Here is a 45,637-nt window from a genome sequence, read left to right on the forward strand (position 1 = left end):
CATCGTCCTTGGGGGCTCCGCCCCCAAACCCCCGCTCCACAAGCGCCGGAGGGGCTGAAACTAGGCCACGAACGTGCGCGGCGCCTCACTTCCCCCGCTCGCTCCCGTTTCCACCAACCGCGCCGCCGCGGCCAACCGCACCGCCGCCTCCTCGGCCACCGCACCGCCCACGGTGAACGGCAGCCGCACATACCCCTCGAAGGCGCCGTCCACCCCGAAACGCGGCCCGGAAGGCACGCGCACGCCCACGCGTTCGCCGACCTCGGCGAGGCGCGAGCCGGAGAGTCCACCGGTGCGTACCCACAGCGTGAGCCCGCCCTTCGGTACGTCGAACTCCCACCCGGGCAGCTCCCGTCGTACGGCGGCGACGAGGGCGTCGCGGTTCTCCCGGGCCTGGCTCCGCCGGATGCGCACAGCCTGCTCCCAGCCCCCGGTGCTGAGCAGCCAGTTCACAGCGAGCTGCTCGACCACCGGTGTGCCCAGGTCGGCATACGCGCGCGCGGCGACCAAGCTGCGGATGACGTCGGGCGCGGCCCGCACCCAGCCGATCCGCATGCCCGCCCAGAAGGCCTTGCTCGCGGACCCGACGGTGATCACGGTCGAGCCGGCGGGATCGAAGCCGCACACGGGGCGCGGCATTTCCAGACCCTCCTCCAGGCTCAGTTCGCTCATGGTCTCGTCGACGACCAGCACGGTGCCCGCGGAACGCGCCGCCTCGACAAGCCCACGCCGCTGGTCCTCGCCGGCGAGGGCGCCGGTGGGGTTGTGGAAGTCGGCGACCACGTAGGCGAGGCGGGGCGCCGCGTCGCGCAGGACCTGGCGCCAGCGGTCCATGTCCCACCCGGCGAGCCCCTCCGCCATGGCGACGGGGACGAGGCGGGCGCCGGCCTCGCGCATCAGCTGGAGGATGTTGGCGTACGAGGGCGACTCGACGGCGATGCGCTCGCCGCGTCCGGCGAACAGGTGACAGATCGCGTCGATCGCGCCCATGGCCCCGGTGGTCACCATGATCTGCTCGGGCATGGTGGGGATACCGCGGGCGGTGTACCGCTCGGCGAGCATCGAGCGCAGCGCGGGCAGTCCGGCGGGATAGTCGCCGTGCGTGTGCGCGTACGGCGACAGCTCCTCCAGGGCGCCCTGCACCCCGCGGGTCAGCCACGGCTCGGGGGCGGGGAGCGCCGCGCAGCCGAGGTCGATCATGGATCCGACGGCCTCGGGCGGCAGCGGCTCCAGGCCGCGCGCGGGCAGCGGGTTCCCCGCCGGTACGGCGGTCCAGCTGCCCGCTCCGCGTCGGGACTCCAGGAAACCCTCGGCCCGCAGTGCCTCGTAGGCGGCGGCGACCGTCGTACGGCTGACGGACAGGGACAGTGCCAGCTCGCGTTCGGCGGGCAGCCGCGCGGCGACCGGCACCCGGCCCTCCAGTACGAGCAGCCGAATGCCGTCGGCGAGCGCGCGATAGGCGGGCGGACGACGGGTGCCCGGGCCGGCGGGGCGCTCCTGCTGGGAGTTGAGCAGCCGGGCGAGCTGTGCGGCACCCATCGCCGAAGTCCACTGCGCCATGATCCCAGTCCACCTTCTCTGAATTGGCCTTGGATGACATCTTCAACCAAGCCACAGAATGTCATGCGCCAGGCCACTACCACCACTACAGGGGGCATCTCTTGTCCACACCCGCCGACGGCGCCGCACGCTCCGAGAACCCGACGCCCTCCGGCCCCCGGCGGCTCCCACGCCGCCTCGTCCAGCTGTACGCAGGCCTGGCACTGTACGGCGCCAGTTCGGCTCTGCTCGTGGAGTCGGGCCTCGGCCTGGAGCCCTGGAACGTGCTGCACCAGGGTCTCGCCGAACTGACCGGCCTGACGATCGGCGTGGTCTCGATCATCGTGGGCGCTGCGGTGCTGCTCCTGTGGATCCCGCTGCGCCAGCGTCCCGGTCTCGGCACGGTCTCCAATGTCTTCGTGGTCGGCATCGCCATGGACGGCACGCTCGCGCTGGTTCCGGACGCGCACAGCCTGGCGATACGGATCCCGCTGCTCGTCACGGGCATCCTGCTCAACGGCGTGGCGACCGGCCTCTACATCTCGGCCGACTTCGGCCCGGGGCCGCGCGACGGCCTGATGACGGGCCTGCACCGGCGTACGGGCCGCTCGATCCGTCTGGTGCGCACGGTCCTGGAGGTGGTGGTCGTCGCCACCGGCTTCGCGCTCGGTGGCACAGTCGGCGTCGGCACGGTGCTGTACGCCGTCGCGATCGGTCCTCTCGCACAGCTGTTCCTGCGCGTGTTCGCCGTCCGCACGGCACCGGTCGGCAGCACCGTCGTTGCCGCCGGTCAACCGGAGCGAGCGATACTGCCCGGGTGAGCCCGCGCATACGCCATCCCTACCTCGACCACCCCGGCCCGATCGCCTTCGCGCACCGCGGCGGGGCGGCGGACGGTCTGGAGAACACCCTGGCCCAGTTCCGGCGCGCGGTGGAGGCGGGCTACCGCTATCTGGAGACGGATGTGCACGCGACGGCGGACGGCAGGCTCGTCGCCTTCCACGACGCGACCCTCGACCGGATGACGGACGGCGCGGGCCGGATCGGGGACCTCCCCTGGGACGACGTGCGCCACGCGCGCGTGGCGGGCAAAGAGCCGGTTCCCCTCTTCGAAGAACTCCTCGAGACCTTCCCCGAGGCGCGCTGGAACATCGACGTCAAGGCCGAACCTGCTCTGCAGCCGCTGCTCGACCTGATCGACCGCACGGGCGCCTGGAGCCGCGTCTGCCTCGGTTCCTTCTCCGAGGCGCGCGTCTCCCGCGCCCAGCGCCTGGCCGGGCCGCGCCTGGCGACGTCGTACGGCACCCGCGGCGTACTCAATCTGCGGCTGCGCTCGTGGGGCATGCCGGCCGCCCTGCGCCGTTCGGCCGTCGCCGCCCAGGTCCCCGAGTCCCAGTCGGGCGTGCTGGTGGTCGACCACCGCTTCATACGGACCGCCCACGCGAGTGGGCTGCAGGTGCACGTGTGGACCGTGAACGCACCGGAACGTATGCACCGGCTCCTGGACCTGGGAGTCGATGGCATCATGACCGATCACATCGACACGCTGCGCAAGGTCCTGGAAGACCGGGGCACCTGGTTCTGAGCCTCCTCGCGCGGTCCGTTCACGGGGAAGCGAGGGGCACGGATGAGCGCGGATACCGTGCGATCAGAGGTGGCGGACGAGGCCGCCGACCGGCGGCGCGAGCAACGCGGCTGGTACTTCTACGACTGGGCGTGCTCCGTCTACTCGACGAGCGTGCTGACCGTCTTCCTCGGCCCCTATCTGACATCGGTCGCCAAACACGCGGCGGACGCGGACGGATTCGTCCACCCTCTGGGCATTCCGGTCCGCGCCGGTTCCTTCTTCGCGTACACGGTCTCCGCCTCGGTCATCCTGTCGATCTTCGTGATGCCGATGGCGGGTGCGGCCGCCGACCGCACCGGCCGCAAGAAGCCGCTGCTCGCGGCCGCCGCCTATCTGGGCGCCGCGGCCACCACGGGCATGTTCTTCCTGGACGGCGACCGCTATCTGCTGGGCGGACTGCTGCTGATCGTCGCGAACGCCTCGGTGGCCGTGTCGATGGTCCTGTACAACTCCTACCTGCCGCAGATCGCCCCGCCCGAGGAACGCGACGCGGTCTCCTCCCGCGGCTGGGCCTTCGGCTACGCGGCGGGCTCCCTGGTGCTGGTCGCGAACCTGATCCTGTTCTCGGGCCATGACACCTTCGGGGTCTCCGAGTCGACGGCCGTCCGCATCTGCCTGGCCTCGGCGGGTGTCTGGTGGGGCGCCTTCACCCTCGTACCGCTCAAGCGGCTGCGCGACCGCCGTACGTCCCCTGCCGGGACGGCGTCCGTGCACGGCTGGCGGCAGCTGGCCGCCACGGTGCGCGACATGCGGGGCAAACCGCTCACGCTCGCCTTCCTGCTCGCGTACCTCGTCTACAACGACGGCATCCAAACGGTCATCTCACAGGCGTCGGTGTACGGCTCCGAGGAGCTGGGCCTGAGCCAGTCGACGCTGATCGTGGCCGTCCTGCTGGTCCAGGTGCTCGCCGTCGGGGGCGCCCTGGGCATGGGGCGGCTGGCCCGCACCTACGGCGCGAAACGTACGATCCTCGGCTCGCTCGTCGCCTGGACGGTGACGCTCGGTGCCGGATACTTCCTGCCTGCAGGCGCGCCCGTGTGGTTCTTCGTCCTCGCCGCCGGCATCGGTCTGGTCCTGGGCGGCAGCCAGGCCCTGTCGCGCTCCCTTTTCTCGCACCTCGTGCCGGGCGGCAAGGAGGCCGAGTACTTCTCGGCGTACGAGATGAGCGACCGCGGTATGAGCTGGCTCGGCCCGCTTCTGTTCGGGCTGACCTACCAGCTGACGGGAAGTTATCGGGACGCGATCATCTCGCTCGTGGCCTTCTTCGTCATCGGATTCGTGCTGCTCGCGAGGGTTCCGGTGCGGCAGGCGGTGCGCGACGCGGGCAACCCCGTACCGGACAGGATTTAGCGCCCAGGGCCAAAGGCCGGTAGTGTACGCGTTTGGCCTGCCAGGCGTACCGTTACTGCGCGTCAAAGATAGTGAAGCGTTGGGTGACATCTGCTGCCAGATGTGACAAACCGGGCGCCGGTGGGTACAACAAGGGGCGGCTACGACGGCGACGCATGACCCGGAACGGGAATCTTTACCGCCGACCGGACGTTGACCGGATGACGACGACAGCGACACCTGTCCTGTGGGCGACAAGCCCGGGAGGCACGATTCATGAGTGAGCGAGCTCTTCGCGGCACGCGCCTCGTGGTGACCAGCTACGAGACGGACCGCGGCATCGACCTGGCCCCGCGCCAGGCCGTGGAGTACGCATGCGAGAAGGGGCACCGGTTTGAGATGCCCTTCTCGGTCGAGGCGGAGATCCCGCCGGAGTGGGAGTGCAAGGTCTGCGGGGCCCAGGCACTCCTGGTGGACGGCGACGGCCCTGAGGAAAAGAAGGCCAAGCCCGCGCGTACGCATTGGGACATGCTGATGGAGCGGCGCACCCGAGAGGAGCTCGAAGAGGTCCTCGAGGAGCGCCTGGCCGTTCTGCGCTCCGGCGCGATGAACATCGCGGTGCATCCGCGGGACAGCCGCAAGTCCGCGTAGCCCCTCCGGGGGCTGGGCGGCATACAACGCACGCCGAGACCGCGGGCGCCGTACGTTCACCGTACGGGGTCCGCGGTCTCGTGCGTTTCGGCTCCGCCGGGTTTGCGGTGGGGGGCGTGGCTCCGCCCGGGTTTGTTTTTGGTGCGGGCCGGTGGGGGATGCCCGGCCCTGGGGGCTGCGCCCCCAGACCGCCATGTCGCTTCGCCCCCCAGACCCCCGTGTCGAGCCTCGCCCCCAGACCCCCGTGTCGCGCTTCCCCCCACACCCCCCGTGTCGCGCTTCGCGCTCGGCCCCCCTGTCGCGCTCCGCGCTCGTCCCCAAACGCCGGACGGGCTGAAAATCTCGAGCCCTCTCAGCGATTCAGCGGAGGGCGCGGACCCGTCTCCGAGCCGCCCCGTCCCTGCCCGTCCTCGTCCCTGATGACCTCGCCCTGGACCACCTTGCCGTCGGGGCGGTGGATGCGGGCCTGGTGGAAGGCGTCGCCGAAGGTGCCGGGGGCGGCCTCGCGCATCTTGCGGTCGAGGGTGCGCTCCGTGTAGCGACTGAGGGCCTTCTGGACGGGCGGGATCAACAAGAGCAGGCCGAGGGCGTCGGAGATCAGGCCCGGGAGCATCAGGAGCAGGCCGCCTAGCATCATCAGCCCGTTGCCCTTGCCGCCCTCGCTCGAGGGGGAGACACCGTTCTGCTGCTGTTGGAGTGTCTCGCTGAGGTTGCGGAAGGCTCGGCGTCCGGCGCGCTTGATGACCGCGGCGCCCAGGATGAGACCGGCGACCAGCAGCAGGAAGACGGTGAAGCCGCTCGCCGCGCCGGCGACCACGGTCAGCAGCCAGATCTCCAGCACCAGCCACGCCGCGATGCCGAGTGGCAGGAAGGTGCGCAGCCGCGAGCGCCGCGGGCGCGCGGGGTGCGTGGGAGTGGGAACGCCAGTCGTCATGGTCCCAGTGTGCCTGGGCGCGGCTCAGTACGGCATAAGGGGATGATCAACACTGGCTGTGCATCGAGGCCGGGCCCGGGTCAGGAGCGCTTGCGGCCCGTGATCTTGCCGATCCGCTCCCCCACACCCCACGTCGTGACGCGCCACAGCGCCTCCACGAGGATGTCGCGGCTCATCTTGGAGTCGCCGAGTTCGCGCTCGACGAAAGTGATGGGTACCTCGACGACGTGATAGCCGGCCTTGACGGCGCGGCGGGCCAGGTCGACCTGGAAGCAGTAGCCCTGGGAGGCGACCTCGCCGAGACCGAGGCCTTCGAGGGTCTCGCGGCGGAAGGCGCGGTACCCGCCGGTGACGTCGCGGATCGGCACGTCGAGCAGGACGCGGGAGTACAGGCTGCCGCCGCGGGAGATGAACTCGCGGGACTTGGGCCAGTTCACGACCCGCCCGCCCGGCACCCAGCGCGAGCCGAGCACGAGGTCGGCGCCCTTCAGGGCGGTCAGCAGGCGGGGCAGCTCCTCCGGCTGGTGGGAGCCGTCGGCGTCCATCTCGACGAGGACGCCGTAGTCGTTCTCCATGCCCCAGCGGAAGCCCGCGAGATACGCGGCACCGAGGCCTTCCTTGCCCTTGCGGTGCAGCACCTGGACGTGGTCGTCCTCGGCGGCCAGCTCGTCGGCGAGCTTGCCCGTGCCGTCGGGGCTGTTGTCGTCGGCCACCAGGACGTGCGCCTCGGGCACGGCGGCTCGCACCCGGCCGACGATCTTCTTGATGTTCTCCGCCTCGTTGTAGGTCGGGATGATCACCAAGGCCGTGCCGAGCGGGCCGAACTGTCTCCCCTGGGCTCCTGCCGCGAGGGTCCCGTCGCCGTCGTTCACTGCTGCCCCTTCGTGTCCGTACGCAGGGCTCCACCATAGTGCGCTCACCCTGCCTTGCCGCGTCGCCGCGTTAGTACGGGGGTGTCGATTCCACAAGAGCGGGGTAAGAGCGAGCGGCCCCGGGTGCGGAACGGGTGTGCTGCGGATCGGGGCCCGGCGCCCTTCGGGCCGACCAGGGACCCGCTGGCTGCGGGCCGACCGAAAGCCGTTGTCTACTGAACGTCCGGGCCCCACCCGGGTCACACCTGCCGACTTGTCGGAACGTTCCCTCGCCTCGTTGCTCGGGCGCTGGGCCTGGCTCCCAGTGGCGGTGCGCCGGTGCGGCACACCACCCCTGACCCAGCGGCGCTTCGAGGCCGCGCGGAAGTTCCCCGGTCGGACGTCCGGTGGTGGACCCGGACGAACCTACCGGCCCCCTGCGGCCAGCTGTCAACAGCCGTGTGACCTGCGGGCTTTCCCTCAATTGCCTGGTCAGTGCGGAGGATACGCAGGTCGCGAGACGACGTGGCGAGCACTGATCGGGGCCGCGCCACCCCGGGACATCACTCGTTAGGCCGTACGAATACCGTCCGCCCGCCGACCACGGTGCGCAGGCAGACCGGCAGGTCGTTGCCCGGGGTCAGATCCGGCAGTCCGGGGGTGCCGGAACGGGGATCGGTGGACCATCGGGCGACCCGGTCGTCGGGGGCCTGCACGACGAGGTCCTCGGTGCGCCACACGGCGTAGTCGGCGGGTGCGCCCGGCACCAGGACCCCCGCGTCGTCGCGTCCGACCGCCCGCCAGCCGCCGCGCGTATGCGCGGTGAACGCGGCGCGTACCGACACCCGGTGCTCGGGCGTGCGGTGGAAGGCGGCGGCGCGGATGGTGCCCCACGGGTCGAGCGGGGTGACGGGGCTGTCGGAGCCGAAGGCGAGCGGCACACCGGCGCGCAGCAGGGCCGCGAAGGGGTTGAGCGCGCGGGCCCGTTCGGTGCCCAGGCGCTGCGCGTACATGCCGTCCTCGCCGCCCCACAGCGCGTCGAACGCGGGCTGCACGGAGGCGGTGAGCCCCAGCTCGGCGAAGGCCGCGATGGTTTCCGGGGTGAGCATCTCGGCGTGCTCTACGCGGTGCCGGGCGGCGCGCACGCGGGCGAGGCCGACCTTCTCGGCGGCGGCGCGCACGCCCTCGACCACGGAGGTCACCGCGGCGTCCCCGATGGCGTGGAAGCCCGCCTGGAGGCCCGTCTCGGTGCAGGCCACCACGTGCGCGGCGACCGCGGCGCTGTCGAGGTAGGCGGTGCCGGTGTGTTCGGCGTCGGCGTACGGCTGGTGCAGGCAGGCGGTGTGCGAGCCGAGGGAGCCGTCGACGAAGAGGTCGCCGGCGGCACCGAGCGCGCCCAGCGCGCGGGCCTTCTCGACATCCTGCTCGGCCCAGTAGCCGACGACCCGCGGCCCCGGCTCCTCGGCGGCGAGCCGGAGCAGCCCGCTGAAGTCGTCCTCGGAGGAGATCTCCGGGCCCGCGCACTCGTGGACGGAGCCGATGCCGAGCGATGCGGCGTGGGCGAGCGCGGCGCGCTGGGCCTCGATGCGCTGCTCCCCCGTGACGGCCCCGAGCGCGGCGCGGCGCACGGCGTGGTGGGCATCGCGGGTCAGGGGACCGTCGGACGAGTACCCGGCGCGCGCGGTGACCGCGGGGACCAGATCCAGGAGCGCGGTGGTGACCACGGCGGAGTGCACGTCGATACGGGAGAGGTAGAGCGGGCGTCCGCCGGTCGCCTCGTCGAGTTCGGCGCGCGTCGGCGGGCGTCCGTCGGGCCAGCGGGCCGCGTCCCAGCCGTGGCCGAGCAGCACTCGGTCGGCGGGGCGGGCGGCGGCGAAGTCGCGGACGAGGGCGAGCGCCGCGTCCAGGGACGGGGCGTGGGACAGGTCGAGGCCGGTGAGCGCGAGCCCGGTGGAGGTGGTGTGCACATGGGCGTCGGTGAACGCCGGGGTGACCAGGGCTCCCTCGAGGTCCACGACCTTGTCGACGCCCCCCGCGAAGGCGTCGGCGGCGCCCTCGGAGCCGACCCAGGCGACTTGCCCGCGCTCCACGACCATCGCGGTCGCGAAGGGATCGGCGGGACTGTGGACTTCTCCACCGCGCAACAGCACGGTGTCCGACGGGGCGGTGCTCTCACTCATGGGGAACAGTCTCGCGCCTCCCGCCGGCCCGCCGATGCCGGGGTCGGTCAGATCCGCGGTGGCCGCGCCTCGTACGGCGTCGACAGCACCACCGTCGTACGCGTCGACACGCCCGCCAGGCTGCGCAGCCGTGCGAGGAGCTCCTCCAGTTCGTGCGGGGTGGAGACCCGCACCTTGAGGATGTAGTTCTCGTCGCCCGCGACGCTGTGGCAGGCCTCGATCTCGGGGACGCCGCCGAGTCGTTCCGCGATGTCGTCCGGGGCGCTGGGGTCGAACGGCTTCACCGAGATGAAGGCGGTCAGGGGCAGCCCGACGGCCTCCGGGTCCACGACCGCGGCATAGCCGCGGATGACGCCGCGCTGCTCGAGTCGGCGCACCCGCTGGTGCACGGCGGACGTGGACAGGCCCGTGGCCTTGCCCAGGTCGGTGTAACTCATCCGCCCGTCTGCGACGAGCAGCTGCACAATCTGTCGGTCCAGCTCCTCCATGACGCAAGAACCTACAGTGCACTTGATCCCCTGGGATACTCAGCGACGCAGGTCATACCCGGTTCGTGATGTGCTGAGAGGGGCCTGCGCGCCGCCCGGGGGACAAATCCACCGGCCGGGCACCTGCGGGCGGCATGTGACGAACGCCACATGGCCGCAACCGGGTGCGTGATGTTCTCGTGATTACCGCAGAGACGGGACGGGAAGTGCTTGCTGTGGTCGAGGCCGCAGTGCCTTGTCGGCCCACCCGAGGGGGAGAATCCCATGCAGAGTCTTAAGCGCCCTGGTCGTTCCGCGTCCAAGCGGCAGCAGCCGGTTGTCGAACCCGAGCCGGAGGGCGTCGAACCGGACGCCCTGGACGGCGAGGAGTTCGACGCGTACGACACCTTCGAGATGTACCGGGTGATCTGCCCGGACTGCGCGCAGCCCATCGCGCTCCTGGCGGACGAGGAGGTCCTGCCGGAGCACGCGTTGTGTGCTTCGCCGTGGAATCCGTTCGGGCTCACGGTCTGCTCGGGCACGGGCCGAGCGGCGGCCGGTGCACGGCCCGCGGACGAGTCCGCGGAGCTCCAGGAGCAGGACACGGCCCTCCTGTTGACGCTTCCTCAGGGCCTCGACTGGCGGACGCAGCCGTTCTCGCACGTGGGCGGCCCGGGCTCGCGCCCGATGCGGGTCCCCGAGATGCGGCGCCAGGCCGCCTGACCGGTACTCGCGCTCAGCGACCGGCTTCCGGTTCATCCCAGTAGCTGCCCTGCACCATGGCTCGCAGGCTGCCGTGGTGCAGGATCAGTGTGTCCGGATCCGGGGGTACGGCGACCTCGCCGAAGTACGCCTGGCGGTAGGCGACGCGCAGCATGACGATCGCGTGCCGCAGTGCGGCGTACAGCGTGTAGAAGTCCATGTCCCGCGGTGTGTGGCCGGTGAGTTCGGCGTAGCGCCGCTCCACGCGGTCGCGGCGCAGGAAGCCAGGCAGTCCGGGCTGGCCGAAGCTCACGGTGAGGTCCTGGAAGAAGCGGTGGAGATAGACGGTCCAGCCGAGGTCGACCTCGCGCGGTGCCTGCGCCGCCATCTCCCAGTCGAGGACGGCGGCGGGTGCGAAGCCGTCGTAGATCACGTTCCCGATGCGCGCGTCACCCCAGTTGAGCACCGCCTCGCCCTCCTCCCGCGGCCAGAGCGCGCCAAGCCGGTCGAAGGCGCTTTCGATGAGGGGCGAGCGTGACAGCCCGTCAACCACCCATGCGTAGTACGCGCGTTGGGCCATGACATGACGGTGCAGCGGGCTGTCGTCACCGGGCAGTGCCAGGAAGTCGGCCTCCTTCACCGGCACTTGCTCGTGCAGTCGTGCGAGGAGTCCGATCGAGGCGGCCTCCAGGTGCTCGCGCTCCGCCTCGCTCGCCGCGTGCAGCCAGTTCCCCTCGTACGTGTAGGGCATGACGTCCGGAGGCACGCGCCCCGCGACACGCTCCATGACGAAGAACGGCGCTCCGAGCGGCTCGGGGTCCTCCTCCAGCCACAGCACGCGTGGCACCGGCAGATCGGTGCGCGCGGCGACCAGACGCATCGTGCGGTACTGCCGGGGCATGTCGTAGACCGGGAAGACGGTGTACGCCGCCGGGTCCGCCGCCAGCCTCAACGCACAGGACCGCAGAGGCGGTTCGGGGTGCTCGATGTCGAACAGCAGGGTCTCGCTGGACATGCCGTTGGACTCGGGGGCTGTCACGTTCACCGCCGCGGCGCCCGGCAGACGTGTGCGAAGCCAGGCGGACAGACGGCGGGTCAGTTCCTCCGGATCGCGGGTGGTGGTACGCGGGCGGGGTGCCGTGGCCATCTCGCCATCCCCCTTCAGGGTGCGACCGAGTCGAAGCCGGTGAAGCCGCTGGGATCGTGCCGGCCGAACGAGCCATGCTCGAAGATCCCGTGGCCTACCTGCCCATTCAGCGTGAAGCGGGCGGCGTGGTCGATCACCCCGTACGCGGCGAGGGGGTGCGCGGTCGGATCGGAGAGGTCGTGGACGCCGTGATCCGTCCAGCCGTGGCCGCGCCAGGTGCCGTGCTGCCAGTCGTCGGCGGGCGGATAGCCGGCGCCGACGGCGAGCGGGGAGGAGGTGAGCACCTCCACGCCCAGTTCCATGGGTTTGCGGTCCAGCGGATGCGTGAGGTGGATGACGGCGGAGGTGGGGTGGCGGGTGCCGGAGCGGTAGGTGATGTCGGTCTGGGGCCAGCCGAGTTGGAGGTCGCGCTCGCCGTCGCGCACGAGCGTCGCGTCATTGAGCGAGCGGTGGCCGTCGGCGTCCTCCTGGGTGATGACCATCAGGAAGCGGTCGTCGAAGCGGACGGGAGACCAGATCCAGTGGAACCCCTCTGTCGGGTTCTCGTCCGCGAGCCGGCCGCCTTCTTCCCCCGGTATCGGACGCACTCCCCAGCTGCGGTCGCGGGTGCCGGTCCACTCGCGCGCCGAGACGGGGATCTCCTCGCCGTCGACACGGATGACGCCCTGGGCGCCGCCCGCCTGCACGAAGCGGCGGCCCTCGAGAGTGAGCCGCCCGCCGCGGCGCTGGATGTGGTGCGGCTCCCAGAGGGCCGGAAAGTCGGCGGTCCAGGTGAGGTCGTACGACAGGGCGTCATCGGCCGACTGGAGGCGCAGGCGGCGCAGCGGCTCCTCGACGGTGATCCGCAGGGGTCCCACGGAGAGGTTCATCCGGTCGTCGCCGAGCGCGTCCGACGCCCGAACCGCGTGCAGACGGTCGCCGAGCCGCAGGGTGGCGTACGCGTCGATCACCCCGACGTTCGGATAGACACCGAGGCCCACGATCAGCAGCGCCCGCCCCTGATGATCGAAGACGTGGAAGATGCAGCGGTCGTACGCGTTCCGGTCACCGGTCGCGACGTGCTTCATGGACAGGGGAACCTGGTGCACGGGGTACTCGTCGAGGGCAACGGGGCGGTCGTCGGGCACGTCAAGCCTCCCTGGGCGCACGGCAGTTGGTGTCATCCGGAGGGGCGCGGCCACCGGCGGCGCAGTTGACGGTACGTCAGAAGTCCGCGAGGGGCCAGATGTGGCGTCGGCCGGTGGTCCCCGTACGGGCTCGCCGCGAACTCACGGTCGATTCCGTGGACGGGTGACCTGCCCGGCCGCCCGCGCGTTGCCCCGGCATGACCCCCACATATTCCGAGACCGGGCGTCGACGCCGGATTCTTGTCCCCGCTCCGGCAGAATCGGTTCCGCCAGGCCCCCAGCCCGTGCAGGATCCCCCCATCTACCGCGCCCTGATCCGCACCTGGGCCGACCGCGGCCGCACCCTGCCGGGGCGCCACGACCCGGAGTGGGTCCGGCTCGCGGCGCCGTCGGCGATGTACGGGTACGGATCGTCGGCGATGTACGGCTACGGGCAGCTCAGTGCGACTCGGGACCCGCGAGGTGACGGGCGATGACCATGCGCTGGATCTGATTGGTGCCCTCGACGATCTGCAGCACCTTGGCCTCGCGCATATAGCGCTCGACCGGGAAATCGGCGGTGTAGCCATAGCCGCCGAGCACCTGGACGGCGTCCGTGGTGACCTTCATGGCGGTGTCCGTGCACAGCAGCTTGGCCATGGCCGCCTGCTTGGAGAACGGCCGTCCGGCGTCGCGCAGCCGCGCGGCCGCCAGATAGAGCGCCCGGCCCGCCTCGATCTGGGTCGCCATGTCCGCGAGCATGAAGCGCAGTCCCTGGAAATCCGAGATCGGCCGCCCGAACTGCTGCCGCCCGGTCGCATACGCCACCGCCTCGTCGAGGGCCGCCTGGGCCACGCCGATGGCGCAGGCCGCGATGCCGAGCCGTCCGGAGTCGAGCGCGGACAGGGCGATCGCGAAGCCCTGGCCCTCGTCACCGAGGCGCCGGTCGTCGGGGATCCGCACGCCGTCGAAGTGGACCTGCGCGGTGGGCGAGCCCTTCATGCCCATCTTCTTCTCGGGCGGCGCGGCGCTGAGCCCCTCGGCGTCGCCGGGCACCAGGAAGGCCGTGATGCCACGGGCGCCCTCGCCGCCGCTGCGCGCGAGCACGGTGTAGAAGTCGGCGACACCGCCGTGAGTGATCCAGGCCTTGGTGCCGGTGATCACCCAGTCCTCGCCGTCCCGCACGGCCTTCGTACGCAAGGACGCGGCATCCGAGCCCGAGGACGGCTCGGAGAGGCAGTACGCGCCGAGGAGACCGCCGCCGAGCATCGCGGGCAGGTGCTCGACCTGCTGCGCCTTGGTGCCGTAGTTCGCGAGGGCGTGGCAGGAGAGGGAGTGCACGCTGACGCCGAGGCCGACGGTGAGGCGGGCCGCGGCGAGCTCTTCGAGGGCCTGGAGGTAGACCTCGTACGGCTGGTCTCCGCCGCCGTACTCGCAGGAGTAGGGCAGCCCGAGCAGTCCCGACGTGGACAGCAGTCCGAAGACCTCGCGCGGGAAGCGCCCGGTGTCCTCTTCCTCGGCCGCCTTCGGGGCGATCTCTCGCTGCGCGATGTCGCGGACGAGTGAGATCAGATCCCGGGCCTCGTCCGTGGGCAGTTGACGGTCCACCGGCTGCGGGGCGCGGTCGGGCATGGTGACGCTCTCCTCCCTGTCGGGCACATCGGCGGACGCACACCTTGGGTGGGTCTGCTCCGCCGGTCTCACCTAGCCCAGCCGATGCTCCCGTCCCGGATTACGGAACCTGCTGATCAGCGGCTGTGGCGCTGTGAGTATGCCCGATCGGAGGCATCGAGTCACCAGTTAACGACCGCTTACTAAAAGAAAGGGAAATTGGTCCGAACCATTGACGCACTGGTCTAGTCCTCCTACTGTTCCCACAACGCTTCACCGCGTTCATGCCAAACGATGAGCGGCAGGCCCCAGCGGCCGGCCTCCGGCAGGTCCCAGCACCATCGCCCCGACACGCTCCCCTCCCCCACGAGGAGACCCGATGCTCAGACCGCACCGCTCCCGCGCCCGTTTTCGGGCGCTTCTGTCCGCCGCATGTTGCGCCGCCCTCGGCGCGGGGCTCCTCGCCGGCGCGGGCACCGCGACCGCGAACGAGACCAAGGAGACCTCCGCCGCCGCGGCCGGTTCCAAGGTCGTCGGCTACTTCACCGAATGGGGCGTCTACGACCGGAACTACCACGTCAAGAACGTCGAGACGTCCGGATCGGCCGCCAAGCTGACCCACATCAACTACGCCTTCGGCAACGTCACCGGCGGAAAGTGCGCCATGGGCGACTCGTACGCGGCGACCGACAAGGCCTACACCGCCGACCAGTCGGTGGACGGCGTCGCCGACACCTGGGACCAGCCCCTGCGCGGCAACTTCAACCAGCTGCGCAAGCTGAAGAAGAAGCACCCGAACCTCAAGGTCCTCTGGTCCTTCGGCGGTTGGACCTGGTCGAGCGGTTTCGGCGAGGCCGCCAAGAACCCGGCCGCGTTCGCCCAGTCCTGCTACGACCTGGTCGAGAACTCCAAGTGGGCGGACGTCTTCGACGGGATCGACATCGACTGGGAGTACCCGAACGCGTGCGGCAACACCTGTGACACCAGCGGCAGGTCGGCGTTCAAGAACGTGATGGCAGCGCTGCGTTCGAAGTTCGGCGGCGGCAACCTCGTCACCGCGGCGATCACGGCCGACGCCACGGCCGGCGGCAAGATCGACGCGGCGGACTATGCGGGAGCGGCGCAATACGTCGACTGGTACAACCCGATGACGTACGACTACTTCGGCGCCTGGGACTCGACCGGCCCGACGGCCCCGCACTCGCCGCTGAACTCGTACTCCGGCATCCCGAAAGCGAACTACTACACCTCGGCGACCATCGCGAAACTCAAGGGCCTCGGCATTCCGGCCTCGAAGCTGCTGCTCGGCATCGGCTTCTACGGGCGCGGCTGGACCGGCGTCACACAGGCGGCACCGGGGGGTACGGCGACCGGCCCCGCGGCAGGCACGTACGAGCAGGGCATCGACGACTACAAGGTGCTCAAGACGAAGTGCCCGGCGACCGGCACGGTCGGCGGCACGGCGTACGCCAAGTGCGGGAACAACTGGTGGAGTTACGACACCCCGTCGACCATCGCGGGCAAGATGAGCTACAAGAACGCGCAGGGCCTGGGTGGCACCTTCTTCTGGGAGCTGAGCGGCGACACCTCGAACGGCGAGCTGATCAAGTCGATCAACTAGCCTTAGATCTATGGCATTTGGGGGCGGGGCCGGTCTCGGTCCCGCCCCTCGCGCTCAGGTGTCCCGGCGTGCGGCCGTCGGGGCCGGGTAGGAGGGATCGATCTCCTCGACGGCGCGCATCGCGCCGCCCAGCATCTTCACCAGCAGCTCGCGCATGGTCTCGCGCGACAGCGCCTGGTGGCCGATCCAGTCGAGGGTGGCGCCCTCGACGCTGCAGAGCCAGCCGAGCAGGGCGATGCGCGGGAGCGGGGCGATCTCGCGCCGCCCTCCCCCACTGCCGGCTTCGCTCGAGCGGGGGGACCCCCACGCTCCTTCGGCGATCGTCTCGACGATCACCTCGCGCACGCCCTCCCGTATGGCCTGCACTTCGGTGTCGAAGCCGACGCCGCCGCTGATGATCGTGCGGTATGCGGCCTGGTTGTACTCGGCGTAGCGCAGATAGCCGTCGATGGTGCGGTGCACCCGCTCCGCGGGGGGCAGTTCGCGTCCGTCGGCCGCCCTGGATATCAGGTCCGCGACGGAGTCCTCGACGATGGCGAGGTAATAGCCGCGCTTGGACTTGAAGTAGTAGTAGATCAGCCCCTTGGCGACGTGCGCCTGCCGTGCGATGTCATCCATCGACAGCGCGTCGTACGACGTGTCGGCGAACAACTTCCGCCCGATGGCGATGAGTTCGGCGCGGCGCGCCAGTGAGCGGTCGGTGCCGCGCGCCCGCGGGCGGTCGACACCGCGCTGTTGACTGTGATTCAATTCCGGTCCTGGTCTCCAACTGCCGGCGGGACGTTCGCAGTATGGCAGACCAGTACCACCTGCCTGTTCGACTCTGATCGACAGGGGGTGGGGTCTCGTAAGGGCCGTCTTCCGCGAGCCCGGCTCACGGCTTCGTCGGCTCACTCACAGCAGGCCGAGCTGGGTGACGAGCATCGCCAGAACCACCACCAAGGTCCAGCCCATGACGTGCTCGAGGATCTTCGGGCCGTCGTCCTGGGGGCCGCCGGTGCGGGCACGGACACGGTCGGCGGTGGCGGAGGTCGCGGTCATGGCATCTCGCTGACGTAGTGGTGCGGTGGAATCCCCCCGCGTCCCGTCGGCTCCCCACCGACCCGACCACCTTGCCACCGATGCGGGTTTCAGCGGTAGAGACCTTGGTCACGCCCGACACTTCGACGTGGTTCGAATGCCTGTGTTTTCCACAACGATGTGAATGGACTGTGCGTCTCATCACAGGACAGCGGTCAGTCAACGGAAAGGTCTTCGATGAGCACGTTCAGGACACCCCGCCGCAGAGCTCGCCTCGCCCTCGCGGCGGCGATCACCGTGGCGGCCGCCCTGACGGGTCCGGTCTCACAAGCCGCCACCTCTCCCTCCGCCGCCCCGTCGCCCGGCGCGGCGGGCCTCGGCGACCCGATCTTCCCGCTCGACGGCAACGGCGGCTACAAGGTGAGCCGCTACACGCTCGACTTCGACTGGCAGGCACCGAAGACACCCTTCGGGGCGTCGACGACCATCAGTGCGACGGCGACCCAGGTACTGTCCCGCTTCGACCTGGACTTCGCGGGCAACACCCTGCACACGGTCACCGTGAACGGGAGGACGGCCACCGCTGAGCGGGAGGGTGACGAGCTGGTGATCACCCCGAAGGCACCCCTCGCCCAGGGCAAGGCCTTCACCGTCAAGGTCACCTACACCGCCGACCCGACGCAGATACGCCATCGCGACGACGCCATCGAGGACTACGGCTGGATCCCGACGCCCGACGGCACGGTGCTCTATCCGCAGCCCAACGGCGCCAAGATGATCTTCCCGTCGAACGACCATCCGAGCCAGCGCGCCCCGATCACCTTCCACATCACCACACCGGCCGGACTCAAGGCCGTCGCCAACGGCAGGCTCACCGACCGCACCGAGCAGGCCGACGGGCGCGTGAAGTGGACGTACGACTCCGAGCAGCCGCTGGCGACGCAGCTCGCGCAGCTGGCGATCGGCAAGTTCACCTTTGTCGACAGCACCGGGCCGCACGGGCTGCCGATCCGCGATGTGGTCCCGGACGACCTCGTAGCGCCGACCGAGCAGTACCGCAAACTGACCGCCGACCACATCGCGTGGCTGGAGGAGCGGCTCGGCCCGTACCCCTTCAACCGGTACGGCCTCCTCGTCGGCGACACCGACCTGGGCGTGGCCCTGGAGACGAACACGCTCTCCCTGATCCCGAAGGCCGACCTGCTCGGCGACCAGGTCAGCGCCGAACGGAACCTGGTACATGAGCTGACCCACCAGTGGACCGGCGACAGCGTCGGCATCAAGACCTGGTCCGACCTGTGGCTCAGCGAGGGCCACGCCCGCTTCTACGAACGTCTGTACTCGGAGGCACACGGCGGTGTGAGCTTCGAGGACACCATGAAGACCGCGTACGCCAACCACGACCAGTGGCGCCACGACTACGGCGCCCCGGCCGAGCCGACCGAACCGAACCTCTTCAAGCGGATGCGCTACGACGGCTCGGCGCTCGTCCTGTACGCGCTGCGCGAGAAGGTGGGCCAGGAGACGTTCGGGAAGATCGAGCGCTCCTGGGTGACCACGTACCGCGGAAAGATCGCCGGCACGCAGGACTACATCGATCTGGCGTCGAAGGTCGCGGGCGAGGACCTCGAGGGCTTCCTGCACCCGTGGCTGTACGGCGCGAAGACCCCGCCGATGCCGAACCACCCGGACTGGGTGGTCAATCCGGTCCAGAGCTGAGCGCCGCGGGGCGGCCCTGTGAGGACCGCCCCGTTCTCAGCGGACTCCGACCGCGGCAAGCGCCTTCCGCTGGGCCGCCGACGGATACGCCGGGAAGTAGAGGTAACAGACCCCACCCGTACCGGAGACGACCTTCCCGGAGGCGTTGTACCTCTTGGTACGGAGCCAGATCGTCTCCCACTCGGACCGCTTGTACACCCGGCGCACCGCGTCGTCGCTCGGCGAGGCCGGGTCGTTGGCGATCACATCGCCGTCCGCGGTGAACCCGATGACGGTCATGAGGTGGCCCGAGGTGCCGTAACCCGCACCCGTCAGCTCGGACTTGAGGAACGACTGGGACGTTATGGCCGGGATGCCGGCGGCGATCAGCGTCTCCAGGTCGGTGAGCGAGCCGAGGCGGGTCACCACGCCCTGGAGGTCCTTGTACGTCGCCGCGTAGGCGGAGTTGAAGGGCCAGTTGCCGCAGCCGCCGTACTGGTAGTCGTAGGTGAAGCGGGCCGCGTGGCACACCTGCGGGTCGGCGTAGTCCGGGTTGACCCAGGCCAGTTGCTCCGGGGTCGGCTCGCGGCCCCAGTATTCGATGATCATCTCCGAGGAGGTGGGGCTGCACCAGGCCTCGCCGCCGTTGTCGTACTCGGGGTACTGCCCTGCGTGGATCTCCTGGGAGTAGCGCGGAACCTTGAGTTCCCGGGCGAGCGCGGGCGTGGAGGCCGCAACGGTGAAGCGGTCCGGGATGTCGGAGCCCATCGCGCCGAGCCGCCACACGGTGGGCGTGATCTCGGAGCCCGGAGTGCGGTAGAGCGTCAGCCGCAGCCGGTAGGAGACGAGGCGCAGGCCCGAGGCGGCGTTGTCGATGGCGAAGGTGTCCGTCCAGATGCTGCTCTTGCCGTCGCTCTGGTCGTCGACTGAGGTCCGCTTGATGTCCTGGTCGCCCGACGCCCAGCGGCCCATCACATACCAGGGTGTGTCCGTGCCGTCGGAGTACGTGCCCATCAGCTCCACCTGGAGCCAGCTGCCCGCCGGGGTGTGCGCGTTCCAGGAGGCGATGGCCTCGGTGGACGGGACGGCGAGCCGGTGGACCGGGGAGGTCCAGCTCGCGTACTCCCAGCCGGCGGTCTTGCCGGTGTGCGGGTCGGTGTAGTCCGTGGTGCCGGCCGGGGCGGCGATGACCAGGCCGGGACGGACGCCCGGCACGGCCCGGGTGCCCTGGGCGGTACCACTGCGCCAGTCGGTGTACGAGGTCCAGGCGCGGTTGTCGACGAGAGTCGCCGGTGCGTTCGTGGGGCGGCCCTGTGCGGCAGCGGCGGCGGCCGAAGGGCCGACGGCTCCCACCGATGCGGCGGCCACCGCGACGGCCAGGACGGTTCTGCGGGACGGCTGTTCGGCTCTGCTCATGGGTGGAAGACCCCCAGGTGTCCGGAACGGGCGGGCCCAATGCTCGGCTGTGCGCCAACTATGGACGCCGGAAGGCGACCTCTGCCAGCACTTCGGCCCGCGCCGCGCCCACCAATATTGGTCGGGACCACTGGCATGACCTGCGACGTCTCGGCCCCGGCGGACGCCGGGGCCGAGCGAAGGGGTGTCAGATGAGGTCCATCGCGGCGACCTCGTCGGGCCGGCCGTAGCTGACCGGGCCCTGGAAGCGGCGGCGCGCCGTGGCGAACCACCACACCGTGGCGACGATCAGCACCACGGCCAGGGCGATCGACGCGTAGTTGAAAGTGTCACCGGTGATAGGTGAGACCTGCGGCAGCATGAACAGCACGCTGCTGGCGAGGATCCAGATCACGGCCACCCAGCCGACGACCTTGCTCCAGGGGCCCAGGTTCCACGGACCGGGCTGGAACTCGTCACCGAGCCGCAGCCTCAGGAAGATCGGCACGGCGTAGGCGAGGAAGAGCCCGACCACGTTGACGCTGACGATGGCGGTGAAGGCCGTGTGCGACCACCAGCCGGGCACGACCAGGGCGAGCGAGCAGCCGACCGCGAGCCACACGGCCTTGACGGGGGTGCGGGTGCGCGGCGAGACGGAGTGCCACCAGCGGGAGCCCGGCATCGCGCCGTCCCGGGAGAAGGCGAAGATCTGCCGGGTGTTGCTGGTCAGATTGGCCAGACCGCAGAAGAGCATGGCACCGATCACGATCAGCAGGATGGCCTTTGCTGTGCCCATGCCAAGCCCATCGATGAGGATCTGCACCGGCGGCGCCGAGGAGCTCGCCACCTGGTCATAATCATGAATGCTGTACACGAGGGCGAGCATGAGGATGAGTCCGGTGATCGCCGAATAGCCGATCGCGCGCGTGATCCCCTTGGGCGCGTTGACCGTGGCCCGCACCGTTTCCTCGGACATGTGGAAGCTGCCGTCGAAGCCCGTGAAGGTCCAACTGGTGACCAGCAGGCCGAGCATCCCTCCGTAAAGGCCGTTGGTGAAACCGGTGTTGTTCACGAAATGCGTGACGAACGAAGCGGACTGGTGATCGCCGGGCATCACGATCAGTGTGCTCACGATTACCACGAGCCCGATCAGCAGCCACCACACGGAGATCCGGTTGAGCAGGGCGACGAGCTGCACCGTGTAGGTATTGGCCAAACCCTGCAGCACGATGATCAGCGCCGTGATCAGGACCGTCTGCTGGGCGGTCGGCTCGTACGAGTGCCACTGCAGAGCGATGAACGCCTGGATGAAGGTGGCGGCCGCGTACCCGGTGGCGGCGGTGCCGCCCACCTGACCCACGAAATTCAGCCAGCCCGTGTACCAGGACCAGGCACCCTTGTGGCGCTTGGCGAGTTTTCCCGCGGAGAAATAGAGTGCTCCGCTGGTCGGATAGGCGGACGCCACCTCCGCCATAGCGGCGCCGACGAACAGCACCATGACGGAGACGCCGATCCAGCCGAACACGAGAACGCGCGGGCCACCCGCGTTCATGCCGAAACCGAAGGACGAGAAAATACCCGAGATGATGTTGATGATGGTGAAGGAAATCGCGAAATTGTCGAATGCCTGAAATCGGCGCGTGAGTTTTCGCGGGTATCCCATCGCATGGAGTGTCGCGTCGTCGTCGATCGCGACGGAATCCTCGCCGACGCGGTCTCTCGCGCGCGGGACCGATATCCGTTCTGACACAGCTGACCTTTCTCTGGGGGGTTGACCGGAAGAAGGGGGGGCCGGGCGGGCCGGATCAGGCGCCTGCCGGCACGGGCAGACCGCAGGAGCGGCGGGCGCGGGAGAGCTGCTCCCCGGGGTCACCGAAGACGCTCCAGGGCATACGGCAGGCGTAGGGGCCCATGGCCATGAAGACCGCGCGCGCCTCGAACTCGCGCTGGGCCATGAACAGCGCGTGCGCCAGATACGCCAGGTCGAGGACCGGGGTGAAGCGGTAGCCCGACACCTGTGGAAGCCAGTTCTGGTAGATCGCCAGCGCCGTGGAGCGCCACTGGGGCTGCTCCCAGGTGCGGTCGACGAGGAGCTGCGAGGGGTCGTAACTCTCGACCAGGGCCACCAGGGGAAGGAGTCGCAGCGGTGAGGAGGCGGGAGCGCGCTGGCTCAGGAAGGCGGCGACGTCCCAGGCGGCGTTCACCGAACCGCCGTAGCGCGTGAAGAAGAACGCCAGGAAGCGGTGGTGGCCCTCACGGTTCCAGGGGTCGAGGCGCAAGAGGTGCGAGAACAGCTGCCAAGGGCCGGGCGGCGCGGTGAGCAGCCCCTGCGGGGCGGGGTCGCGCAGGTCGTGCAGCCGGGCCATGGACAGTTTGGCGACCCAGGGCGTGGGGTCGGCGGGGTTCATCACGGCCGCCCGGTCGCACGCGGTCAGCGCGATCCGCTCCAGGGCCTCGGCCCGGTCGTCCTTGGCATCGGCCGCCCGCAGCGCCCGCAGCACGGCCACCCGCGCCCACATCAGCGCGGCCTCCGGGGTCGGCTCCTCGGCCAGCCAGCGTTCGGTGAGGTCGGAATCGGCGGCCTCGGAGGCCAGCACCAGGGCGCGGTGGGCCCGTAGGGCGAAGTCACCGCGCGTCTCCGCCAGGGCCTCATGGGCGCTCAGATAGCGGCCGGCCCGGACATCCACGCAGACGCTCGCGAGTCTGCGGTCGTCGGCCGCCGGATGCCACACATACTGCCCTTCGAATAACCCCGCGGCCATCTTCCCCGTCCATCCCCGTACGGCGCTTCGCAGTTGCGCAACAGGCACCCTACTCAGCATCAGGGAGAACCGGAACGGCGTTTCCGAAATAGGTGGTCCGTGAGGTCCACGGCTTATGGAGGAAGCGAAAGGAATTCTTGAGGATTGTTCAATGACTAGTTCAATATGACACTATTCGGTACCAATGGAACCGCTGTGAACGCGGTCCGATAGAATCTTCCTGAGGAATATGCCCACCCCGCCACCACCGCATCACACCCCCGGGAAGCGCCATTCACGACCTCGCCTCGCGGCTGCGCCGACTGCCGCCTTCCTGCGGCCCCGTCCGCCTGATCGGCGTCGACGGGCACGCGGGCTCCGGAAAGACCACATTCGCCCGGCACTTGGCCGCGGCACTGGACGACGCGCCCGTACTGCACCTCGACGACATCGCGACGCACGAGGAGCTCTTCGCGTGGACCGGGCGGCTACTGCGCCAGGTGATCGAACCGCTGCTCCGCGGCGAAGCGGCGCGCTACCGCCCGTACGACTGGACCGCCCGGACCTTCGGCGCGGCCCGCGAGCTGCCGGCCGCGCCCGTGGTGCTCGTGGAGGGCGTCGGCGCGGGTCGCCGTGCGCTGCGCCCGTTTCTCGCGGGACTGCTGTGGATGGAGTTGCCGCACGAGGACGCCTGGACACGCGGGCGGCGACGGGACGGTCAGACGCAGAGCGAGTTCTGGGCCGAGTGGGTCCGCGCCGAGTGCCGGCACTTCGCCGAGGACCCCTCGAGACCGTTCGCGGATCTTCTGGTGCGGCAGTGTCAGGAGGGATACGAGGTGCTGCTGGGACCTGTTGAGACCGCTGGACCGGACCACTTCATGACTCAGGGTGACGGACCATCCGCAATGTGCTGAACTCGTGAAGAGCCTTGCGTGAGAAGTTCTCGCAGTGCTTCAACTCGGCTTGACCGGGGGACCGTACAGGACTTACGTTCTGAATGTGCGGCCATTCGAAGCCGCCCGCAGTCGCGAAGCCCCCGGTTGTTCCCCCGTGATCGGGGGCTTCGTTCTGCCCACACCCCCTCTTTCCGGACGCTGCGCGCCGCGGTTCGTTCACCCTCGGTCACCAAGCGAAGTGCGCCCCATCTGCTCCCACCTCGTGGAACGGGGTGTGCGGCACCCTACGGCCCGCCCCCGCACCGCAGGTACGATGCCTCTCGGTGCGACCTTCGGACGGCTGCTCTGCGCACCGATGCAACTCCCGTCCACGGCACAGTGGTTCGACGAGAGCTGCCGACGGGCACCGGCCCGGCGGCGAGGGGGTGTCCTGATCCACGAGACACTCCCTGACCATCGGGGGCACGGTTTGTGGGGGACGTGATGGACTTCGGCACGCAGGGTCCCGAGGCCCCGGCCGACCTCGCCTGGCTGCGAGGTGTGGACGCCTACACGATGGGCGCCTATCCGCAGGCGGAGGAGGAGTTCCGCACCGCGGTCCGGATGGACCCCGGCATGGCGGACGGCTGGCTCGGACTGCACGCGCTGCGTGTGGACACGACGACCGCGCTGCTCAGGATGTTCCGGCACCGGGACCGCTTCGGCGAACAGCGCGCCCGCCACCGGCGCACCCTCAACTCCTGGTACTGGCTCGGCTGGTGGGTGCAGCCGGTCCTGGAGAGCCCGCGCGACCTGCTGCTCGCGCACGCCTCGCACTGGTTGGACGGACGCCACGTACCGGAGCTGGACCGGGCGCTCGCGGGCCTGCCGCCCGTCGACGCGGACCCCCAGGTGCGGTTCCTGCACGCGTGCCGCGCCTATCTGGTCAAGGACTGGGAACAGCTGGTCCGGCACACCGATCCGCTGATCGACGATCCCATGCTCGGCATAGAGGCCGGCCTCTTCGGCGGCATGGCGCGCGTGCGCCTGGAGATGTACGGCCAGGCGGAGCCTCTCCTCTCCTCCGCGCTGATGCGCTGTCGCAGCGAGCAGCCGCAACGCAAGGAGCTGCGGTACTGGCTGGCCCGGGCCCACGAGGGCACGGGGCGGTCCGCCGCGGCGCTGCCTCTGTACCGGGCGGTGCACCGGGTCGATCCCTCGTTCATGGACACCTCGGCGCGGCTCGCGGCCATCGCCGAGGGCGACGGGTACGACGACGCCGCCGCCGACCTGGCCGCGATCACGCTCGCCGGGGTCGGTCAGGACGTGATGGAGGGCCCGGACGGTGTCGATCCGCTGTTCGGCACGGAGGGACGGGACCTGAAGCTCTCGGAGCCCGGTCTCGCGCCACCGGGGGCGCTGCCTCCCGAGACCGACGCGGTACGCGAGAAGGCCGTCATTCCGGTGCAGCCGCTGCCCGCGGGGCCGACGGACCCCGCGTTACTCGAAGAGGCGCTCGCCGAGCTGGAGCGCATGGTGGGCCTGGAGCCCGTGAAACGCCAGGTCAAGGCGCTCTCCGCGCAGTTGAACATGGCGCGGCTGCGCACCGGGCAGGGCCTTCCGGTGCAGCCGCCGAAGCGGCACTTCGTCTTCTCCGGGCCCTCCGGCACCGGCAAGACCACCGTGGCCCGCATTCTCGGCCGGGTCTTCTACGCGCTCGGGCTGCTCGGCGGCGACCATCTGGTGGAAGCCCAGCGGGCGGACCTGGTCGGCGAGTACCTCGGGCAGACCGCCGTGAAGGCCAACGAGTTGATCGACTCCGCGATCGGTGGCGTCCTCTTCGTGGACGAGGCGTACTCCCTTTCCAACTCCGGGTACGGCAAGGGTGACGCGTACGGAGACGAGGCCCTCCAGGTGCTCCTGAAGCGGGCCGAGGACAACCGGGATCACCTGGTCGTCATCCTCGCCGGCTATCCCGAGGGCATGGACCGCCTGCTGGCCGCCAATCCCGGCCTTTCCTCCCGCTTCACGACCCGCGTCGACTTCCCCTCCTACCGGCCTCTCGAACTCACCTCCATCGGCGAGGTGCTGGCCGCCGAGAACGGTGACATCTGGGACGAGGAGGCGCTGGACGAGCTGCGCTCGATCGCCGGCCATGTCGTCGACCAGGGCTGGATCGACGAGCTCGGCAATGGCCGCTTCCTTCGCACCCTGTACGAGAAGAGCTGCGCGTACCGCGATCTCCGCCTGTCGCTCTACCCGGGCACGCTGTCCCGCGACGACCTGTCGACCCTTCGGCTCCCGGACCTGATGCAGGCGTACGGCGAGGTCCTCTCGGGGCGGGGGCCGCAGGATCCGTCGCCGATGTGACCGGGGGCGGCGGCCCAAGCGGTTTCGCCCCCGCCGCCCCCGCCGCCCCTGCCCTCCCCAAGCGCCGGAGGGCTGATTCTCAGCTCGCCAGCGCCTCCTCAGGGGCCGCGCTCGGGCGCGGGTCCGAGACACGTACCGGCTCCGGAAGCTCCCGGTGGGCCGGATCCCGTACCTCGCCGACCAGCAGTTCCAGGACGTCCTCCAGGGCCACGAGGCCGAGGACCTTGCCCGACGCGTCGGCGACCTGGGCGAGGTGTGTGGCGGCGCGGCGCATCACCGTCAGGGCGTCGTCCAGGGGGAGCTCGGCCCGCAGCGTCGTCATGGGCCGCCACATCTGCTGCGCAACCGCGCGCTCGGACTCCTCGAGGTCGAGTACGTCCTTCACATGCAGATAGCAGCCCATGAAAGCGCCGTTCTCCGCGACCACCGGGAACCGGGAGTACCCGGTGCGCGCGGTGAGCGCGACGACCTGGCCCGGAGTGACCGAGGCGTCCACAGTGATCAGGGAGTCGCGGTCCAGGAGGACGTCGGTGACCGGCCTGGAGCCCAGCTCGAGGGCGTCCTCGAGACGTTCCTGCTCCTCGGGGTCGAGCAGGCCCGCCTGCCCCGAGTCCTCGACCAGCCGGTTGAGCTGCTCGCTGGTGAAGACCGCCTCGACCTCGTCCTTGGGCTCGACGCGGAACAGCTTCAGAATCAGGCGCGCGCAGGCGCCCAGGGCGACCGTGACCGGCCGGCACAGCCGCGCGAAGGCGACCAGGCCGGGGCTGAGCCACAGCGCCGTCTTCTCGGGCGCGGCCATCGCCAGGTTCTTCGGCACCATCTCGCCGATGACGAGGTGGAAGAAGACGACGAGGGCGAGCGCGATGACGTATCCGAGCGGGTGGATCACGCCTTCCGGCAGATGGGCCGCCTCGAAGACGGGCTCCAGCAGGTGGGCGACGGTCGACTCGGCGACCGCGCCGAGCGTCAACGAGCAGATGGTGATGCCGAACTGGGCCGCGGCCATCATCTGCGGCAGCCGCTCCAGGCCGTACAGGACCTGTCGGGCCCGTGCGGTGCCCAGCGGTTCGATCTGGCTGCGCCGTACGGAGACGAGGGCGAACTCGGCGCCGACGAAGAAGCCGTTCGCCAGCACCAGCAGAGCGGCGAAGAGAAGTTGGAGCACGCTCATCGGACGGCCTCCGGGGCGAGCGCGGTCCGCACCAGGCGGACGCGTTCGGCACGGTAGTGCCCGACCTGGCGCACCGACAGGCGCCAGCCCGGGAGTTCTGCCTTGTCGCCGGGGGCCGGGATCCGGCCGAGCAGGTCGGCGACCAGGCCCGCGACGGTCTCGTACGGGCCCTCGGGTACGTCGAGGCCTATGCGTTGCAGGACGTCCACCCGGCAGCTGCCGTCGGCGTCCCAGGCGGGCCGGCCGTCCTCGGGCGGCGCGGCGGCGAGTTCGGGCAGGTCCTGTCCGTCGTGCTCGTCGCGGACCTCGCCGACGAGTTCCTCGACGATGTCCTCCAGGGTGACCACGCCCGCCGTACCGCCGTACTCGTCGACGACGACGGCGATGGGCTGCTCGTTGCGCAACTGCTCCAGGAGGGGCTGCACGGGCAGCGTCTCCGGGACGAGCAGCGGGGCCTGGGCGATCCGGCCGACCGGGGTGCGCAGCCGGTCGCGCGAGGGGATCGCGAGGGCGTCCTTGAGGTGCACCATGCCGACGATCTCGTCGATCCGCTCCCGGTAGACGGGGAAGCGGGACAGTCCGGTGGCGCGGGTGAGGTTGACGACGTCCTCGGCGGTCGCCGACGACTGCAGTGCGCTGACCTTCACGCGCGGGGTCATGACGTGCTGCGCGGTCAGGTCGGCCAGCGAGAGGGTCCGTACGAAGAGGTCCGCGGTGTCCTGTTCCAGGGCGCCGGCCTGGGCCGAGTGGCGGGCCAGGGAGACGAGTTCGCCCGGAGTGCGGGCGGAGGCCAGTTCCTCGGCGGGTTCGACGCCCAGGGCGCGGACGAGCCGGTTGGCGACCGTGTTGAGCGCGGCGATCACCGGCCGGAACGTGCGCGAGAAGACGTGCTGCGGGCCCGCGACGAAGCGGGCGACCTGGAGGGGCTTTGACACCGCCCAGTTCTTGGGCACGAGTTCGCCGATCACCATCTGCACGGCCGAGGCGAGCAGCATGCCGACGACCACGGCGACACCGGACACGGCGCCCTCGGGCAGGCCGATCGCGCTGAACGGTTCGTGCAACAGTTCGGCGAGCGCGGGTTCGGCGAGCATGCCGACGACGAGCGAGGTGATGGTGATGCCGAGCTGAGTGCCGGAGAGCTGGAAGGACAGCTCCTTGAGCGAGTTCACGACCGTACGGGCCCGTCGGTCGCCGTCGGCCGCGGCCTTCTCGGCGTCGGGGCGCTCGACCGTGACGAGGCCGAACTCGGCCGCGACGAAGAAGCCGTTGGCGAGAATCAGCAGGAACGCCGCTCCAAGGAGCAGCAGGGGGATGGTCATGCCGCCGCCTCGATGGGTCGGGAGGGGGCGGCGCAGGTACTACAGGGGGATCCGTCCATCGCTGGAGGGAGTCACTCCTCGGGTTGCAGGGGCCTCTGGACACCGGGTGGCACGTCAGAGACGGAGGCGCGACGATAACGCCTCCGCCAACAGATTAATCAAGACATGGGCCAGGACGGCAGGGTGGAAGGCTGAGAGTCAGCCCTCATGTTTCTCGGGGTCGCCGATGGAGCGGGCCTCCGCGAGGGCGCGCAGGGCGCGAGCGTCCTCGATCGCGCGGCGCTTGGCGATGCCCGGCTGGATACCGAGCACGGGCAGGCTGGTGCCGTCGCTGAGGTCGAGGAACACCCACGGATCGCCCGGGCGCAGGTTGACCCGGAGGATCTCCGCCCACTCCAGGCGCCTCCTGCTGGCGATGTTGACGACGGTGACCCCCCTCTCGTCGGCGACGACCTTGGGCCGGGAGAGCAGCAGGAGCACGCCGAAGAGCAGCGCCGCGGTGAAGATGAAGCTCACGCGCTCCGCCGGGCTGAGCTGCTCCAGGAGCATCGCGACCGTCGTGATGACCACGAGGATCGCGGCGCCCGCGGTGAGCAGCACGGCCCGGGTGCGCGTCGGCCGAAAGGTGACGGGAAGGGCGGGAAGGTCTGACATGTCCGGCGTCTCCGTCAGAGCCGGCAGGCGTGGATGGCCGTGGTCAGGATGGCCCGCGCGCCGAGCGCGTACAGGTCGTCCATGATCCGCTGGGCCTCCTTGGCGGGGACCATGGCGCGGACGGCGACCCAGCCCTCGTTGTGCAGCGGCGAGATGGTCGGCGACTCCAGGCCCGGAGTGAGCGCGACGGCCTTCTCCAAGTACTCGGCGCGGCAGTCGTAGTCCATCATCACGTACGTCCGTGCCACCAGGACGCCCTGGAGGCGGCGCAGGAACTGCTGGACCTTGGGCTCGGTGTCCTCGGAGGTGTCCGCGCCCACCCGGCGGATGACGACGGCCTCGGACTTCATGATCGGGTCGCCGAAGACTTCCAGGCCCGCGTTGCGCAGCGAGGTGCCGGTCTCGACGACGTCCGCGATGACCTCCGCGACGCCCAGTTCGATGGCGGTCTCGACGGCGCCGTCGAGGTGGACGACGGAGGCGTCGATGCCGTGGTCGGCGAGGTGCCCCGCGACGATGCCCTCGTAGGAGGTGGCGACCGTCATGCCCTTCAGGTCGGCGACGCCGTTCGCCGTGCCGGGCTTGGTGGCGAAGCGGAAGGTGGAGCGGGCGAAGCCGAGCGGGAGGATCTCCTCCGCCTTGGCGGCCGAGTCGATGAGCAGGTCGCGGCCGGTGATGCCGATGTCGAGACGGCCGGAGGAGACGTAGATCGCGATGTCGCGGGGGCGGAGGTAGAAGAACTCGACCTCGTTCTCCGGGTCGACGATCCGCAGTTCCTTGGACTCGCGGCGCTGCTGGTAGCCGGCCTCATGCAGCATCTCCGCCGCAGGGCCTGACAGGGAACCCTTGTTGGGGACGGCGATGCGCAGCATGAGGTCGGCTTCCTTTGTGTGAAGGGGTGTATCTGCGGAACAGGGGGATTCAGAGGTGGGCGTACACGTCGTCGAGGGAGATCCCGCGCGCGACCATCATCACCTGGACGTGGTAGAGCAGCTGCGAGATCTCCTCGGCGGCGGCGTCCTTGCCCTCGTACTCGGCGGCCATCCAGACCTCGGCGGCCTCTTCGACGACCTTCTTGCCGATGGCATGGACGCCCTTGCCGACCAGCTCGGCGGTGCGCGAAGTGGCGGGGTCGCCGTTGGCGGCCTTGTGCTGGAGCTCGGTGAAGAGCCCCTCGAACGTCTTCTTGGACATGATGCCGCCCACCCTACGCGCTACCGCCGCTGCCTCAGCGCCAGGGTTCAGATACTGAGCGCAGCGTGGCCGCGGTCGCCACGGCGGCCGTCACCGCCTCGTGGCCCTTGTCCTCGTTGGAGCCCTCGAGGCCCGCGCGGTCCAGGGCCTGCTCCTCGGTGTCGCAGGTCAGCACGCCGAAGCCGACCGGTACACCGGTGTCGATGGAAACCTGGGTGAGGCCGTTGGTCACGCCCTGGCACACGTACTCGAAGTGAGGGGTTCCGCCGCGGATGACGACGCCGAGGGCGACGATGGCGTCGTAGCCGCGGCCCGCGAGGACCTTGGCGACCACCGGGAGCTCGAAGCTTCCGGGGACCCGAAGGAGGGTCGGCTCGTCGATTCCCAGCTCGTGCAGGGCGCGCAGCGCGCCGTCGACGAGGCCGTCCATCACCTTTTCGTGCCACTGTGCCGCGATGACCGCGACGCGCAGGTCGCCGCAGTTGCGTACGGACAGTTCAGGTGCACCCTTGCCGCTCACGTCTCTCCTCAGTGCCGCTGTGCCGTGTTGCCGATAGTGCCGTTGTTACTGGCTGCCGCAGGCCGACACGGTGGTCGTGTCCAGCCAGGGCAGGTCGTGCCCCATCCGGTCCCGCTTGGTGCGCAGGTAGCGGAGGTTGTGCTCGCCCGCCTGTACGGGCATCGGCTCCCGGCCGCTGACCTTGAGGCCGTGCCGGACGAGCGCGTCGATCTTGTCGGGGTTGTTGGTCATCAGGCGGACGCTCGCCACCCCGAGGTCCTCCAGGATCTGCGCGCTCGCACCGTAGTCCCTGGCATCGGCGGGCAGGCCCAGCTCCAGGTTGGCGTCGAGGGTGTCCCGGCCGCGCTCCTGAAGCTCGTACGCGCGCAGCTTGGAGAGCAGCCCGATGCCGCGTCCCTCGTGGCCGCGCAGGTAGACCACGATGCCCCGGCCCTCGGCCTGGATACGCTCCATGGACGTCTGGAGCTGGGGGCCGCAGTCGCAGCGCAGCGAGTGGAAGACGTCGCCGGTGAGGCATTCGGAGTGGACGCGCACGAGGACGTCCTCGCCGTCGCCGAGCTCGCCGTGGACGAGGGCGACGTGCTCGACGCCGTCGACGGTGGAGCGGTAGCCGAACGCCGTGAACTCGCCGAAGGCGGTGGGCAGATGGACCTCTGCCTCGCGACGGACGGTGGGCTCGGCGCTGCGGCGGTAGGCGATCAGGTCCTCGATGGAGATGATCGTCAGGCCGTGCTTGCGGGCGAAGGGGATCAGCTCGGGCAGGCGGAGCATACGGCCGTCCTCCCCCGCGATCTCGACGATGGCGCCGGCCGGGCGCAGACCCGCGAGGCGGGCCAGGTCGACGGCGGCCTCGGTGTGGCCGTTGCGGACCAGCACGCCGCCGGACTTGGCGCGCAGCGGGAAGATGTGGCCGGGACGCACGAAGTCGTCCGCCTGGGCGGTGCCGTCGGCGAGCAGCTGAAGTGTGGTGGCACGGTCGGATGCCGAGATGCCGGTGCTCACACCATGAGCGGCGGACGCGTCCACCGACACGGTGAACGCGGTTTTCATCGACTCGGTGTTGTCGTCGACCATCTGCGGGAGCCGGAGCCGGTCCAGTTCGGCGCCCTCCATGGGGGCGCAGATCAGGCCGCGGCACTCGCTCATCATGAAGGCGACGATCTCGGGCGTCGCCTTCTCGGCGGCGATGACGAGGTCGCCCTCGTTCTCCCGGTCCTCGTCGTCGACCACCACGACCGGGCGGCCCGCCGCGATGTCGGCGATGGCCTTCTCGACCGGGTCGAGCGCGAAGTCCGAGGCATCTTGATCGTGGCCGGTGCTGTACCAAACCGGGGTGGCGGTCATGCCGGGGCTCCTTCCAGGAGGGGCTGCCCGGCCTTGCGGGAGCGCAGCCACCAGTCGCGCAGGCCCCACAGGACGAGCGCGCCGTACAGGACGTAGACGAAACCGGAGAAGGCGAAGCCGTTGGCGAAGTTGAGCGGGACGCCCACCAGGTCGACCAGCAGCCAGGCGAACCAGAACTCGACCATGCCGCGCGCCTGGGCGTACATGGCGACGATGGTGCCGACGAAGATGTACGCGTCCGGCCAGGGGTCCCAGGACAGGGACGGGTACGCGGTGAACAGACCGGCGACCGCGACGGTGCCGAGGGCGGCGGCGCCGACCATGGCGGCACGCTCGCGCGGGCCGGCGAACCGTACCGCGATGGAGCCGTCCTGCCCCTTGCCGCGGTTCCACTGCCACCAGCCGTACACGGCGACGACCATGACGACGACCTGCTTGCCGGCGCTGCCGGAGAGGTGGGCGGTGGCGAAGGCCGCGAAGAGGATGACACCGGAGAGGAACTGGACGGGCCAGCTCCATATCGAGCGCCGCCAGCCGAGGGCGAGGGCGATCAGACCGATCACGTTGCCGATCATGTCCGACCACTTGATGTGCTGGCCGAAGAGGACGAAGGCCTCGGAGTTGAGCCAGTTCACTGCGCGGCTCCCTGCTGGACGCCGGGCAGTCCGGCCGACTGCTCGCCGCGCGCGCCGAGCAGTCGCTCGACGTACTTGGCGATGACGTCGACTTCGAGGTTGACCGGGTCGCCGGGCTGCTTGTGGCCCAGCGTGGTCAGGTCGAGGGTGGTGGGGATGAGGCTGACCGTGAAGTAGTCGGGGCCCGCGTCGACGACGGTCAGGCTGATGCCGTCGACGGTGATGGAGCCCTTCTCGACCACATAGCGGGAGAGGTCGGCCGGGAGCGAGATCTTCACGATCTCCCAGTTGTCGGACGGCTTGCGCTCGATGATCGCGCCCGTGCCGTCGACGTGGCCCTGCACGATGTGCCCGCCGAGGCGCTCGCCCACGGCCATCGGGCGTTCCAGGTTGACGCGGGAGCCGACGGCGAGGGCGCCGAGGCTGGAGCGGTTCAGGGTTTCCGCCATGACGTCGGCGGTGAACTCGTCGCCTTCGTGCTCGACCACCGTGAGACAGACGCCGTTGACGGCGATGGAGTCGCCGTGCTGCGCGCCGTGTGTGACGACGGGGCCACGCAGTCGGAAACGGGAGGCGTCGTCGAGGATCTCGACGGCGGTGACCTCACCCAGCTCTTCGACGATTCCGGTGAACACTTCCCGGGTCCTCCTGCCTCAAGGGGCACGGACTCCGGGGCCTGTCGATGACGACAGAATGAGCGGACCGCGGCATACCGGGAACGACGCCGCGAGGTGACTCGTCCACCAGGACAAGTCTCGACAAACGGCGGCGCGCACGAATGCCCGCCCGCCGCGCACTGCCTCCCATCCGGACTTTAACCGTCGGTCCAGGAATTTCACCTGGTCAACCGGCCGCTGGAAGCGACCGGGTCGCGGACTGTAACCGCCGGTTCGGAATTACACCGACCCCGGAGTGCGCTGCTTCTGGTACAGGGCCAGTGTGCCACGCCCGATCGACGCCCATGCGGTCGCATACCTGTGGGGTGGCTCACAGCCGGTACGTCTGGACTCCTGCGGCCGGGGGTACCGCTCAACTCCCGGTCACCTATGCCCCCTTGATATTGGTCCATACCTATTGACGCTCTGGTCTAGTCCTCTTAAGGTCGGCGATCACTGGTCTGTTGAATTCGGCTCGTCGAGTGGTTTGCCGACACGGGTTCGTCGAACCCGGCCTCGATCGACCCGGCGGTGGTGACGAAGGCCCTTGCCCCGCCGCCGGGTCTCCCACCCTGACGTTTCGACATCCGAAGGGACATCGGGCGCTGCGGGGTGGGGGGCATCCCACGCCGGGGCGTGCCGTGGGGAAAGGGACGTTCGAGGAGTATCCGGGAGCGCGGTACGGGGGTGGGCGGGGGTTGTGACCCCGGGGCGGCGTGGGGTTGTGACCCGGGGTCCGTGTTTTTCGCCCCCTCCGCCCCTACCCGTCCCGTACCTGGGGCTCCGCCCCAAGATCCCCCTGTCGCGCTAACGCGCTCGTCCTCAAACGCCGGACGGGCTGAAAGCTCAAACGCCGGACGGGCCGAACAGCTCCTCCTGCGCGCCCTCGCGGGCCGTCAGCAGCGCGCCGCGCAATACCGCGCCTCCGCCCAGCGTGCTCGCGCGCACCTCGGTCGGGAGCGGCGACATGCTCCGCAGCCGCTGCTCGACGAGCGCGGCCAGGACGGCCCCGCCCGCTTGGCCGACCTCGCCGCCCAGGACCACGCAGCCGGGGTCGAGTACGGCGATGACGGACGCGGCGCCGATGGCGAGGCGGTCGGCGAGGGCGTCGAGGAAGCGGGCCGCGTCCGGGGTCGTCGCCGCCTGCCTGACCAGCGCCGCCGCGGGGGGTTCGTACGGGGCCGGCCGCGCCGCCACGCCGTACTGCGCCGCGAGCGCGGCGACCGCCGCCGCCCCTGCCAGCGAGTGGAAGCCGCCCTCGCAGTCCGTCGCCGAGGGGAGGGTCGAGGTGCCGGGCACCGGGAGGAAGCCGATCTCGCCGGTACCGCCGGAGGCACCGCGGCGCAGGGCGCCGTCCAATACGACGGCCGCGCCGGTGCCGTGGCCGAGCCACAGCAGCACGAAGGTGTCACGGTCGCGCGCGGCGCCTTCGCGCTGTTCGGCGAGGGCGGCGAGGTTGGTCTCGTTCTCGACCAGGACGCGGGCGGGCAGTCGTTCCTGGAGGGCGGCAACCAGCCGGCGGTGCCACTCGGGCAGGCCCGAGGAGTCGCGAAGTTCACCGGTGGCGGGGTCGATGAGACCGGGCGCGCCGATGCCGACGGTGTGCAGGCGCTCGGCTCCGGCCTCCTTGGCCACCCGCTCGACCAGCGCCACCGCACGCTCCACCGCGGGCCCGGTGCCCGTGTCGTCGCCGATCGGCACCGACGCCTCGGCCAGGACCGCGCCGAGCAGGTCGGACACGACCACGGAGACGCCCTCCGTGCGGACGTCCAGCGCCGCCAGATGGGCCCGGTCCGCGACGATGCCGTACAACCGCGCGTTCGGGCCGCGCCGCTGCTCCCCCGACTCCCCGACCACCGTGATCAGGCCGGAGGCCGTGAGGCGTTCCACGAGGTCGGCGACCGTCGGCCGGGACAGTCCGGTGAGCTGCTTCAACTGCCCTGCCGTCAGCGGGCCTTCCTGCTGCAGCAATCGCAGGGCGAACCGGTCGTTGATGGCCCGGGCGGTGCTCGGGGATGCGGGCATGCCGGGAATCCTCCCAGATCGGCGGGCCGCTCGGAGGACGGGCGGCCGGTAATTCCCTATCTATCAGGCAGGGTCCCTGATAGTTTACGGCGGCAGAGTGGGAATCAGTACCCCGGGGAGGGGCCGGAGCATGAGTGAAGTGGTCTACGACCAGCGCGAGGTGAAGCGCGCCCGGTACGCCGTGGCGGCCGTGTTCGCCGTGCACGGTGCCGTCACCGGCTCGTTCGCGACCCGTGTGCCGTGGATCCAGGACCATGCCTCGCTCAGTGCCGGGCAACTGGGCTTCGCCCTCGCGTTCACGGCGTTCGGCGCCTCCTGCTCAATGCCGCTGGCCGGACGGATCACCCACCGCTTCGGCAGCCGTACGGCGCTGCGCGGCCTGATCGCCCTCTGGACGATGGCGCTGATCCTCCCCTCCCTCGCGCCGAACCTGCTCACGCTGTGCCTGGCGATGTTCACCTATGGCGCCACGGCGGGCATGGCCGATGTCGCCATGAACGCGCTGGGCGTCGAGATCGAGCAGCGACTCGACAAGTCGATCATGTCCGCGCTGCACGGCATGTGGAGCGCGGGCGCTCTGATCGGCTCGGCGGCCGGCACGCTCGCCGCACACCTGGGCTCGGACGCGCGCCTGCACCACGCGCTGGCTGCGGCGACCCTCACACTCCTCGGGGTGGCTGCCTGCCGCTGGGTGCTCGATCTCCGGCCGGCCGAGGACGAGGAGCCGCCGCCGAGGTTCGCACTGCCGCCCAGGTCCGCGCTGCTCATCGGCGCGGTCGGCTTCTGCGCGGTCTTCGCGGAGGGCGCGAGCCTGGACTGGTCGGCGGTCTACCTCAGGGACCAGCTGGGCACCTCGGCCGGTCTCGCGGCGGCATCCACGACCGGATTCATGCTGACCATGGCCGTGGCCCGACTGGTGGGCGACACGGTGGTGAACCGGTTCGGCGCCGTGCGCACGGTACGGGCGGGTGGTGTCCTGGCCGTGTTCGGCGGCCTGCTCATCGTCGTCGCGGGCAACCCCGCGGTCGCGATGGCCGGCTTCGCGCTGCTCGGCCTCGGTATCGCCGTGGTCGTCCCTCTGTGCTTCGCGGCGGCGGGACGCAGTGGGCCCAACCCCAGCCAGGCCATCGCGGGCGTCGCCACCATCACGTACACCTCGGGACTGATCGCGCCGAGCGCGATCGGCACGCTGGCGCAGGCGACGAGCCTGGTGGTGTCGTTCGGGCTGGTGACGGTGCTGGCGTGCGGGCTCGCCGTGCTCGCGGGCGTGCTGCGCACGGGAGACCGGGACCGTCCGAAGGTCAGCCCCGCGGGCGCAGCAGTTCCCGACCCAAGGCCCTGAACCGGTCGCTCCACGAGGTCGGGCGCAGGGTGGTCGCGTCGAGCCGGACCAGGACGCGGGTGCCGTGCGCGTACGTCACCGCGCCATCGGCCGAGCAGAAGCGGAAGCCGTACGTCAGTCCGGTGTTCCCCAGCCGCTCCAGCCAGAGGTGGACGGCGTACCCGCCCGGCCGGTTGACCGGGGTCTCATAGCTGATCCGCAGTTCCTTGACGGCGTGACAGAAGTCCCCCGCCGCCTCCCAGTCACCCTCGAAGCCGAAGCCGCGCTCGCTCCACAGCGCGGTCCAGGCTCGCTCGACCATCACCGGATAGCGGGCGTTGTGCAGCAGCCCGAGCGCGTCGAGGTCGTCGAAGTGGACGGTGACGGGCAGGAGTCGCCCGTGGGAGAGGGCGGGGGCGACGGGGGCTTCGGCGGTCACGGGCGGGGCTCCTGAGATGTACGGCATGAGGATGAGGGCGGCTTGGCTGAAAACAACCCCTTCATTCTAAGCGACCGCTCAGTAGTCCCGCCCTGTCGGTTCAGCCCGCGATCGAGTCCAGCTGCTCGGCCGCCGGTCGCAGCGCCCACAGGTCACCGCCGGGCGGTGCCTCCAGTTTCGGCAGCGCCGCCCGAGCGGCCCTGTCCCCCGCGTCGGCCGCGGCGTGAACGACATCGCTCGCCGCGAAGCGGTGGAACTCCAGCTCCGGGTGGGTCCACGGCTCGGCGCCCGTCGCCGCGGGCAGCAGATAGTCGACCGCCTTGAACAGGCTCTGCCCGTCGGGGCCCTCGTACGACCACAGGTTCACGCCGACGTGCCGGCCGATGGCCGCGAGCCGGGTGTAGGCGACCAGGTCGAAGGTCGAATAGTGCCAGCTGCGGGTGCGGGCCAGCTCCTGGGGCTGGCTGCCGTCGGCGGCGATCTGCGGGTCGATCCGCAGGGTGCGCGCGCCGAGGATGGTCCGCCGGGCGAGGTCCTGGTCGCCGGTCGCGTAGGCCAGGGCGGCGAGCTGCATGTCGTAGAAGGTGCCGTGGTTGTTCTTGGCGGCGCCCTCCTCCTTGCCGAAGGCGCTGTCCACGAGCCAGTCGCGGAAGTCGGTGTTCCAGGCTCGCATCGCGGTGCGGTCGCCCTTGGACCAGCCGGGGGCGCCGGTGTCCAGGATCGCGATGGCGTCCAGGACGCTGGTGTAGGACTGCGAGAAGTCGATGATGCCGATGGCGCGGCCGTCGTACTTGCAGGGGATGAACTGGCCGTGGTCCAGGTTCGGGTTCATCCGGGTGCCGGGGGCGAGGAACCAGGTGCGCAGGACCTGGGCGGCCTTCTCGGCGTACTGCTTCTTGCCGGTGTAGTACCAGGCGAGCGAGAGGTCGTACGTCGAGTCGAAGACCCTCTCGACGTCCTGGCGGTCGGTGCCGGTGTCGACCTCGGGATTGCGCTGGCCGTCGCGCTGGACGTAGGGGCACCCCCAGGGATTGTCCGCGGTCCTGGGCTGCGAGGGCCACCAGTAGGGGGCCTGGCTGAGGTAGTCGTGCACGTCGCCGCCGGGCGCGGGTTTCGGCTTGTCGACGACCGTCCAGGGGCCCTGGTCCAGCCAGTTGTCGGCGCGGGTCGTCAAGTCCCCGAGAGACCGGTCGAGTTGGGGGTCGCCATGGTCCAGGCGGAGTTTGGTCTGCTGCAGGCGGACGCCGTCGAGCACGGCGGTCTTGGGAACCTTCGTCGCCGAGGAGGCCTCACGGGCCGAGGCGGACGGGATGACGACGGCCGCCAGGGCGACCACGGCGGCTGCCACCACGCCCAGTCGGGGTCTGGGACTCATTAGCACTCCGATCATAGATGTGAACAAAGTTCATGAGTAGGACCGTGTGAGCGTAGGGCGGCTGGTTTCCCCTGACAATGGTCCGGACAGATTCACGTACAGAGAAAGCGAAGCCTCACCATGGACCTCGGCGTGCGCTGGAAACTGCACGGCGACGGGCGCACGCCCGCCCCCGGAGCGGTCGTCCGCCCGGATGAACGCCTCTCCTGGCCCCGCACGGTCGGGCTCGGGGCCCAGCACGTGGTCGCCATGTTCGGGGCGTCGTTCGTCGCGCCCGTCCTCATGGGCCTGGACCCGAACCTCGCGATCATGATGTCCGGCGTGGCAACGGTCATCTTCCTGCTCGCCACCCGCGGTCGCGTGCCCAGCTACCTGGGCTGCTCGCTCTCCTTCGTCGGTGTCGCCGCCGTGATCCGCGCGCAGGGCGGCTCCAGCGCGACGGTGACGGGCGCGGTCTTCGTGGTCGGCGTCGCGCTGTTCCTGGCGGGACTCGCCGTGCAGCGGTTCGGGGCGCGGATCATCCATGCCGCGATGCCGCCGATCGTGACCGGCGCGGTCGTCATGCTGATCGGCTTCAACCTGGCTCCGGTGACGGCGTCCACGTACTGGCCGCAGGACGAGTGGACGGCACTGCTGGTGATGCTGTTCACCGGTCTGGCCGTGGTGTGTCTGCGCGGTTTCTGGTCACGGATCGCGATCTTCCTGGGCCTGGTCTTCGGGTACGGGATCTCCTGGGTCTTCGACCGCGTCTTCGGCAGGATCCACTCGGTGGACGCGAGCGGCAAGCTCACCGACCACTGGCGACTGGACCTCTCCGGCGTCGGCAAGGCGGACTGGATCGGTCTGCCCTCCTTCCACGGCCCCTCGTTCCAGTGGTCGGCGATCCTCGTCGCGCTGCCGGTCGTGATCGCGCTGGTCGCCGAGAACGCCGGCCATGTGAAAGCGGTCGGTGAGATGACCGGGGATCCGCTGGACGACAAGCTGGGCACCGCGATCTCGGCGGACGGCGTCGCCTCGATGCTCTCCACGGCGGTCGGTGGCCCGCCCAACACCACGTACTCGGAGAACATCGGCGTCATGGCCGCGACCCGCGTCTACTCCACCGCCGCCTACTGGGCCGCGGCAGGCTTCGCGCTCCTCTTCGGCCTCTGCCCCAAGTTCGGCGCGGTCGTGGCGGCGATCCCCGGCGGCGTCCTCGGCGGCATCACCGTCATCCTGTACGGGATGATCGGCCTCCTCGGCGCCCAGATCTGGCTCAACGCCCGGGTCGATCTGCGCAACCCGCTGAACCTGGTGCCGGCCGCCGCGGGCATCATCATCGGCGTCGGCGGCGTCACCCTGAAGTTCACCGACACCTTCTCGCTGAACGGCATCGCGCTGGGCACCCTCGTCGTGATCACCGGCTACCACGCGCTGCGGGCGATGGCTCCGGCCCACCTCAAGAAGCAGGAGCCGCTGCTCGATTCGGGAACGTCGGGCTACGACCAGCAGGAGGGAGCGGGTGGGCCTCCGGACCCCGGCCCCGCGGCCACGAAGCGGAGCGCGGGCGGAGCCTGACGCGCTCGGCTACCGCCGCGCAACGGGGATGTGTTCGGCGAGCTGGTCTTCCCGCTGCGGGTGGTGATCGGCGTGGACGCGTGCGGCACCGACTACACCGGCGGCGAGTTCCTCATGGTGGAGCAGCGCCCGCGCGCCCGGTCGAGGGGCACGGCGAGCCTCCTGCGGCAGGGCCACGGCCTGGTGCTCACAACCCGGGACCGCCCTGGGCGCACGCGTCGCGGCTGGTCGGCGGGTGCGGTGCGGCAGGGGTGAGCAGCGTACGGTCCGGGCGGCGGCGGACCCTGGGGCTGGTGTTCCGCGACGCGGCCCGAGGCACCGCCCGCCGACTGAGGCACCGCCCGCCGACTGGGGCACCGGAAGCCGACACCACCGCAGCACAACGCCGCATTTCCCGCTATATCACAGTGAAACGTGTCTTATTACAGCCATGCCTACACCTTCACGCCGTACCCTGCTCCGTGCTCCGCTCGCTGCCGCCGGCGCGGGACTGCTGCCTGCCCGCACCGACTTCGTTCTCCGCCCGAACCACGGCCCCGAGGGGACCGCGCTCAGCGAGGCCGGCTTCGCCCCGCCGGGGCCCGGGGAATATGTCGACCCGTCGGGTCCGGAGGTCCTTGCCGCCGAGCGGAGACGCGGTTCCGGCCCGGTGCGCACGCTTGGGTTCACCGCCGCCGAGTCCACGCTGGACCTGGGCGGGCGGACTGTCCGGAGCTGGGCCTACGACGAGACGCTGCCCGGTCCGGTCGTGCGCGTCACCGCCGGTGACGTCCTGAGCCTCACCCTCGCCAACCGTCTGCCGGTCTCCACCACGCTCCACTCGCACGGGGTGCGGCTGCGCTGCGACATGGACGGCGTCCCGGACGTGACGCAGAACGCCGTCCGCCCGGGGGCCGACTTCACCTACCGCTTCGCCGTCTCCCACCCGGGCACCTATCTCCTCCACTCCCATGTCGGACTCCAGCCCGACCGTGCGCTGTACGCCCCGCTCATCGTCGACGACCCCAAGGAACCCCTCGCCTACGACCACGAATGGGTCGTCGTCCTGGACGACTGGCTCGACGGCGTGGACGGCTCCACCCCGGAAGGCGTGCTCGACCAGCTCCAGCCCGGCACGGGCACCTCAACGGCGGCCGGAGGCATGGCCATGGGTCCCGGACGCGGCAGCCCGCCGGCCGGCCCCTCCCGAGTGCTGCGCGACTCCTACAGCCGCATGCTCGAGAGTGAGGGAGGCAGTGTGGCCTACCCGTACTACCTCGCCAACGGCCGCCTGCCGAGCAGTCCCCCGGTGTTCCGGTGCCGCCCGGGCGACCGCGTCCGGCTGCGCATCATCAACGCGGGGTCCGAGACCGCCTTCCGGGTGGCGCTGGGCGACCACACCATGACCGTCACGCATACCGACGGCTATCCCGTGGAGCACACGCAGACCGACGCCCTCCTCCTCGGCATGGCCGAGCGGTACGACGTCCTGGTCACCGCCAAGGACGGCGTCTTCCCCCTCGTCGCACTCGCCGAGGGGAAGGAGGGCCAGGCCCTCGCCGTGCTGCGCACCGACACGGGAAGTGCCGTTCCCCGGCGGGATGTCCGCCCGAACGAACTGGACGGGCGGGTCGTGCCCGCGCGTCGCCTCTCACCGGACGAGTCCGTGGCGCTGGACGACCGCGAACCCGACCGCGAGCTGCGCATCAGGCTCACCGGCAGCATGCGGAGGTTCGACTGGGGCTTCGACCACCAGCCCTACGACGTGCACAGGCGCCACCCGGTGCGCGCCGGTGAACGGGTACGGCTCACCCTCATCAACACGACCGCCATGTGGCACCCGCTCCATCTGCACGGCCACACCTTCGCGCTCACCGGCGTCGACGCCGTCGGCACGCGCAAGGACACCGCGCTGGTGCTTCCCCACCGCAAACTCGTCGTCGACTTCGACGCCGACAACCCGGGCCTGTGGATGCTCCACTGTCACAACCAGTACCACTCGGAGAGCGGCATGATGACGATCCTCGGCTACCTCAGATGACCTGACCCTGGTCCGCCACGAACGACGCCATCCAGGCGAGAGCCGCGTTCCGGTTGACGGCCGTCTCGTTGGCGGACCAGGGCTGGATGTCGTGGGTGTAGCAGAATTGACCGTGAAGCCGACCAATGGCCGGGCTGGCGACGGGAGTTGACCTCGCCGTATCCGGTGACGTACGAGAGGGTGAATCCCGGGTTCGACGACTTCCAGGGCCGGTTGAGTGGTTCACACGAAGTGAACCCGGGGTACGCGCGGGGGGTCAGCGCGCCAGCTCGTAGGCGTACTCCGCCGAGAAGCTCCCCGGCGTCCCGTTGCAGCCGTCCGACTCGCCCGGCAGCTTCACCCACAGATAGGCGTCGATCCTGGCCTGTCCGGTCTTCAGGGTCGGCGCCTGTCCGATCTTCCGGCCCCCCGGATCGCACCACTCGCCATCGGCCGGGGCGCCGTTGCCGTTCCGGCTGGTGTCGATGACGGCGCCGAGGCTCGGGGGGCCGCCGAGGGCGGACAGTACTCGTCGGGCGTACGCGATCTCCGCGCTCGTACGGTGGAAGTTGGAGACGTTGGTGAAGATGCCGTCGGATGAGGCGGGTGAGGCGGCGCCCGCCTGGTCGAGCAGCGAGGCCTGTTTGGCGGCGGGGTTCCAGTCGGAGTGGCCGGCGTCGTAGTAGACGCGGGCCTTGGGGTTCGCGCCCTTGAAGACACGGCCTGCGCGGGCCAAGGAGGCGAAGCGGTCGGCCTGTTGGCCCTCGGTGAGGCAGTCGGACTGGGCGATCGAGTCGGGCTCCAGGACGACGATGACCTCGCCGGAGCCGAGGCCCGCCGCGAAGTTGTCGATCCAGTCGTCGTACGCGGCGAGGTCGGGCGCCCCGCCCTCCGAGGCACCGCCGCAGTCGCGCTGCGGGATGGCGTACGGCACCACGACCGGGACCCGGCCCTGCGCGGCGGCGGCCGATGTCACCGCCCTGACGCGCGCCGTGATGGTCGCCCGCGTGAAGTCGGCGAACCAGACGGCGGCCGGGCGGTCCGCGATCCGGGACTCTATGACGTCACGCCGCACGTCGCCGGGGTGGGCCTCGACCCAGTCGAGGACCTGAGAGTCGGGGTGCCGGTAGAGCAGGGCGGAGGCGGCCACGGCCTGCGGCTTCTTCCTGCTCGCGGAAGGCTTCGGGCTCGGCTTCACAGACGCGGACTTCGACGGTGACGGCGGGGCCGAGGTGGGCGAAGGAGTCGGTACGGCGGGCAGCGGCCGGAGGCTGGTCGAGTGGGTGACCAGCGGTTTGGCGTCGTCCGAGGGGCGCCCGTCGTCGAGCGCGGACACCATCCCCGTCACGGTCCCGACCGCGACCACGACCGAGGCCGCCGCGACCATGGCACCGCGCCGGGCGGTCCGCCTGCGCTCGGCCCGGCGCGCGGCCAGCCGCTGGGCACGTAAGCCTGACACGTGCTGCTCCCCCCACTCCCGCCACGGACGCGTTACCCCGTTCTGGGGAAGCGCCCGGCCCGGCGGCACTCCCGCCAGCCTAGGACTGGGACGCTGCCCTCATGGCGCAGTTGGCACAGTTCACCACCCCCGTAGACGCGGTCGTCTCCCGTATGCGCACCCTGGACAGAACGCTGCCCGAGCGGGACGGACTCGCGGTCTTCAACCGCGTCTACCTCGCTGTCACCGAGGAAGTCGACCGACGCCTGGATGCCGGGACGTTCCCGGACCCCGAGGCCGCGATCACCCTGGACGTGCGGTTCGCGGAGCGCTATCTGACGGTGGCCGAGGAGGGGTGCCCGCCCGCCTGCTGGCGGCCGCTGCTGCAGTTCCGCCGGCATCCGGGGGTACGGCCGCTGCAGTTCGCGCTCGCGGGTATCAACGCGCACATCGGGCACGATCTGGCGCTCGCCGTCGTGGACACCTGTCGTACGCTCCGCTGCGAACCGGCGGACCTGGAGGATGAGTTCGACCGCGTGGGTGACCTCCTCGTCTCGATGGAGGAAGCCGTCCGCGAAGATCTGATGCCGGGCCCCGACCTGCTCCAGATCGCCGATCCGCTCACCCATCTGCTCGGCTCGTGGAGCCTGGAACGAGCGCGTGACGCGACGTGGTCGGCCGCGCGGGCCCTCTGGGCGCTGCGCGGACTCCCCGACCTGGCCGAGGAGTTCGCCGACCGCCTCGACGCCGCGGTGGGCTTCGCCGGCCGGATACTGCTCACGCCGCTTCCGGACTGATCCGGCCACACCACCGCGTACGGCTCGGAACACGACGTTCCACGCGATACGTTGCTGATCGATACGCCTGACGCAAAGGAGCACCATCATGGCCACTCGGCTCGGGCTCAGCCTTCCGCAGACGCACCAGTACGACATCGGACGCGATGTGCCGGAGGTGGCGCGCGCGGCCGAGGAGATCGGCTACGAGAGCTTGTGGGTGTTCGAACGCGTCCTGTTCCCGGAGCCCGCGACTCAGGGCTTGTACGGCATGCCGGGAGTGCCCTGGCCGTCGTCGTACCGCGGCCTCGCCGAACCACTGGTGACGCTGACGCTGGCCGTCCCGGCCACACGGCGGGCGCGGCTCGGCACGAGTGTCCTGGTCGCCCCGCTGCACGGCCCGTTCCAGCTGGCCAGGACCCTCGGCACGTTGGACGCGGCGAGCGGTGGCCGGGTCGTGGCGGGCCTCGGCACGGGCTGGTCGCTCGACGAGTACGCGGCCGCGGGGGTGGCTCCGTTCGAAGAGCGCGGCCAGGTGCTGGACGAGGTCCTCGACGTGTGCCGCGCGGTGTGGGGCCCCGACCCGGTGCACTACGAGGGCCGCCTGACCAAGATCGCTTCGGCCGTGGTCTCCCCCAAGCCCGCCCGGCCGATCCCGATCCTGCTGCCCGCCTTCACCAAGAAGTCGCTGTCCCGGCTCGTCGAGCGCGGCGACGGCTGGATGCCGGTGGCCATGGGGGCCGAGCAGCTCGCCACGCAGTGGGAGGGGGTGCGGAACTACGCGGCCGAGCGAGGGCGGACGGAGCCGATCGAGTCGGTGGCGCGGGTGAACGTCCAGTACACGGCGAAGGCGTACGACGGCTCGGACCGCGCCCCCTTCCAGGGCAACGTCGACCAGATCGTGACCGACCTCGCGGCCCACGCCGAGGTCGGCCTCGACGAGTTCTTCGTCGACTTCGGCGACACCCCACGGGACGCCCAGGAACTCAAGGACCTGGCCGCCGAGGTGTACATGGCGGCCAGGGCGGCCGGGATCTAGGGCCGTTACGGCGGATCATGCCGCAGACGCGGGGCCTGGCACGTCCTCCGCACGCTCGGCTTCGCTCGCGCGGGTACCCCACCGGCGTGGTAGTCGGTCGCCGACTCCCCCACGCTCGGCTTCGCTCGCGCGGGGGTACCTGACGAAGTACTGCTAGTGTCCTGCGCCAGAGATCCGTCGGCAGAGGCGGGCGAGGGAGTCGAGGATTTCTTCGGCTGTTTTGGTCCAGATGAACGGCTTGGGGTCTTCGTTCCAGTTCTTGACCCAGGTCCGGATGTCGGCTTCGAGGGCCTGGATGTTCTTGTGTG

Annotated in this window: 41 protein-coding genes, 2 pseudogenes and 1 riboswitch; of the genes and pseudogenes, 16 read left to right on the forward strand and 27 right to left on the reverse strand. The window is 70.4% G+C overall.

Annotated features, from left to right (window positions below; all coding sequences use genetic code 11):
* Positions 1 to 60 precede the first annotated feature (60 nt).
* A complete protein-coding gene (locus tag AB0D27_RS32275; RefSeq protein WP_362515818.1) occupies positions 61 to 1,560 on the reverse strand; it encodes a PLP-dependent aminotransferase family protein in 1,500 nt (499 codons plus the stop codon).
* A 101-nt stretch (positions 1,561 to 1,661) separates the two neighbouring features.
* Between AB0D27_RS32275 and AB0D27_RS32280 the strand changes: the two genes are divergently transcribed.
* The 4 genes from AB0D27_RS32280 (at position 1,662) to AB0D27_RS32295 (ending at position 5,146) form a co-directional block, all read left to right on the forward strand.
* On the forward strand, positions 1,662 to 2,360 hold the full coding sequence (locus AB0D27_RS32280) for a hypothetical protein (RefSeq protein WP_362515820.1): 699 nt from the start codon (positions 1,662 to 1,664) through the stop codon (positions 2,358 to 2,360).
* Entirely contained in the window at positions 2,357 to 3,124 is a 768-nt protein-coding gene (locus AB0D27_RS32285; RefSeq protein ID WP_362515821.1) for a glycerophosphodiester phosphodiesterase, read from the forward strand. The genes AB0D27_RS32280 and AB0D27_RS32285 overlap by 4 nt, the downstream gene beginning before the upstream one ends.
* Before the next feature lie 42 nt (positions 3,125 to 3,166).
* Positions 3,167 to 4,516 (forward strand): MFS transporter, encoded by a 1,350-nt coding sequence (locus AB0D27_RS32290; RefSeq protein ID WP_362515823.1) that lies wholly within the window; start codon positions 3,167 to 3,169, stop codon positions 4,514 to 4,516.
* Positions 4,517 to 4,771: 255 nt separating this feature from the next.
* Complete coding sequence (locus AB0D27_RS32295) at positions 4,772 to 5,146, forward strand: RNA polymerase-binding protein RbpA (RefSeq protein ID WP_003977404.1); 375 nt, start codon at positions 4,772 to 4,774, stop codon at positions 5,144 to 5,146.
* 352 nt (positions 5,147 to 5,498) lie between these two features.
* Here the strand turns inward: AB0D27_RS32295 and fxsA are convergent, their stop codons facing one another.
* The 4 genes from fxsA to AB0D27_RS32315 form a co-directional block, all read right to left on the reverse strand.
* Positions 5,499 to 6,080, reverse strand: coding sequence for an FxsA family membrane protein (gene fxsA / locus AB0D27_RS32300; protein ID WP_362515825.1), 582 nt, complete (start codon positions 6,078 to 6,080; stop codon positions 5,499 to 5,501).
* A gap of 80 nt (positions 6,081 to 6,160) precedes the next feature.
* On the reverse strand, positions 6,161 to 6,952 hold the full coding sequence (locus tag AB0D27_RS32305; RefSeq protein WP_362515826.1) for a polyprenol monophosphomannose synthase: 792 nt from the start codon (positions 6,950 to 6,952) through the stop codon (positions 6,161 to 6,163).
* Between the two features lie 542 nt (positions 6,953 to 7,494).
* On the reverse strand, positions 7,495 to 9,111 hold the full coding sequence (locus AB0D27_RS32310) for an amidohydrolase (RefSeq protein WP_362515828.1): 1,617 nt from the start codon (positions 9,109 to 9,111) through the stop codon (positions 7,495 to 7,497).
* A gap of 47 nt (positions 9,112 to 9,158) precedes the next feature.
* Positions 9,159 to 9,599, reverse strand: coding sequence for an Lrp/AsnC family transcriptional regulator (locus AB0D27_RS32315; protein ID WP_362515830.1), 441 nt, complete (start codon positions 9,597 to 9,599; stop codon positions 9,159 to 9,161).
* Between the two features lie 264 nt (positions 9,600 to 9,863).
* On the opposite strand from AB0D27_RS32315, the gene AB0D27_RS32320 reads away from it, so the two are divergent.
* Positions 9,864 to 10,301 carry a hypothetical protein gene (locus AB0D27_RS32320; protein ID WP_362515832.1) on the forward strand — a complete coding sequence of 146 codons (438 nt, stop codon included), beginning with the start codon at positions 9,864 to 9,866 and terminating at the stop codon, positions 10,299 to 10,301.
* A 13-nt stretch (positions 10,302 to 10,314) separates the two neighbouring features.
* Here AB0D27_RS32320 and AB0D27_RS32325 read toward each other — a convergent pair whose 3' ends face one another.
* Positions 10,315 to 11,427 (reverse strand): phosphotransferase family protein, encoded by a 1,113-nt coding sequence (locus tag AB0D27_RS32325; protein ID WP_362515833.1) that lies wholly within the window; start codon positions 11,425 to 11,427, stop codon positions 10,315 to 10,317.
* Between the two features lie 14 nt (positions 11,428 to 11,441).
* A complete protein-coding gene (locus AB0D27_RS32330) occupies positions 11,442 to 12,554 on the reverse strand; it encodes a hypothetical protein (RefSeq protein ID WP_362515835.1) in 1,113 nt (370 codons plus the stop codon).
* Positions 12,555 to 12,751: 197 nt separating this feature from the next.
* On the opposite strand from AB0D27_RS32330, the gene AB0D27_RS32335 reads away from it, so the two are divergent.
* Positions 12,752 to 13,030 (forward strand): hypothetical protein, encoded by a 279-nt coding sequence (locus AB0D27_RS32335; RefSeq protein ID WP_362515836.1) that lies wholly within the window; start codon positions 12,752 to 12,754, stop codon positions 13,028 to 13,030.
* Here the strand turns inward: AB0D27_RS32335 and AB0D27_RS32340 are convergent.
* The gene (locus AB0D27_RS32340) at positions 12,993 to 14,165 is read right to left on the reverse strand and encodes an acyl-CoA dehydrogenase family protein (protein ID WP_362515838.1); all 1,173 of its coding nucleotides are present in this window, start codon (positions 14,163 to 14,165) and stop codon (positions 12,993 to 12,995) included. The genes AB0D27_RS32335 and AB0D27_RS32340 overlap by 38 nt on opposite strands.
* A gap of 358 nt (positions 14,166 to 14,523) precedes the next feature.
* Between AB0D27_RS32340 and AB0D27_RS32345 the strand changes: the two genes are divergently transcribed.
* Entirely contained in the window at positions 14,524 to 15,765 is a 1,242-nt protein-coding gene (locus AB0D27_RS32345; RefSeq protein WP_362515839.1) for a glycoside hydrolase family 18 protein, read from the forward strand.
* Between the two features lie 54 nt (positions 15,766 to 15,819).
* Here the strand turns inward: AB0D27_RS32345 and AB0D27_RS32350 are convergent, their stop codons facing one another.
* Together AB0D27_RS32350 and AB0D27_RS32355 are read right to left on the reverse strand one after the other, a co-directional pair.
* Complete coding sequence (locus AB0D27_RS32350; RefSeq protein ID WP_362515840.1) at positions 15,820 to 16,515, reverse strand: TetR/AcrR family transcriptional regulator; 696 nt, start codon at positions 16,513 to 16,515, stop codon at positions 15,820 to 15,822.
* A gap of 144 nt (positions 16,516 to 16,659) precedes the next feature.
* The gene (locus AB0D27_RS32355) at positions 16,660 to 16,806 is read right to left on the reverse strand and encodes an SCO1431 family membrane protein (RefSeq protein ID WP_362515842.1); all 147 of its coding nucleotides are present in this window, start codon (positions 16,804 to 16,806) and stop codon (positions 16,660 to 16,662) included.
* 216 nt (positions 16,807 to 17,022) lie between these two features.
* Between AB0D27_RS32355 and AB0D27_RS32360 the strand changes: the two genes are divergently transcribed.
* On the forward strand, positions 17,023 to 18,504 hold the full coding sequence (locus AB0D27_RS32360) for a M1 family metallopeptidase (protein ID WP_362515843.1): 1,482 nt from the start codon (positions 17,023 to 17,025) through the stop codon (positions 18,502 to 18,504).
* Positions 18,505 to 18,540: 36 nt separating this feature from the next.
* Here AB0D27_RS32360 and AB0D27_RS32365 read toward each other — a convergent pair whose 3' ends face one another.
* The 3 genes from AB0D27_RS32365 to AB0D27_RS32375 form a co-directional block, all read right to left on the reverse strand.
* Complete coding sequence (locus AB0D27_RS32365; protein WP_362515845.1) at positions 18,541 to 19,899, reverse strand: peptidase C39 family protein; 1,359 nt, start codon at positions 19,897 to 19,899, stop codon at positions 18,541 to 18,543.
* A gap of 187 nt (positions 19,900 to 20,086) precedes the next feature.
* Positions 20,087 to 21,628 carry an amino acid permease gene (locus AB0D27_RS32370; protein ID WP_362515847.1) on the reverse strand — a complete coding sequence of 514 codons (1,542 nt, stop codon included), beginning with the start codon at positions 21,626 to 21,628 and terminating at the stop codon, positions 20,087 to 20,089.
* A 55-nt stretch (positions 21,629 to 21,683) separates the two neighbouring features.
* Positions 21,684 to 22,640, reverse strand: coding sequence for a hypothetical protein (locus AB0D27_RS32375; RefSeq protein WP_362515849.1), 957 nt, complete (start codon positions 22,638 to 22,640; stop codon positions 21,684 to 21,686).
* Positions 22,641 to 22,891: 251 nt separating this feature from the next.
* Between AB0D27_RS32375 and AB0D27_RS32380 the strand changes: the two genes are divergently transcribed.
* Both AB0D27_RS32380 and AB0D27_RS32385 read left to right on the forward strand, forming a co-directional pair.
* Complete coding sequence (locus AB0D27_RS32380) at positions 22,892 to 23,533, forward strand: hypothetical protein (RefSeq protein WP_362515880.1); 642 nt, start codon at positions 22,892 to 22,894, stop codon at positions 23,531 to 23,533.
* A 465-nt stretch (positions 23,534 to 23,998) separates the two neighbouring features.
* Positions 23,999 to 25,864, forward strand: a complete 1,866-nt coding sequence (locus tag AB0D27_RS32385) for an AAA family ATPase (protein ID WP_362515851.1) — start codon at positions 23,999 to 24,001, stop codon at positions 25,862 to 25,864.
* Between the two features lie 79 nt (positions 25,865 to 25,943).
* Here AB0D27_RS32385 and AB0D27_RS32390 read toward each other — a convergent pair whose 3' ends face one another.
* From AB0D27_RS32390 to AB0D27_RS32435, 10 genes are all read right to left on the reverse strand, one after another.
* Complete coding sequence (locus tag AB0D27_RS32390) at positions 25,944 to 27,035, reverse strand: hemolysin family protein (RefSeq protein WP_362515852.1); 1,092 nt, start codon at positions 27,033 to 27,035, stop codon at positions 25,944 to 25,946.
* The gene (locus tag AB0D27_RS32395; protein WP_362515854.1) at positions 27,032 to 28,357 is read right to left on the reverse strand and encodes a hemolysin family protein; all 1,326 of its coding nucleotides are present in this window, start codon (positions 28,355 to 28,357) and stop codon (positions 27,032 to 27,034) included. Before AB0D27_RS32395 ends, AB0D27_RS32390 begins: the two co-directional genes overlap by 4 nt.
* 198 nt (positions 28,358 to 28,555) lie before the next feature.
* A complete protein-coding gene (locus AB0D27_RS32400; protein WP_362515856.1) occupies positions 28,556 to 29,011 on the reverse strand; it encodes a PH domain-containing protein in 456 nt (151 codons plus the stop codon).
* Positions 29,012 to 29,025: 14 nt separating this feature from the next.
* A complete protein-coding gene (gene hisG, locus AB0D27_RS32405; RefSeq protein WP_362515858.1) occupies positions 29,026 to 29,883 on the reverse strand; it encodes an ATP phosphoribosyltransferase in 858 nt (285 codons plus the stop codon).
* A gap of 49 nt (positions 29,884 to 29,932) precedes the next feature.
* A complete protein-coding gene (locus AB0D27_RS32410; RefSeq protein ID WP_362515859.1) occupies positions 29,933 to 30,205 on the reverse strand; it encodes a phosphoribosyl-ATP diphosphatase in 273 nt (90 codons plus the stop codon).
* Between the two features lie 34 nt (positions 30,206 to 30,239).
* Positions 30,240 to 30,725, reverse strand: coding sequence for a 6,7-dimethyl-8-ribityllumazine synthase (gene ribH, locus AB0D27_RS32415; protein WP_362515860.1), 486 nt, complete (start codon positions 30,723 to 30,725; stop codon positions 30,240 to 30,242).
* A 45-nt stretch (positions 30,726 to 30,770) separates the two neighbouring features.
* Entirely contained in the window at positions 30,771 to 32,069 is a 1,299-nt protein-coding gene (locus AB0D27_RS32420) for a bifunctional 3,4-dihydroxy-2-butanone-4-phosphate synthase/GTP cyclohydrolase II (protein WP_362515862.1), read from the reverse strand.
* On the reverse strand, positions 32,066 to 32,704 hold the full coding sequence (locus AB0D27_RS32425) for a nicotinamide mononucleotide transporter family protein (protein ID WP_362515864.1): 639 nt from the start codon (positions 32,702 to 32,704) through the stop codon (positions 32,066 to 32,068). Before AB0D27_RS32425 ends, AB0D27_RS32420 begins: the two co-directional genes overlap by 4 nt.
* Complete coding sequence (locus AB0D27_RS32430; RefSeq protein ID WP_362515866.1) at positions 32,701 to 33,339, reverse strand: riboflavin synthase; 639 nt, start codon at positions 33,337 to 33,339, stop codon at positions 32,701 to 32,703. Before AB0D27_RS32430 ends, AB0D27_RS32425 begins: the two co-directional genes overlap by 4 nt.
* Before the next feature lie 154 nt (positions 33,340 to 33,493).
* Positions 33,494 to 33,624, reverse strand: a riboswitch (FMN riboswitch).
* Positions 33,625 to 34,206: 582 nt separating this feature from the next.
* The gene (locus AB0D27_RS32435) at positions 34,207 to 35,385 is read right to left on the reverse strand and encodes an ROK family transcriptional regulator (RefSeq protein ID WP_362515867.1); all 1,179 of its coding nucleotides are present in this window, start codon (positions 35,383 to 35,385) and stop codon (positions 34,207 to 34,209) included.
* A 130-nt stretch (positions 35,386 to 35,515) separates the two neighbouring features.
* On the opposite strand from AB0D27_RS32435, the gene AB0D27_RS32440 reads away from it, so the two are divergent.
* Positions 35,516 to 36,727 carry an MFS transporter gene (locus AB0D27_RS32440; RefSeq protein ID WP_362515868.1) on the forward strand — a complete coding sequence of 404 codons (1,212 nt, stop codon included), beginning with the start codon at positions 35,516 to 35,518 and terminating at the stop codon, positions 36,725 to 36,727.
* On the opposite strand, the gene AB0D27_RS32445 is transcribed toward AB0D27_RS32440, so the two are convergent.
* Positions 36,687 to 37,145 carry a thioesterase family protein gene (locus AB0D27_RS32445; RefSeq protein ID WP_362515870.1) on the reverse strand — a complete coding sequence of 153 codons (459 nt, stop codon included), beginning with the start codon at positions 37,143 to 37,145 and terminating at the stop codon, positions 36,687 to 36,689. The genes AB0D27_RS32440 and AB0D27_RS32445 overlap by 41 nt on opposite strands.
* Before the next feature lie 100 nt (positions 37,146 to 37,245).
* The gene (locus AB0D27_RS32450) at positions 37,246 to 38,520 is read right to left on the reverse strand and encodes an alginate lyase family protein (RefSeq protein ID WP_362515872.1); all 1,275 of its coding nucleotides are present in this window, start codon (positions 38,518 to 38,520) and stop codon (positions 37,246 to 37,248) included.
* A gap of 120 nt (positions 38,521 to 38,640) precedes the next feature.
* Here AB0D27_RS32450 and AB0D27_RS32455 point away from each other — a divergent pair, with 120 nt between their 5' ends.
* The 3 genes and pseudogenes from AB0D27_RS32455 (at position 38,641) to AB0D27_RS32465 (ending at position 42,097) form a co-directional block, all read left to right on the forward strand.
* On the forward strand, positions 38,641 to 40,077 hold the full coding sequence (locus AB0D27_RS32455) for a solute carrier family 23 protein (RefSeq protein ID WP_362515874.1): 1,437 nt from the start codon (positions 38,641 to 38,643) through the stop codon (positions 40,075 to 40,077).
* A 27-nt stretch (positions 40,078 to 40,104) separates the two neighbouring features.
* Positions 40,105 to 40,388: pseudogene (locus AB0D27_RS32460) on the forward strand (2OG-Fe(II) oxygenase); the annotation flags it as partial.
* Between the two features lie 119 nt (positions 40,389 to 40,507).
* Entirely contained in the window at positions 40,508 to 42,097 is a 1,590-nt protein-coding gene (locus AB0D27_RS32465; RefSeq protein WP_362515875.1) for a multicopper oxidase family protein, read from the forward strand.
* Between the two features lie 256 nt (positions 42,098 to 42,353).
* Here the strand turns inward: AB0D27_RS32465 and AB0D27_RS32470 are convergent, their stop codons facing one another.
* On the reverse strand, positions 42,354 to 43,463 hold the full coding sequence (locus AB0D27_RS32470; protein ID WP_362515882.1) for a glycoside hydrolase family 6 protein: 1,110 nt from the start codon (positions 43,461 to 43,463) through the stop codon (positions 42,354 to 42,356).
* Positions 43,464 to 43,636: 173 nt separating this feature from the next.
* Here AB0D27_RS32470 and AB0D27_RS32475 point away from each other — a divergent pair, with 173 nt between their 5' ends.
* Positions 43,637 to 44,311, forward strand: a complete 675-nt coding sequence (locus AB0D27_RS32475) for a DUF5995 family protein (RefSeq protein WP_362515876.1) — start codon at positions 43,637 to 43,639, stop codon at positions 44,309 to 44,311.
* Positions 44,312 to 44,399: 88 nt separating this feature from the next.
* The gene (locus AB0D27_RS32480; RefSeq protein WP_362515878.1) at positions 44,400 to 45,329 is read left to right on the forward strand and encodes an LLM class F420-dependent oxidoreductase; all 930 of its coding nucleotides are present in this window, start codon (positions 44,400 to 44,402) and stop codon (positions 45,327 to 45,329) included.
* A gap of 153 nt (positions 45,330 to 45,482) precedes the next feature.
* Here AB0D27_RS32480 and AB0D27_RS32485 read toward each other — a convergent pair.
* Positions 45,483 to 45,637 (reverse strand): annotated as a pseudogene (locus AB0D27_RS32485) (IS630 family transposase); the annotation flags it as partial.

The organism is Streptomyces sp. NPDC048415, assembly GCF_040651675.1.
Classification (GTDB): domain Bacteria; phylum Actinomycetota; class Actinomycetes; order Streptomycetales; family Streptomycetaceae; genus Streptomyces.

What these genes read in the sequence shown, in the direction of transcription:
- AB0D27_RS32275 (WP_362515818.1), bottom strand. Translation starts at nt 1,560, where the DNA reads ATGGCGCAGTGGACTTCGGCGATGGGTGCCGCACAGCTCGCCCGGCTG.
- AB0D27_RS32290 (WP_362515823.1), top strand. Translation starts at nt 3,167, where the DNA reads ATGAGCGCGGATACCGTGCGATCAGAGGTGGCGGACGAGGCCGCCGAC.
- AB0D27_RS32295 (WP_003977404.1), top strand. Translation starts at nt 4,772, where the DNA reads ATGAGTGAGCGAGCTCTTCGCGGCACGCGCCTCGTGGTGACCAGCTAC.
- fxsA (WP_362515825.1), bottom strand. Translation starts at nt 6,080, where the DNA reads ATGACGACTGGCGTTCCCACTCCCACGCACCCCGCGCGCCCGCGGCGC.
- AB0D27_RS32310 (WP_362515828.1), bottom strand. Translation starts at nt 9,111, where the DNA reads ATGAGTGAGAGCACCGCCCCGTCGGACACCGTGCTGTTGCGCGGTGGA.
- AB0D27_RS32315 (WP_362515830.1), bottom strand. Translation starts at nt 9,599, where the DNA reads ATGGAGGAGCTGGACCGACAGATTGTGCAGCTGCTCGTCGCAGACGGG.
- AB0D27_RS32320 (WP_362515832.1), top strand. Translation starts at nt 9,864, where the DNA reads ATGCAGAGTCTTAAGCGCCCTGGTCGTTCCGCGTCCAAGCGGCAGCAG.
- AB0D27_RS32325 (WP_362515833.1), bottom strand. Translation starts at nt 11,427, where the DNA reads ATGGCCACGGCACCCCGCCCGCGTACCACCACCCGCGATCCGGAGGAA.
- AB0D27_RS32335 (WP_362515836.1), top strand. Translation starts at nt 12,752, where the DNA reads ATGACCCCCACATATTCCGAGACCGGGCGTCGACGCCGGATTCTTGTC.
- AB0D27_RS32340 (WP_362515838.1), bottom strand. Translation starts at nt 14,165, where the DNA reads ATGCCCGACCGCGCCCCGCAGCCGGTGGACCGTCAACTGCCCACGGAC.
- AB0D27_RS32345 (WP_362515839.1), top strand. Translation starts at nt 14,524, where the DNA reads ATGCTCAGACCGCACCGCTCCCGCGCCCGTTTTCGGGCGCTTCTGTCC.
- AB0D27_RS32355 (WP_362515842.1), bottom strand. Translation starts at nt 16,806, where the DNA reads ATGACCGCGACCTCCGCCACCGCCGACCGTGTCCGTGCCCGCACCGGC.
- AB0D27_RS32360 (WP_362515843.1), top strand. Translation starts at nt 17,023, where the DNA reads ATGAGCACGTTCAGGACACCCCGCCGCAGAGCTCGCCTCGCCCTCGCG.
- AB0D27_RS32365 (WP_362515845.1), bottom strand. Translation starts at nt 19,899, where the DNA reads ATGAGCAGAGCCGAACAGCCGTCCCGCAGAACCGTCCTGGCCGTCGCG.
- AB0D27_RS32375 (WP_362515849.1), bottom strand. Translation starts at nt 22,640, where the DNA reads ATGGCCGCGGGGTTATTCGAAGGGCAGTATGTGTGGCATCCGGCGGCC.
- AB0D27_RS32385 (WP_362515851.1), top strand. Translation starts at nt 23,999, where the DNA reads ATGGACTTCGGCACGCAGGGTCCCGAGGCCCCGGCCGACCTCGCCTGG.
- AB0D27_RS32390 (WP_362515852.1), bottom strand. Translation starts at nt 27,035, where the DNA reads ATGAGCGTGCTCCAACTTCTCTTCGCCGCTCTGCTGGTGCTGGCGAAC.
- AB0D27_RS32395 (WP_362515854.1), bottom strand. Translation starts at nt 28,357, where the DNA reads ATGACCATCCCCCTGCTGCTCCTTGGAGCGGCGTTCCTGCTGATTCTC.
- AB0D27_RS32400 (WP_362515856.1), bottom strand. Translation starts at nt 29,011, where the DNA reads ATGTCAGACCTTCCCGCCCTTCCCGTCACCTTTCGGCCGACGCGCACC.
- hisG (WP_362515858.1), bottom strand. Translation starts at nt 29,883, where the DNA reads ATGCTGCGCATCGCCGTCCCCAACAAGGGTTCCCTGTCAGGCCCTGCG.
- AB0D27_RS32410 (WP_362515859.1), bottom strand. Translation starts at nt 30,205, where the DNA reads ATGTCCAAGAAGACGTTCGAGGGGCTCTTCACCGAGCTCCAGCACAAG.
- AB0D27_RS32420 (WP_362515862.1), bottom strand. Translation starts at nt 32,069, where the DNA reads ATGACCGCCACCCCGGTTTGGTACAGCACCGGCCACGATCAAGATGCC.
- AB0D27_RS32435 (WP_362515867.1), bottom strand. Translation starts at nt 35,385, where the DNA reads ATGCCCGCATCCCCGAGCACCGCCCGGGCCATCAACGACCGGTTCGCC.
- AB0D27_RS32440 (WP_362515868.1), top strand. Translation starts at nt 35,516, where the DNA reads ATGAGTGAAGTGGTCTACGACCAGCGCGAGGTGAAGCGCGCCCGGTAC.
- AB0D27_RS32450 (WP_362515872.1), bottom strand. Translation starts at nt 38,520, where the DNA reads ATGAGTCCCAGACCCCGACTGGGCGTGGTGGCAGCCGCCGTGGTCGCC.
- AB0D27_RS32455 (WP_362515874.1), top strand. Translation starts at nt 38,641, where the DNA reads ATGGACCTCGGCGTGCGCTGGAAACTGCACGGCGACGGGCGCACGCCC.
- AB0D27_RS32465 (WP_362515875.1), top strand. Translation starts at nt 40,508, where the DNA reads ATGCCTACACCTTCACGCCGTACCCTGCTCCGTGCTCCGCTCGCTGCC.
- AB0D27_RS32470 (WP_362515882.1), bottom strand. Translation starts at nt 43,463, where the DNA reads ATGGTCGCGGCGGCCTCGGTCGTGGTCGCGGTCGGGACCGTGACGGGG.
- AB0D27_RS32475 (WP_362515876.1), top strand. Translation starts at nt 43,637, where the DNA reads ATGGCGCAGTTGGCACAGTTCACCACCCCCGTAGACGCGGTCGTCTCC.
- AB0D27_RS32480 (WP_362515878.1), top strand. Translation starts at nt 44,400, where the DNA reads ATGGCCACTCGGCTCGGGCTCAGCCTTCCGCAGACGCACCAGTACGAC.